The sequence below is a fragment of the uncultured Pigmentiphaga sp. genome, assembly GCF_937950555.1.
Taxonomy (GTDB): Bacteria; Pseudomonadota; Gammaproteobacteria; order Burkholderiales; family Burkholderiaceae_B; genus Pigmentiphaga.
Map to the genome: position 1 here is coordinate 1 of NZ_CALFCW010000025.1, position 53,396 is coordinate 53,396.

Annotated in this window: 47 protein-coding genes and 1 pseudogene; 22 read left to right on the forward strand and 26 right to left on the reverse strand. The window is 64.0% G+C overall.

From position 1 onward, the window contains the following. Together Q0319_RS06230 and Q0319_RS06235 are read right to left on the reverse strand one after the other, a co-directional pair. Positions 1-820 (reverse strand): FAD-dependent oxidoreductase (locus tag Q0319_RS06230; RefSeq protein WP_299451457.1); only part of this gene is annotated, 820 nt, incomplete at its 3' end. Positions 821-860: 40 nt separating this feature from the next. Further along, positions 861-1,715 (reverse strand): mechanosensitive ion channel family protein, encoded by an 855-nt coding sequence (locus Q0319_RS06235; RefSeq protein ID WP_296470471.1) that lies wholly within the window; start codon positions 1,713-1,715, stop codon positions 861-863. Between the two features lie 290 nt (positions 1,716-2,005). Between Q0319_RS06235 and Q0319_RS06240 the strand changes: the two genes are divergently transcribed. Next, positions 2,006-2,752 carry a DUF481 domain-containing protein gene (locus tag Q0319_RS06240; protein ID WP_296467487.1) on the forward strand — a complete coding sequence of 249 codons (747 nt, stop codon included), beginning with the start codon at positions 2,006-2,008 and terminating at the stop codon, positions 2,750-2,752. Between the two features lie 41 nt (positions 2,753-2,793). Here Q0319_RS06240 and Q0319_RS06245 read toward each other — a convergent pair whose 3' ends face one another. The 3 genes from Q0319_RS06245 to Q0319_RS06255 are packed head-to-tail and all read right to left on the reverse strand — an operon-like array spanning position 2,794 to position 6,012. Further along, positions 2,794-4,404 carry a bifunctional 3-(3-hydroxy-phenyl)propionate/3-hydroxycinnamic acid hydroxylase gene (locus Q0319_RS06245; RefSeq protein ID WP_299451458.1) on the reverse strand — a complete coding sequence of 537 codons (1,611 nt, stop codon included), beginning with the start codon at positions 4,402-4,404 and terminating at the stop codon, positions 2,794-2,796. A gap of 5 nt (positions 4,405-4,409) precedes the next feature. Continuing rightward, positions 4,410-5,171: an IclR family transcriptional regulator C-terminal domain-containing protein gene (locus Q0319_RS06250; protein ID WP_296467481.1), complete on the reverse strand. Its 762-nt coding sequence runs from the start codon at positions 5,169-5,171 to the stop codon at positions 4,410-4,412. A gap of 7 nt (positions 5,172-5,178) precedes the next feature. Continuing rightward, a complete protein-coding gene (locus Q0319_RS06255) occupies positions 5,179-6,012 on the reverse strand; it encodes a VOC family protein (protein WP_296467476.1) in 834 nt (277 codons plus the stop codon). Between the two features lie 351 nt (positions 6,013-6,363). Here Q0319_RS06255 and Q0319_RS06260 point away from each other — a divergent pair, with 351 nt between their 5' ends. After that, positions 6,364-7,521, forward strand: a complete 1,158-nt coding sequence (locus Q0319_RS06260; protein WP_299451459.1) for an FAD-dependent monooxygenase — start codon at positions 6,364-6,366, stop codon at positions 7,519-7,521. 184 nt (positions 7,522-7,705) lie between these two features. Here the strand turns inward: Q0319_RS06260 and acnB are convergent, their stop codons facing one another. Next, the gene (gene acnB, locus Q0319_RS06265) at positions 7,706-10,291 is read right to left on the reverse strand and encodes a bifunctional aconitate hydratase 2/2-methylisocitrate dehydratase (RefSeq protein ID WP_296467473.1); all 2,586 of its coding nucleotides are present in this window, start codon (positions 10,289-10,291) and stop codon (positions 7,706-7,708) included. A 219-nt stretch (positions 10,292-10,510) separates the two neighbouring features. Between acnB and Q0319_RS06270 the strand changes: the two genes are divergently transcribed. The 4 genes from Q0319_RS06270 to tcuB all read left to right on the forward strand — a co-directional run bounded on the left by Q0319_RS06270 (position 10,511) and on the right by tcuB (position 16,346). Then, a complete protein-coding gene (locus Q0319_RS06270; protein ID WP_296467469.1) occupies positions 10,511-11,437 on the forward strand; it encodes a LysR family transcriptional regulator in 927 nt (308 codons plus the stop codon). Between the two features lie 293 nt (positions 11,438-11,730). Continuing rightward, positions 11,731-13,524 carry a serine hydrolase domain-containing protein gene (locus Q0319_RS06275; protein WP_299451484.1) on the forward strand — a complete coding sequence of 598 codons (1,794 nt, stop codon included), beginning with the start codon at positions 11,731-11,733 and terminating at the stop codon, positions 13,522-13,524. A gap of 210 nt (positions 13,525-13,734) precedes the next feature. Beyond that, a complete protein-coding gene (gene tcuA, locus Q0319_RS06280) occupies positions 13,735-15,138 on the forward strand; it encodes an FAD-dependent tricarballylate dehydrogenase TcuA (RefSeq protein WP_296467464.1) in 1,404 nt (467 codons plus the stop codon). Next, complete coding sequence (tcuB, locus tag Q0319_RS06285; protein ID WP_299451460.1) at positions 15,135-16,346, forward strand: tricarballylate utilization 4Fe-4S protein TcuB; 1,212 nt, start codon at positions 15,135-15,137, stop codon at positions 16,344-16,346. Before tcuA ends, tcuB begins: the two co-directional genes overlap by 4 nt. Before the next feature lie 83 nt (positions 16,347-16,429). On the opposite strand, the gene Q0319_RS06290 is transcribed toward tcuB, so the two are convergent. Beyond that, positions 16,430-17,188: an IclR family transcriptional regulator gene (locus Q0319_RS06290; RefSeq protein ID WP_299451461.1), complete on the reverse strand. Its 759-nt coding sequence runs from the start codon at positions 17,186-17,188 to the stop codon at positions 16,430-16,432. Positions 17,189-17,191: 3 nt separating this feature from the next. Beyond that, positions 17,192-18,748 carry a bifunctional 3-(3-hydroxy-phenyl)propionate/3-hydroxycinnamic acid hydroxylase gene (locus Q0319_RS06295; protein ID WP_299451462.1) on the reverse strand — a complete coding sequence of 519 codons (1,557 nt, stop codon included), beginning with the start codon at positions 18,746-18,748 and terminating at the stop codon, positions 17,192-17,194. Positions 18,749-18,880: 132 nt separating this feature from the next. Here Q0319_RS06295 and Q0319_RS06300 point away from each other — a divergent pair, with 132 nt between their 5' ends. Beyond that, entirely contained in the window at positions 18,881-19,855 is a 975-nt protein-coding gene (locus tag Q0319_RS06300) for a tripartite tricarboxylate transporter substrate binding protein (protein ID WP_296470363.1), read from the forward strand. A gap of 99 nt (positions 19,856-19,954) precedes the next feature. Here Q0319_RS06300 and Q0319_RS06305 read toward each other — a convergent pair whose 3' ends face one another. The 5 genes from Q0319_RS06305 to Q0319_RS06325 form a co-directional block, all read right to left on the reverse strand. Continuing rightward, positions 19,955-20,869 (reverse strand): tripartite tricarboxylate transporter substrate binding protein, encoded by a 915-nt coding sequence (locus tag Q0319_RS06305; RefSeq protein WP_296470366.1) that lies wholly within the window; start codon positions 20,867-20,869, stop codon positions 19,955-19,957. 58 nt (positions 20,870-20,927) lie between these two features. Beyond that, positions 20,928-21,305, reverse strand: coding sequence for a chorismate mutase (locus Q0319_RS06310; protein ID WP_296470359.1), 378 nt, complete (start codon positions 21,303-21,305; stop codon positions 20,928-20,930). Positions 21,306-21,377: 72 nt separating this feature from the next. Continuing rightward, positions 21,378-21,689, reverse strand: a complete 312-nt coding sequence (locus Q0319_RS06315; RefSeq protein ID WP_296470357.1) for a non-heme iron oxygenase ferredoxin subunit — start codon at positions 21,687-21,689, stop codon at positions 21,378-21,380. Positions 21,690-21,696: 7 nt separating this feature from the next. Beyond that, positions 21,697-22,170: an aromatic-ring-hydroxylating dioxygenase subunit beta gene (locus tag Q0319_RS06320; protein ID WP_299451463.1), complete on the reverse strand. Its 474-nt coding sequence runs from the start codon at positions 22,168-22,170 to the stop codon at positions 21,697-21,699. 69 nt (positions 22,171-22,239) lie between these two features. Then, complete coding sequence (locus tag Q0319_RS06325) at positions 22,240-23,511, reverse strand: aromatic ring-hydroxylating dioxygenase subunit alpha (RefSeq protein ID WP_299451464.1); 1,272 nt, start codon at positions 23,509-23,511, stop codon at positions 22,240-22,242. A 138-nt stretch (positions 23,512-23,649) separates the two neighbouring features. Between Q0319_RS06325 and Q0319_RS06330 the strand changes: the two genes are divergently transcribed. After that, positions 23,650-24,552 (forward strand): LysR family transcriptional regulator, encoded by a 903-nt coding sequence (locus Q0319_RS06330; RefSeq protein ID WP_296466460.1) that lies wholly within the window; start codon positions 23,650-23,652, stop codon positions 24,550-24,552. 36 nt (positions 24,553-24,588) lie between these two features. On the opposite strand, the gene Q0319_RS06335 is transcribed toward Q0319_RS06330, so the two are convergent. Continuing rightward, positions 24,589-24,732 carry a hypothetical protein gene (locus Q0319_RS06335; protein WP_296466457.1) on the reverse strand — a complete coding sequence of 48 codons (144 nt, stop codon included), beginning with the start codon at positions 24,730-24,732 and terminating at the stop codon, positions 24,589-24,591. Between the two features lie 218 nt (positions 24,733-24,950). Here Q0319_RS06335 and Q0319_RS06340 point away from each other — a divergent pair, with 218 nt between their 5' ends. Continuing rightward, the gene (locus Q0319_RS06340) at positions 24,951-25,775 is read left to right on the forward strand and encodes a PfkB family carbohydrate kinase (RefSeq protein WP_299451465.1); all 825 of its coding nucleotides are present in this window, start codon (positions 24,951-24,953) and stop codon (positions 25,773-25,775) included. On the opposite strand, the gene Q0319_RS06345 is transcribed toward Q0319_RS06340, so the two are convergent. After that, positions 25,759-26,538: a GntR family transcriptional regulator gene (locus tag Q0319_RS06345; RefSeq protein ID WP_296466452.1), complete on the reverse strand. Its 780-nt coding sequence runs from the start codon at positions 26,536-26,538 to the stop codon at positions 25,759-25,761. The genes Q0319_RS06340 and Q0319_RS06345 overlap by 17 nt on opposite strands. Positions 26,539-26,680: 142 nt before the next feature. Here Q0319_RS06345 and Q0319_RS06350 point away from each other — a divergent pair, with 142 nt between their 5' ends. The 3 genes from Q0319_RS06350 (at position 26,681) to Q0319_RS06360 (ending at position 30,701) form a co-directional block, all read left to right on the forward strand. Continuing rightward, on the forward strand, positions 26,681-27,733 hold the full coding sequence (locus tag Q0319_RS06350) for a phosphate/phosphite/phosphonate ABC transporter substrate-binding protein (protein WP_299451466.1): 1,053 nt from the start codon (positions 26,681-26,683) through the stop codon (positions 27,731-27,733). A 78-nt stretch (positions 27,734-27,811) separates the two neighbouring features. Continuing rightward, positions 27,812-29,239 carry a DUF2868 domain-containing protein gene (locus Q0319_RS06355; RefSeq protein WP_299451467.1) on the forward strand — a complete coding sequence of 476 codons (1,428 nt, stop codon included), beginning with the start codon at positions 27,812-27,814 and terminating at the stop codon, positions 29,237-29,239. Further along, positions 29,232-30,701: a GTPase domain-containing protein gene (locus Q0319_RS06360; protein ID WP_299451468.1), complete on the forward strand. Its 1,470-nt coding sequence runs from the start codon at positions 29,232-29,234 to the stop codon at positions 30,699-30,701. Before Q0319_RS06355 ends, Q0319_RS06360 begins: the two co-directional genes overlap by 8 nt. 10 nt (positions 30,702-30,711) lie before the next feature. Here the strand turns inward: Q0319_RS06360 and Q0319_RS06365 are convergent, their stop codons facing one another. From Q0319_RS06365 to Q0319_RS06375, 3 genes are all read right to left on the reverse strand, one after another. Then, positions 30,712-31,941, reverse strand: a complete 1,230-nt coding sequence (locus Q0319_RS06365; protein WP_299451469.1) for a GGDEF domain-containing protein — start codon at positions 31,939-31,941, stop codon at positions 30,712-30,714. A gap of 353 nt (positions 31,942-32,294) precedes the next feature. Further along, the gene (locus tag Q0319_RS06370; protein ID WP_299451470.1) at positions 32,295-33,260 is read right to left on the reverse strand and encodes a tripartite tricarboxylate transporter substrate binding protein; all 966 of its coding nucleotides are present in this window, start codon (positions 33,258-33,260) and stop codon (positions 32,295-32,297) included. A gap of 81 nt (positions 33,261-33,341) precedes the next feature. Further along, on the reverse strand, positions 33,342-34,748 hold the full coding sequence (locus Q0319_RS06375; RefSeq protein WP_299451471.1) for an FAD-dependent oxidoreductase: 1,407 nt from the start codon (positions 34,746-34,748) through the stop codon (positions 33,342-33,344). Between the two features lie 152 nt (positions 34,749-34,900). On the opposite strand from Q0319_RS06375, the gene Q0319_RS06380 reads away from it, so the two are divergent. The 4 genes from Q0319_RS06380 (at position 34,901) to Q0319_RS06395 (ending at position 38,472) form a co-directional block, all read left to right on the forward strand. Then, complete coding sequence (locus Q0319_RS06380; RefSeq protein WP_299451472.1) at positions 34,901-35,695, forward strand: IclR family transcriptional regulator; 795 nt, start codon at positions 34,901-34,903, stop codon at positions 35,693-35,695. A 145-nt stretch (positions 35,696-35,840) separates the two neighbouring features. Continuing rightward, positions 35,841-36,638, forward strand: coding sequence for an aspartate/glutamate racemase family protein (locus tag Q0319_RS06385; protein ID WP_296466435.1), 798 nt, complete (start codon positions 35,841-35,843; stop codon positions 36,636-36,638). A gap of 464 nt (positions 36,639-37,102) precedes the next feature. After that, complete coding sequence (locus tag Q0319_RS06390; protein WP_299451473.1) at positions 37,103-37,828, forward strand: hypothetical protein; 726 nt, start codon at positions 37,103-37,105, stop codon at positions 37,826-37,828. Positions 37,829-38,085: 257 nt separating this feature from the next. Further along, the gene (locus Q0319_RS06395; RefSeq protein WP_299451474.1) at positions 38,086-38,472 is read left to right on the forward strand and encodes a DUF3471 domain-containing protein; all 387 of its coding nucleotides are present in this window, start codon (positions 38,086-38,088) and stop codon (positions 38,470-38,472) included. Positions 38,473-38,508: 36 nt separating this feature from the next. Here the strand turns inward: Q0319_RS06395 and Q0319_RS06400 are convergent, their stop codons facing one another. Continuing rightward, entirely contained in the window at positions 38,509-39,420 is a 912-nt protein-coding gene (locus Q0319_RS06400) for a LysR family transcriptional regulator (protein ID WP_299451475.1), read from the reverse strand. Positions 39,421-39,736: 316 nt separating this feature from the next. Here Q0319_RS06400 and Q0319_RS06405 point away from each other — a divergent pair, with 316 nt between their 5' ends. The 3 genes from Q0319_RS06405 to Q0319_RS06415 are packed head-to-tail and all read left to right on the forward strand — an operon-like array spanning position 39,737 to position 43,362. Beyond that, complete coding sequence (locus Q0319_RS06405; protein ID WP_299451476.1) at positions 39,737-40,732, forward strand: tripartite tricarboxylate transporter substrate binding protein; 996 nt, start codon at positions 39,737-39,739, stop codon at positions 40,730-40,732. A 30-nt stretch (positions 40,733-40,762) separates the two neighbouring features. After that, complete coding sequence (locus tag Q0319_RS06410) at positions 40,763-41,239, forward strand: (2Fe-2S)-binding protein (RefSeq protein ID WP_299451477.1); 477 nt, start codon at positions 40,763-40,765, stop codon at positions 41,237-41,239. After that, positions 41,236-43,362 carry a molybdopterin cofactor-binding domain-containing protein gene (locus Q0319_RS06415; protein WP_299451478.1) on the forward strand — a complete coding sequence of 709 codons (2,127 nt, stop codon included), beginning with the start codon at positions 41,236-41,238 and terminating at the stop codon, positions 43,360-43,362. Before Q0319_RS06410 ends, Q0319_RS06415 begins: the two co-directional genes overlap by 4 nt. On the opposite strand, the gene Q0319_RS06420 is transcribed toward Q0319_RS06415, so the two are convergent. Continuing rightward, a complete protein-coding gene (locus tag Q0319_RS06420) occupies positions 43,359-44,216 on the reverse strand; it encodes an AraC family transcriptional regulator (protein ID WP_299451479.1) in 858 nt (285 codons plus the stop codon). The genes Q0319_RS06415 and Q0319_RS06420 overlap by 4 nt on opposite strands. Positions 44,217-44,356: 140 nt before the next feature. Here Q0319_RS06420 and Q0319_RS06425 point away from each other — a divergent pair, with 140 nt between their 5' ends. Continuing rightward, positions 44,357-45,310 (forward strand): alpha/beta hydrolase, encoded by a 954-nt coding sequence (locus Q0319_RS06425; protein WP_299451480.1) that lies wholly within the window; start codon positions 44,357-44,359, stop codon positions 45,308-45,310. A 74-nt stretch (positions 45,311-45,384) separates the two neighbouring features. Here Q0319_RS06425 and Q0319_RS06430 read toward each other — a convergent pair. Beyond that, positions 45,385-45,792: pseudogene (locus Q0319_RS06430) on the reverse strand (MFS transporter); the annotation flags it as partial. Between the two features lie 123 nt (positions 45,793-45,915). Here Q0319_RS06430 and Q0319_RS06435 point away from each other — a divergent pair. Further along, positions 45,916-46,881: a LysR substrate-binding domain-containing protein gene (locus tag Q0319_RS06435; RefSeq protein WP_299451481.1), complete on the forward strand. Its 966-nt coding sequence runs from the start codon at positions 45,916-45,918 to the stop codon at positions 46,879-46,881. Positions 46,882-47,007: 126 nt separating this feature from the next. Here the strand turns inward: Q0319_RS06435 and Q0319_RS06440 are convergent, their stop codons facing one another. From Q0319_RS06440 to Q0319_RS06460, 5 genes are read right to left on the reverse strand one after another with little or no spacing between them, the layout of a single operon-like run. Next, complete coding sequence (locus Q0319_RS06440) at positions 47,008-48,066, reverse strand: 2Fe-2S iron-sulfur cluster-binding protein (protein WP_296469449.1); 1,059 nt, start codon at positions 48,064-48,066, stop codon at positions 47,008-47,010. Between the two features lie 24 nt (positions 48,067-48,090). Further along, a complete protein-coding gene (locus Q0319_RS06445) occupies positions 48,091-49,065 on the reverse strand; it encodes a 4-hydroxythreonine-4-phosphate dehydrogenase PdxA (RefSeq protein ID WP_299451482.1) in 975 nt (324 codons plus the stop codon). Continuing rightward, entirely contained in the window at positions 49,062-49,535 is a 474-nt protein-coding gene (locus Q0319_RS06450; RefSeq protein WP_296469453.1) for an aromatic-ring-hydroxylating dioxygenase subunit beta, read from the reverse strand. The genes Q0319_RS06445 and Q0319_RS06450 overlap by 4 nt, the downstream gene beginning before the upstream one ends. A 3-nt stretch (positions 49,536-49,538) precedes the next feature. Next, the gene (locus Q0319_RS06455) at positions 49,539-50,783 is read right to left on the reverse strand and encodes an aromatic ring-hydroxylating dioxygenase subunit alpha (RefSeq protein ID WP_296469456.1); all 1,245 of its coding nucleotides are present in this window, start codon (positions 50,781-50,783) and stop codon (positions 49,539-49,541) included. Positions 50,784-50,806: 23 nt separating this feature from the next. Further along, entirely contained in the window at positions 50,807-51,784 is a 978-nt protein-coding gene (locus tag Q0319_RS06460) for a tripartite tricarboxylate transporter substrate binding protein (protein ID WP_299451483.1), read from the reverse strand. 151 nt (positions 51,785-51,935) lie between these two features. On the opposite strand from Q0319_RS06460, the gene Q0319_RS06465 reads away from it, so the two are divergent. Further along, entirely contained in the window at positions 51,936-52,718 is a 783-nt protein-coding gene (locus tag Q0319_RS06465; protein ID WP_296469460.1) for an IclR family transcriptional regulator C-terminal domain-containing protein, read from the forward strand. Positions 52,719-53,396: the final 678 nt, after the last annotated feature.

Sequence of the window (53,396 nt, forward strand, 5' to 3'; positions counted from 1 at the left end):
ATCGCCCGCGCGTGACGGCGGCCAAGCGCGCCTCGAGCGTCGCGGCCCGATCCTCCTCGGGCAGCGCCAGCAAGGCGTCGGCCTGGGCGCGGGGCATGGACCAGACCATGGACACCTGGTGCCCGTCGTCGGTGTCCGGCATGGGCAACAGGGCCAACACGCCGTCGGGCGTGAACCACTGGCAGGCGCACTCCTGGTGCGGCAACGCCGACGTCAAATGTACAACCACTCCGGTCGCGCCGTAATCGAAACGCTCGACCGTCAACCCCGCGGCCGCGCGCAGGCGCGAGTCGGCGCCGTCAGCCGCCACCGCCAAGCGGGCATGCAGCGTCGTGCCCCCCGCCGTCTGCAGCGTCCAGCCGGACCGGTCGGGACCACGCTCGGCCCCGGTGAAAGCCTCTGCCACCCAACGTATCCCGGACCACTGCACCGCCTGGCGCAGCACACGCTCGATCTCGCGCGACTCCATGATCCATGCGAGGTAGTCGCTGCCAGCCTGCCAGGCAGACAAGCCCAACCTTCCGGGGTGCCTGCCCCATGCGGGCCGGTCGCCGAAGATTTCCATCGCCCGCACGCCGGCGATGCGATTGGCCGGCAGGGCATCCCAGATGCCCAATTCCGCCAACAGCTGTCGGCTCGCGGGCGAGATGGCGTAGACGCGCGGGTCGAAGCGATCGGGCTCGAGCGGGGGCAGCGGCGCGCGCGGCCCCACCAGGGCCACGGCCAGCCCCTGGCGAGCAAGCGCAAGTGCCGTGGCCAAGCCGGCGATGCCGGTGCCGACTACGACGATGTCTGCGTGGTTGGACGAAGCTGAAGTCATGGCATGAGCGACGATAGTGGCGCCAGTGTACAGCGCCGCCTCAACCGTTCGCAGCCTCCTCCCTGAGCTGGCGGTAATAATGGCCCAGGATCTGCTGCCGGGTGCTGAGGCGCTCATTGCTGGGGCAAGGAAAGCGGAGCACGATGTCGAGCCGCTTGGGATCGACCGGTTCGATGACGACCAGCGGCTCGCTATCGGGCAACGCAATCAAATACGCACCCTCGATGTGACGAAAGTGCATGTTGGCCTGCTGCAGCCACGGTTCGCACACCGCGCGCCCGGCTTTCAGCAACCGCGCTTGCGCGGCGGGGATATCGTCGCTCGGCTCCATCGGCACCCGTACGGTTTCCAGGACGAACGTGCCCATCGCGGAAATCATCCGCACGGGATTGAGCAGCAACAGCATGTTGGGGAAACGGCAGACGCGCCCAGTCACCAAGCCTGACGACGCCTGCTCCAGAAGCGTGGTGGTGAACAGGTCGATGGTCAGCACTTCGCCCTTCATGCCATTGATCTCGATGATGTCGCCGACCGAATAGGTGCGCTGCGTCGCGCGCATCAGCGACCCGAGGGCGCTCATCACGTACTCCTTGCTGGCGATCGCCACGGCCGCCGCCAGCGCGGCGACCGACAACGCGAAATGGCGGAGTTGGCCGCCCCAGATGAAGAGCAGCAGGAGCAGCGTGACGATGGCGATGGCGTTGCGCACGGTCAAGTAGCCCGTGCGCCGCTCGCCCTTGGAACCCGAGCCTTTGTCGCGGTAGTAGCGAACAGCGGCGCGGGTGGCGAGCGTCGCGCACGCCAACACCACCACGGTCAGTATGAGCTGGCCGGGCGTGTCGGATGCATGAAACCAGGCGGTGAACCGGGCCCAGGCCGAAGTAATGACGTCCATGGAAACGAGCGTATCCGCAAAGCGCAATGGCGCCATTCTACGTTGGTGTCAACCCCACGCGCAGTGTTATGGTTCAGTCTGGGCGCCCCGGCGCCCGAGGGCACGCCCCGCTGCGGCGCCCCGCCCACGCGTGCACGATGTCCGGTGCCCGCGGCCCCTGCGTCCCCGACGCACCCTCTGCCGGACCCTGGCCGCCAGCCGGCCGTGCGCTCCGCCACACCCAGATGGCAATCCATCATTCAAGCAACCGCCGCAGGCTCTCTTGCGGCCCGTCATATAAGGAGAAAACTTTGCTGCTCCACGCCAAGCGCTTCATTCCCGTCGCCCTCCTACTCTCCGCCCCAGCTTGGGCCCAGGCGCCGCTGAAGCCGGACGGTCAATGGCGTGGCTCGGTCAGCGCTGGAGCCAGCGTCGCATCGGGCAACACCGACTCGACTTCGATCAACCTCGGGGCCAACGCCGGACGCGCGACCGAGCGCGATCGGCTCAATTTCGCCCTCACCGCCCTTTACGGGACGAAGAAAGAGAACGGAGACCGCTCCGAGACCGCGAATCTGCTGCGCTTGGGTGGGAAGTACGACCGTGACGTCACCGATCGCATTTTCGGTTTCGGCTCGCTCGACATCGAGCACGACAAGCTGCAGGAACTCGATTTCCGGGGCGTGGCGGCGGTAGGCCTCGGCCACCACTTCGTCAAGACCGAGAAAACGGTGTTCGACGTGTTCTCAGGCCTGACTTACAACCATGAGCGTTTCACCTCCGAAACCCGCAACTCGACGGAGTGGCTGCTGGGCGAAGAATCCACGCATATGATCTCCGACACCACGTCGCTGCACCAGCGGTTGGCCATCTACCCCAACTTGAGCGACGGGGGCGAATACCGCATCCAGTTCGACGCCGGCCTGACGACGTCCATCACGAAGAAAATCGAACTGAAGGTAACGATCTCCAATCGCTACCTGAGCAATCCGCAACCCGGCGTGAAGAAATCCGACACCCTGCTGTTGACCAACATCGGCTACCGGTTCGGAGATTGACGCGGGCGATCCGGTCGCCCGCGGCGGCGACCGGACCAGGCTTATCCGATCTTTGCGCCGTGCCGGCGGAACAGCTCCCTCAATCGCGCGACATCGCCCTGCACCCGACGCGACAGGAACGCCAAGACGTAGCGGTCGGGCCGCACTAGCAAGGCGTCCGCGCCCGCTTCGGCCAACACCTTCTGCAGCACGCCCTCGCAATCGCGCACGAGCAGGCGCCCGGCCTCAGCAGGCGGCAGCGGCCAAGGGAAATCATCCTGCGCCGGAACGATCTCGACCCGCCGCATGCCGAACGCGGCAACCAACGACTCGACCTCCGGCGCAAGCGGTTGCCCTACCCACCCCACGTAGGCAAAGCCAGGCCCCAGTATTTCATCCAGCAATTGCCGGCGTCCCCCGGGTAGCTCCACCTTGGGCTGCGGCAACAACTGACCGGCCTTGACCGCCGCATCGGGCGCCTGGCAGGGCACGAAAAAGCCCTCGCCAAAGCGCGGCTTGGGCTTGAACTTCAATTGCAGCACGTAGTCCCGGGCCGGCGGATAAAGACTGCAGGCCTTCAGCGCCCATTGCGCGGCCATGGCGCCGAGCAAGGATTTCGGCTGCATGTAGCGCCCGATCAGCAACGCCATCTTGATCAGCGCCCATGCGTGCGGCTTGCGCTCGGCCTCATAGGTGTCGAGAAGCTCGGCGCCCAGCCTCCCATGCACGACTTCCTGCAGCTTCCACGCGAGATTGGTGACGTCACGGATCCCACTGTTCATCCCCTGCCCCGCAAACGGCGGCGTCAGGTGCGCCGCGTCCCCCGCGAGCAAGACTCGCCCCTGCCGCCAACGTTCCGCCAGCCGGGCATGGAAGGTGTAAACCACCTTGCGCGCGATGGGCAGTTCAGCGTCGAGAGGCTCCCGTTCGCGGATCCAGGCGCGGAAGCGCTGTTCATCGAGCACATACTCGGGCGTCTCGCCTTCCTTGAGCATGAACTCGTACCGCACCGTGCCGTTCGGGCCGGGCAAGCGTATCGCGGGACGGACCGGATCGCAGTAGGTGCGAGTGTGGCGGAACGGCGCAGTGCGATCCAGCATGTCGACGATCAGCCACTTCTCGGCGAAGGTATTGCCCGACATGGCGATGCCAAGCTGCTCGCGCACGCCGCTGCGGCCGCCGTCGCACGCGACCAGCCAATCGCAGCTCAGCACGACGCGCTTGCCGTCGTGCTCGACGTCGAGCACGACCTTGTCCTGCTCCTGCGTGAACTGCCGCAATTCGTGCCGAAACAACGCGTCCACGTGCGGGAAGCGCTGCAGCCCGGCACATAGCTGCCTGGCCAGCACGGGCTGCCTGAACGCATTTCGCTTGGGGTAGCCATACTCCGTCGATTGGGGCTCGATGCGCGCGAACTGCCGTCCCGACCAGGAGTAATAGTGCACGCCGTAGCCTTGCACGATGGTAGGAAGAATCTCGTCGATCAGCCCGGCGGCCTGCGCGGTACGCAGGCTTTCGTCGTCGATCGACACGGCGCGCGGTTCGTCCACCGTGGAGGCGTTGCGCTCGAGCAGCAGCGTGCGTACGCCATACACCCCGAGTAGATTCGCAAGCGTCAAGCCAGTCGGGCCGGCACCGAGGACGATGACCGGATAATGAGAAGATGCGTGCATGATTCCTATCGTTTGCTTCGAGCCCGGAGGCGTTCGTTCTCCAGGGCGGATTCGATGGACGAGGCGGCAGAAAACACTTTGGAGAGCACCGCGTTGCGGCGTCCTGCCGGCAACTTGGCGACGGGTATGACGACGCTGAGGCTCCCGAGCACGCGCGTGCCATCGAGCAAGGCGACGGCAAGCCCCGCCATCCCCGGATCCACTTCACTGTGCGTGACGCAGGCCTTGGCCTCCCTCAAGGGCTCCAGTTCGGCCAGGAAACCGGAAAAATTCGCAGGAAAGCCCGCCTCGACGATCGCGGCGCGGTCCCGCCGCCAGAGGCGCTCCAACTCCACGCGTGGCAGGTGTGCCAGAATGACTTTCGAAGTCGCGCCCCGGTATAGCGGCATGGCGCGACCGCGCTCGTAACTCACCTGGCTAACCGGCTCGGCCGGCGCCTCCTGGTGGATGCACAGGACCTTGTCGCCGTGCACCCGGCACAGCAGCACGACCCCTCCCGTATCGACGGCGAGCTTGCGCAGCAGCGATCCGGATGCCTGCAGCAGCGGGTCCGCCAAGCGAATCTGGCGATCCAGCTCCACGATCAGCGGACCGAGCGCATATCCCCTGTCGGCCACCCGTTCGAGCAGGCCCGCCTCCTCCAAGGCTTTCAAGTCGCGGTAAATGCTCGCGCGCGACACGCCGAGCTCGGCCATGAGCTCCGCCGGCTTACGCACCGGCCGGCTCAGATCGAAGGAAGCGAGGATGCGCAGCAGGCGGGCGGACATGCGCGCCTCAATCCCGCATGATCGCCTTGCCCCACACGTTCAGCGTGCGCTCCTCGTGGGGCCAGATGCCCACTGGCCGGTCTGGCGCGCACACCTCGATCTCCGCCGAGATCTCGGCCAGGTTGCCATCGGGATCACGCACCATGAAGAACACGTCATCGCCCGGGCCGTGGCGGCCGATGCCCCAGACAATGGTCTCCTTGACCGCCGCCATGTGATCGCCCCACGTCTTCATCTCGTTCCAACCCGTGGTTTCGAACGACTGGTGATCGAAGCCCGGCTTGGGGGCACGGAACAGCGCCAGCGCATGGTGGAGATGTTCGGTGCGCAAAAAACATGCACGCAGCGTGCCCTCGCCATCCTGCACACGGTCGGAGAGCGTAAAGCCCAGTTCGCCTTCATAGAACGCCAGCATGGCCGCCGGATCCGTGGTGCGCAGCGCGAAATGTTGCAGGTGCGCGGCAGGCAATTCATCGCGGGCAGGCACGCCTGCCGGCACGCCCGGGCGCAACATGAACACGACCAGGTTGCCGTCGGGATCGCGCGCCGCGAGCGCATCCTCGCACGCAACCGGCAACGCGGGCACCGGCTCCGTCGCCCGCCCCTGCGCCTTGGCGCGGAAGGCCTGCCAGCGATCCGCGTCGGCAAAGCCGAAAGCCGCGTAGGCCAATGCATTGGCCGGACCGGCGGACAACACCAGCGTGCGCCCCGGTGCCGCACACACCCAGCGCTCACCCTTGGCAACGGTCTGCAGGCCGTGCGTACGGGCATAGAAATCCGCCAGCCGCTGTGGATCCGGCGAAGTCAAATGCAGATGATGCAGCGATGCACCCAATTCCATGATGTCTTCCCGATCGACTTGTGATTGTGTGGTCGAACTATCGTCGCTGACGCGCGCAGCGTCAATGCAATTTCTCATATATTGAGACAAAACCGGGATCCGTTCGCCCGAGTGAAGCAAAGAGTTCATGTCGCTGGCCGCGCTAGCTTGGATCGCAGTGGCGACTTGCCAAAAAGCGCAAGAACTATGAGAAAATTACTTACTCAAATCAATTACATAAATACTTATCTTGGCTCCGCAATGTTAGTGCGATTTTCGGCTTCACGCCGTTTCTGGCCGATCGAACCGCAACGACACCGCCGCGGACCTGACTGACACATCTATTTAGCGTCCGAGATCGAGGCAGCGCTTATGACACGCATCGACAAAGTTCTGGTTATAGGGGGAGGGATCGGCGGACTGTCCGCAGCGATCGTCTTTGCATCCCAAGGCAAGAAAGTCGAACTGCTGGAAAAACGCCGGGACTTCAACGTCCCTGGCGTCGGCCTCGGCCAACCGGCATGCGCACTGCGGGTCTATCGGCGACTAGGCGTCTTGGAGGAGATCCTCGATACCGGGTTTTGCTATGACCACATGTCCACTTTCGACCCTAACCGGGTGCTCATTGCCGAACACCGATTTCAGATGGGGGGAAACGGACTTCCCGCATTCTGTGCTCTGCCGCGGGCAGATCTACACAGGATTCTCTGCAGAAGAGCGGAGACGCTGGGTGTCGAATTTCACATGGGTGCCGAAGTGGTTTCATTCGGAGGTGAACACGGCACCGAAATCAGCTTCAGCGACGGCACGTTCGGGGAATACGATCTCGTTGCGGCCTTTGACGGAATACGTTCGACCGCGCGTCGGTACATCGTGGGTGACCTGTTCGGTCCGCGCCCCTGCGGTATCGGTGCGTGGCGCGTCCAGGTCGACCGCCCGAGATACGTTACCGGCATGGAGTTCCTGCAAGGCATACGCGGCAAGGCAGGCGCTATTCCGATAGGCCGGGACAAGATGTATCTATTCAACATTCGGCCGGAAAACCCGTCCGAGCATTTTCCCGCGGACGCCATGCACTTACTGTTAAAGGAACGGCTAGAGCAATTCGGCTCCTACGTCATGGACATCGCCAAAAGCCTGACGCCGAAAAGCCCGATAGTATACGGCGCGTTGGAGCCTTTCATCGTCCCGTATCCCTGGCATCGAGGAAGGGTGGTCATGGGAGGCGACGCGGCTCACGTCGTTCCGCCGCACTTGACCGCCGGCGCGGCCATGGCTGTTGAAGATGCCTATGTGCTCGCCCAATTCGTAGCATCCGACTCCGGTAGTATTCACGACCGGCTCCGCGCCTATGCCGAGACCCGCTTTGCGCGCAACGCGTTCGTATATACCTTTGCCTGCGAATGGATGAACATCGAGCAGTCCGTCCGCTCTGAAGCAGATCTGGCTGCCGCCAGGATCGAATATTCGAAAAACCTGGATGGCCGCATCAGCACGGCCGATCGCATACTCGATTCGTTCACTTGCTGATGCGTGCGTTGGGTACACGCCACATCCAGCGTACGGCTGCCCATGAAAACGCGTCCCCTGCGCCAGCAACAAACGACACGCGTATCCCTCGATGAACCGAAAAAAAACCCTCGGACGGTAGGCCGAAGGTCTCTCCTTGGGAACTACGGGGAGCCACTGCCGGCTCCCCGTAATCCGCCGTCACTCAGACGCTGACCGAGTCGGCAACCGCCTTGAAATCTTCGATCTGGTCGAAGTTCATGTAGCGATAGATCGACTTCTCGTGGTCGGCCAGGACACCGGCTTCTGCCATGTACTCTTCCTTGGTCGGGATACGGCCCAGGCGCGAGCAAATGGCGGCCAGTTCCGCCGAGCCCAGGTACACGTTGGTGTTCTTGCCCAGACGGTTGGGGAAGTTCCGCGTGCTGGTCGACATGACGGTCGCGCCTTCGCGCACCTGTGCCTGGTTACCCATGCACAGCGAGCAGCCCGGCATTTCCATGCGGGCCCCGGCCGTGCCGAGCACGCCGTAGTGGCCTTCTTCGGTCAGTTGCTTCTGGTCCATCTTGGTGGGAGGCGCGACCCACAGCTTGACCGGGATGTCGCGCTTGCCTTCCAGCAGCTTGGAGGCTGCGCGGAAGTGCCCGATGTTGGTCATGCAGCTGCCGATGAACACTTCGTCGATCTTGGCGCCGGCGACTTCCGACAGCGGCTTGACGTCGTCCGGATCGTTCGGGCAGGCGACCAACGGTTCGGTCACATCGGCCAGGTCGATCTCGATCACGGCGGCGTATTCCGCATCCGCATCCGGCTCCAGCAGCTTCGGATCGGCCAGCCAGGCTTCCATCGCCTTGATGCGGCGGGCGATGGACCGGGCGTCCTGGTAGCCGTTGGCGATCATCCACTTCAGCAGCGTGATGTTGCTGTTGATGTATTCGATGATCGGCTCCTTGTTCAGGCGCACCGTGCAGCCGGCGGCCGAACGTTCGGCCGAAGCGTCGGACAGTTCGAATGCCTGTTCCACCTTCAGGTCGGGCAGGCCTTCGATCTCGAGGATGCGGCCCGAGAAGATGTTCTTCTTGCCCTTCTTCTCCACCGTCAGCAAGCCTTGCTTGATGGCGTAGTACGGAATGGCGTTGACCAGGTCACGCAGGGTGACGCCGGGCTGCAGCTTGCCCTTGAAGCGGACGAGCACCGATTCCGGCATGTCGAGCGGCATGACGCCGGTGGCAGCGGCGAAGGCGACCAGGCCCGAACCGGCCGGGAAGCTGATGCCGATGGGGAAGCGGGTGTGCGAGTCGCCGCCGGTGCCCACGGTATCGGGCAGCAGCATGCGGTTCAGCCAGGAGTGGATCACGCCGTCGCCGGGACGCAGCGAGATGCCTCCCCGGGTGCTGATGAAGGCGGGCAGCGTATGGTGGGTCTTGACGTCCACGGGCTTGGGATAGGCGGCGGTGTGGCAGAACGACTGCATCACCAGGTCAGCCGAGAAGCCCAGGCAGGCCAGGTCCTTGAGCTCGTCGCGCGTCATGGGGCCGGTGGTGTCCTGGCTGCCCACCGAGGTCATGCGCGGCTCGCAATAGGTACCCGGGCGGATGCCCTTGCCTTCCGGCAGGCCGCAAGCACGGCCGACGATCTTCTGGGCCAGCGTATAGCCCTTGCCGGTGTCGGCCGGGTTCTTGGGCAGGCGGAACAGCGTGGAAGGCGGCAGGCCCAGCGCTTCGCGCGCCTTGGCGGTCAGGCCGCGGCCGATGATCAGGGGAATGCGGCCGCCGGCGCGCACTTCGTCGAGCAAGACTTCGGACTTGAGCTCGAACTCGGCGATGACTTCGCCGTTCTTGAGGGCCTTGCCCTCATAGGGGCGCAGCTCGATGACGTCGCCCATCTCCATCTTGGAGACGTCCAATTCGATCGGCAGTGCGCCCGCGTCTTCCATCGTGTTGTAGAAGATCGGGGCGATCTTCCCGCCCAGGCAGACGCCGCCGAAACGCTTGTTCGGGACGAAGGGAATGTCTTCCCCCGTCCACCACAGCACGGAGTTCGTGGCCGACTTACGCGAGGAACCGGTACCCACCACGTCGCCCACATAAGCGACCAGGTGGCCTTTTTCCTTCAGGGCCATCAGCTGCTTGATCGGGCCAACCTTGCCCGGCTCATCCGGCTCGATGCCCGGGCGCGGGTTCTTGAGCATGGCCAGGGCGTGCAGCGGGATGTCGGGGCGGCTCCACGCGTCAGGGGCGGGAGAGAGGTCGTCGGTATTGGTCTCGCCGGGCACCTTGAACACGGTGATCGTCAGGCTTTCCGGGACTTCCGGACGGCTGGTGAACCACTCGGCCTCGGCCCAGCTTTGCAGCACGGCCTTGGCGTTGGCATTGCCCTGGTCGGCCTTTTCCTTGACGTCGTGGAAGGCGTCGAACATCAACAGGGTTTTCTTCAGGCCGTCGGCAGCGATGCCCCCAACCTGGGGATCGTCCAGCAGTTCGATCAGCGCGCTGATGTTGTAGCCCCCCAGCATGGTGCCGAGCAGTTCCGTGGCCTTGGCGCGATCGATGAGCGGACAGACTTCCTTGCCCAGGGCGACGGCAGCCAGGTACGAAGCCTTGACCTTGGCGGCATCGTCCACGCCCGCCGGGACGCGGTTGGTCAACAGATCGAGGAGCGCCTGCTCTTCACCCTTGGGCGGGTTCTTGAGCAGCTCGATCAGGTCAGCGGTTTGTTGGGCCGAAAGCGGCAGCGGAGGAATGCCAAGCGCGGCACGCTCGGCGACGTGTTGACGGTAGGATTCAAGCATTGAAGGTGTCCCGGTTTGGAGGGATTAAGGGCGATACGGCGGGGATTGTAGGACCAGCGGGAAACCGGCGCAACTGTCTTATATCTTATATAAGACATACGGCACCCACCCTCCCCGGCCACGGCCGTTTGTTGCTACGATGCCTGCGTATCACTGAAAACAAGCTCGTCGTGCCGGGCCGACGCGGCGCAACGACCGCACCGTTTCGCCCTTAGGCTCATGGAACTCCGCCAACTCCGCTACTTCGTCCGGGTCGTCGAATTGGGCAGCATAGGACGGGCCGCCCGCGAACTGGGACTGGTGCCGTCCGCCCTCAGCCAGCAGATCAGCCGCCTGGAAGGGGAGCTCGCGACGCGGCTCCTGCAGCGCACCGCCACCGGCGTCATACCCACCGATGCAGGACTGGCATTCTGGCGCCAAGCACAGATGGCACTGCGACACGCCGACCAGGCCGCGGTCGCGGCGCGTGAAGCGCGGCTCTCCGGAGCGGTGAGCGTAGGCTTCGCCCCGTCTACGGCTTCGCTCCTGGCGCGCCCTTTCGTTGCCGCCATGCAGGAACGCTACCCCGACGTGCGGCTGCACCTGGTAGAAAGCCTCTCCGGCCATCTTGCCAGCATGCTCAATGCCCGGTTGCTGGACCTGGCCGTCCTCTTCCAGACAGAGAGCGGGCGTCATTGGAGCGTCATGCCGCTGCTCGACGAAAAGCTGTTCGTCGTGGCCCGCCCCGGCGTCGTGCCTGACCGCCAGCCCGCGCAGCCCATGACCGTGGCCGAAGCCGCTCGCCTTCCGCTGGCCATGCCCAGCAAGAACCACGGCCTGCGCATCCTCGTGGATGCCGCCTTCGACCGGGCCGGGGTCGAACCGGCCATCACGCTGGAAATCGACGGCCTGACCACGCTGATGGACATTGTCCTTGCCCAAGAGATCGCGACGATCCAACCCGGCGTGGCGGCGGGCCGCCTGCACGACGAACTCTGCCTCTATCCGCTCGACGACCCCTACCTGCATCGCCGCAACGTCGTCACCAGCGTCTCGGACGACGAACTCTCGCCCGCCGCCCTCGCCGCCCGGGTCGTCCTCACCGACCTCATGCGCTCACTGGCGCGAGACGGACAGTGGCCCGGGGCCAGGCTTTGCGAACCCTAGGCCTGCGACTTCGCGAAGGCCGTGGCGCACCCACGCGAACTAAGCGCTCGCATTCGCTGTTGATCGCGCACCACAAGGCCTCGCAGCCGTTCGCTTGGCAAAGCTGGGCCGATGGCCCAAACATGATGGAGATGCGGATGAGCCGTGGATAGAATCGGCGCACGATATTCCCATCCGTGAGGACAATGGTGATGCGCGCGCGCTCCTCGAATCCAGATTGCCCTCCTCCTGGGCACCCCTTCGAAAGCTTTGACGCCCGCCCTGCGCTACGATCGCCGCGGCGGCGGCAGGTGATGCAGCTGGCCGGGGCAGGCGCGCTGCTTCACATCCTGTCCGGCTGCGGAGGCAGCGGCGACCCACTCCCCACTGCCGACAATCTGGCCGAAGCCATCCAATGGGGCCGCGGCGCCATCGGGCAAGTCCTGCAAAGCGGGGAGGCCAGCGCGGTCTCGGTCGCATTGCTGACGAGCGAGGGCGTCATCTGGCAAGAGGCCTTCGGGATTGCAGACCCCGAAGGGCAGAAGCCCGCCACCGTGGATACCCGCTTCAACATCGGCTCGGTCAGCAAGGTGGTAGGCGCGCTCGCCGCGATGATGCTTTGCGATCGGGGCATGTTGGAACTGGATGCGCCCATCGTGCGGTACCTGCCCGACTACCGCATGCTTTCGCCGGAATTCGATCGGATCACGGTGCGCCACCTCATCAGCCACACCTCGGGGCTGCCGGGCACCAACTGGCGCAACATTTTCGCGTTCGGTCCGATCGAAGGTTACGCACGCGACACGCTGGAAGGCCTGGCCCACTTCCATCTCAAGCACCTGCCCGGAGAGCTGGCGGTCTATTGCAACGACGGCTTCACCATGGTGGAAAACCTGGTCGCCGAAGTCTCCGGGCTGCCCTTTGCGGAGTTCGTGCAACGCGAGATTCTCGAGCCCCTGGGCATGCGCAACTCGGCCTATCCGGTCCAGCCCTTCCCCGAAGGCAGCTACGTACATGCGGTCTATAAAGGCGAGCGCATGCCCCAGGAATTCGTGTCGGCCTACGCCACCGGCGGGCTCGCCTCCACGCCCGGCGACATGATGCGCCTCGCGGCAATGTTCCTGAACCTAGGTGTCCACCAAGGCAGGCGCCTGGTCTCTCGCGAGGCCATCCTGGAGATGGGCACGGACCAAACCAAGAACCTGCGCATCAATCCGTGCCCCGAATGGCGCTGGGGCCTCGGCTGGGACGCGACGCATCATCCCGGCCTCGAGGCCGTAGGCGTCAAGGCTTGGCAGAAGAACGGCGGCACCTTCCTGTTTTCGAGCGAATTCTTCGTGCTGCCCGATCACCATATGGCACTGATGATCGCCGGCTCGGGCCCCGCCTACGGGGCGCTGCGCATCGCGGAAGGCGTGCTGCTGCGCGCCTTGGCGGCGGTGCGCGCCATTCCTTCGGTGCCACCCGCGCTTGTCGGCATACCGCCGGCCGTATCAGAATCCGTAGATGCCGGAAGCGTCGCCGGCATCTACGCCAACCACGAGGCACCGATCAAAGTACAGGCCACGGAAGCCGGCGCCATCGACATCCTGCAGTGGGGGAACGGTGCCTGGCAGCCTCTCGCCCAAGGGCTGACCCTGCGCACGGACGGCTGGTGGTGGAACGATGCCGTGCCGCAAAGCAGCTATCGATGGCAAACCGTCGACGATAAGCTGTACCTCATCCAACGCACGACGGCTGGATACGGACACTACCGCTCGTCCATGCCCATCGGCCAACGCCTGCCTCCCCGCGAGGCGCCGCTGCCCGACGCCTGGCAGGCCCGCCTGGGCACGCGCTGGCAGCTGGTCAACGAATCGCCCGACTCCCTGGCGCGCGTCTTCGAAAACGACGTCGTCATCCTGGGCGAGCTGCCGGACCTCCCTGGATACCTGCTCTGGAACAACACGCAGCTCCTGCTACCCGACAGCGACGACCGGGCCAGGATGACGATACAGGTTCCGGTGAATCACGGCCGCGACCTGGTCGAGATCGAAATGGAAACGGCAGACGGTGCGCCGCAACTGCGCGTGGGGTCGTCGCTATTTCGGCAGCTGGCTGAGGCCTGACCACCGCCAAGCCCGCGGTGACACCACTGAGCCGCGGGCGGCCTTCGGGAATGCGGCCGTGCCGACCTAGCGCGGCACTACCGGCTGCAACCATGACGGACACGATAGCGCGCCCCATTCACGATTCGTGAATACCCGTTGCCGGGCCACTGCCTAGCGTGCCCGTCTCCGTTCGCCTTACAGTGGCGCACACACTGATAGGAAGGCGGAATGATCGATGTCCTGGTAATCGGCGGCGGCAACGCCGCTCTATGTGCTGCCTTGATGGCCCGCGAAGCCGGCGCCAGCGTCATGTTGCTGGAAGCCGCCCCGAGGGAATGGCGCGGAGGCAACTCGCAGCACACGCGCAACCTGCGCTGCATGCACGACGGCCCGGAAGACGTGCTGGTCGACAGCTACCCTGAAGAAGAGTTCTGGCAAGACCTGCTCAAGGTCACGGGCGGCATCACTGACGAAAAACTCGCCCGCATGGTCATCCGGCACACCTCCACCTGCCGGGGCTGGATGCGCAAGCACGGCGTGAATTTCCAGCCGGCGCTTTCAGGCACGCTGCACATCGCCCGCACCAATGCCTTCTTCATGGGCGGGGGCCGGGCGCTCGTCAACGCCTATTACCGCAGCGCCGAGCGCCTGGGCGTACACATCCGCTACAACACGCCGGTGCACGCACTCGAGCTCGACGGCGACCGATTCGTCGCGGCGTTGACCGAAAACGAACGCATTCCCGCGCGGGCCTGTGTGATGGCGTGCGGCGGCTTCGAGTCGAACCTGCAGTGGCTGCGCGAAGTCTGGGGCCAGAACGAACGGGGCGAATGGCCCGCGGACAATTTCCTGATCCGGGGCACGCGCTACAACCAGGGTACCCTGCTGAAGTTCATGATCGAGGCCGGCGCCGACATGATCGGCGATCCGACCCAGTCGCATTGCGTCGCCATCGACGCCCGGGCACCGCTCTACGACGGAGGCATCTGCACCCGCATCGACTGCGTCTCGCTTGGCATCGTCGTCAACCGCGAGGCACAGCGCTTCTACGACGAGGGCGAGGACTTCTGGCCCAAACGCTACGCGATATGGGGCAGGCTGGTGGCATTCCAGCCTGGGCAGATCGCGTATTCCATCATCGATGCCAAGGCGGTCGGGCGATTCATGCCCCCGGTGTTTCCCGGCGTCAAGGCCGACAGCCTGCCCGAACTGGCGCGCCAGACGGGCTTGGACGAAGCAGCCCTCGTGCGGACGGTGCAGGAATTCAATGCGGCCTGCCGCGTCGGGAATTTCGACCATACCATCATGGACGACTGCCATACGGAAGGCATCACGCCCGCCAAGACCCACTGGGCGCGACCGATCGACACGCCGCCCTATTTCGCCTATCCGCTGCGCCCCGGCATCACCTTCACCTACCTGGGCACCAAGGTTGATGAAAACGCCGCCGTGCATTTCGGCGGGCGCCCCAGCCCCAATCTGTTCTGCGCCGGGGAAATGATGTCCGGCAACGTGCTGGGCAAGGGCTATACGGCCGGCGTCGGCATGTCCATCGGTACGGCCTTCGGCCGCATCGCCGGCACGCGCGCCGCCGAAGCCGCATTGAAACGCACTCACGGAGCACAACTTTGAAGCAGCTCGAGGACCTCGCGCGCGATGCGCAAACCCTGGCATCCGGCATGCAGGCCGCACCCGTACAGTGGCGCACCGACGCCGCCGCGCATCCCGGTTCGTCCGCGCTAACCGCGGACGAAAACGAAGCGGCCCGCGTCCTGCAGATATGCAACGCCTGCCGCTACTGTGAAGGGTTCTGCGCGACGTTCCCCGCCATGATGCGTCGGCTGGAGTTCGGGAAGGCCGACGTGCATTACCTGGCCAACTTATGCCACAACTGCGGCGCATGCCTGCACGCATGCCAATATGCACCGCCGAACGAGTTCGCCGTCAACGTGCCGCGCGCCATGGCCAAGGTCAGGGTGCAGACGTACGGCGATTACGCCTGGCCGGGCTTCCTGGGCCGGCTATACCGCCACAACGGCATCACCGTGGCGCTGGCGACCGCCTTTGCGCTATCGCTCTTCCTGGTGCTGGCCGTCGCCATGAACGGCGGGCTCTGGCACGAGCCGCTCGCGGGCAATTTCTACGCCATCTTCCCCCACAACCTGCTGGTGACGCTATTCGGCGCCGTTTTCGTCTTCGCCATCATCGCGCTCGGCGCAGGGGTGGCCCGGTTCTGGCGCAACGTGTCGCCGGGGGCGGCCACGGCTCCGGCGGTAGCCGAAGCGGCGCACGACGCCTTGCGCCTGAAGTACCTGGACGGTGGCCACGGCAAAGGCTGCAATGAGGAAGACGACGCGTTCACCCTCGCGCGCCGCCGCTTCCACCATTTCACTTTCTACGGGTTCATGCTGTGCTTCGCCGCCACGTGCGTGGCCACCGTCTATCACTACGCCCTGGGGTTGCCTGCGCCGTATCCGTGGACCAGCCTGCCCGTGCTGCTCGGCATCGTCGGTGGCATCGGCCTGTTGGTCGGCCCGGCCGGCCTCTTGTGGCTGAACCTGCGTCGCCACCCGCTGCACGGCGACCCCGACCAGCGCCCGATGGACCGCGGCTTCATTTGCCTGCTGTTCCTGACCAGCCTGACTGGCCTCGTACTGCTCGCCGCGCGCGACACCGGAGCCATGGGCTTCTTGCTGGCGATCCACCTGGGCGTGGTGATGGCGCTTTTCCTCACGCTGCCCTATGGCAAGTTCGCGCATGGCGTCTATCGGTGCGCCGCCCTGCTCAAATGGAGCATCGAGAAGCGTCAGCCCAGCAACACGCGGCTGACTCCGGACTGAGCCGCCCTGCTTCAACCGCGCGTACGCGGCCGGTCCGGCAAACGGCCTGAGGGCGTGGGCCTCACCGCACTTACCGCGGCGGGCTATCCCGCCGCGAGCTCTTCCGCAATCCGGCCAGCTGCCTGCTTGACCAGCTGCACTACGCGAGGCACGTCCACCACTTCCAGGCGCGGCATGTCGATTACGACGGACAACGCGCCCCACACGCCCCCGTCGGCCTTGGGAACCGGCGCGGCAACGGCGGCCAGCTGGGGCTCCAACTCCCCCCGCGAGACGTAGTGCCCCGCGCGCCGGATGGCGGCGTAATACTTGCGGAAAGCGGGCCACTCGGTGGGAAGTCCGGCTCGCGCGATCTCGTCGCGATGGGCGTCGAAGAGTCTGCGCAATTGCGCGGGAGGGAACGAGGCCAGGATGACCTTGGGCGCTCCGCCGCTAAATAGCGGGCGAGGCCGTCCGCGCCCGTAAGCGAGCGTGGCCGGCGCCTTGCCCATCTCTCGATGCGTGTCGAGGATCTGCGAGCCGAACCAGGCTGAGGTCACGCAATCGAACCCCGTCCGCTCAACCAGGTCGACCATGTACGGAATCGCCACTCTCAACAGCGGATCTGCCCGGCGGATGTAGTAGTCCAGCACCACGATCCGCGGCCCCAAGGCATAACGGGAGTCCGCCGCGCGTTGCAACAACCCCGATTCCACGAGCGTCTTGACGTAGCGATACCCGGTGGGCAGGGATACGTCCAGCAGCGAAGCGATCTCTTCGGCGGAGCGGGTCAGGTTGTCTTCGTCAAAGAGATCCAGCACCCGGAGCATGCGCTCCAGGCTGGTGGCGGATTTTTCTTCCATGCGTCATTGGGGCAGTGTCACCCCGGCCGCGGGGAGTCGGGCCGTGATGCGCTCGAGTTCATCGGAAGTTTGAGCCACCCCCATCACGTAGCGATCGGGGCGAAGCACCATGGCCCGCGCACGATGAGCATCGAGCCAGTCTGCTAGTGTACGGTCCGGACGGTCGAGCACCACGGCATCCAGGCTTTTCCAGCGATGCTGGGCGTCCTCCCCAACGCCGTGTATCACATCCGGCACGCCGATGACCGCCAAGCGATTGCCCAACACTTCATCCAGCCATCGCCCATCTTCAAGCCGCGGCTGCGGAAACGGCAGCCCCGCCGGCGGTGGCTCAGCCCCCTGGAGCCCTGGCCCCAGACGCGGGGACGGAAACTCGAATATTTCCGGCCCCCCTGCCTCGAAGCGCCGGTCGCGCTCGCGTGCGGCTTCTGGATCGGTGATCTGGATAATGGCGCCGAGCCGCACGGCCAACTCGACGAACGCCCGCACATGCGGCGCGCGCTCGGACTCATAGCTGTCCAGAAGATCAGCCGCGGCTCGGCCGCGCAACACCGCCTCGAGCTTCCACGCAAGATTCGCGACGTCCCGCATGCCAGCGCACATGCCTTGCCCGAGGAAGGGCGGGGTCTGGTGGGCTGCATCTCCCGCCAGCAACAGCCGTCCCTTGCGCCATCCGTGCGCCAGCACCGAGTGGAAGGTGTACACCACGGCGCGCTCGAGCTCGGCCTGCTCAGGCTTGATCCAGCGCGCGACCAACCGCCAGATCGTTTCCGCGCGGACGAGCTCGGCCGGGTCGTCGCCCGGCATGACCATGATCTCCCAACGCCGCCGGGGGCCGACCACATTGCAGTACGTCATGGGCCGCGCTGGGTCGCAGTACTGGACAGTGTGCCCCGGCAGGGGCAGGTTTTCGTCCTTCAGGATTGCGTCGAACACCAGCCAGGGCTGATGGAGCCCGAGGTCTTCCATCCGGGTGCCCATGGCCTTGCGCACCGTCGACCGGGCACCGTCGCATCCAATGACATAGCGCGCCCGCACCACGCCCAACCGCGAGCCCCCGCTGCCACGGTATGCCACCTCCACCCAGTCGGGCCCTTCCGTCAGCTCGGTGACCTCGCAGCCGAGACAGACCTTCACATTGGAAAACCTCGCCACGCCGTCGCGCAGCACGCGTTCGAGCTCGGGCTGATGGAAATAGTAGTTGTTGGCGCAGCCATGCGGACCGAGCTCCGCGGTCCCGCCTCGTATCAGCAGCGTGCGCCCTTCCGCATTGACGAAATGCATGCCCTGAGTGCCCGGCCGGGCAACGGCCGACACCGCATCCTTTAAGCCGGCGCTCTGGAAGATGCGCATGACCTCGCCATCGAAATGTATGGCCCGGGGCAACGGATAGATGGTCGGGTCTTTGTCGAACACCAGTACGGACAAGCCCGCCAGCCCCAACAGGTTGCCCAACATTGCTCCCACAGGCCCATAGCCGACGATGGCGACATCGGCGACGGAGTCGGACGAAGCAGCGCCGGACAGCGCATGCTCAGGACCGCCATGCCTCATTTCCATGCAAATTTTCTCTCAAAGAAATAATTCTATTGATACTTCTTCATTTTATGGTATCTAATGTACTATTATTCTTGTAATTTGATAATACGAACATAAAAAAATAGGTTTCTACCCAAGACTTTGGAGACTTCTATGAACGCTCTCGTCCGCAGTCTCGTCGCACTCTCCGCCCTTGGGTTCGGGCTCGCGGCGCCACAGGCACATGCCGAGACCTACCCCTCCCGCGCCGTACGCATCATTGCGCCGTTTGCCGCCGGCACCGGCCCCGACGCCAACGCCCGCGAAATCGCTGCAGAACTGACCAAGATCCTCGGGCAAACCGTCTTTGTGGATAACCGGCCGGGCGCGTCGGGCATCATCGGCACGGAGGCCGCTGCCCGCGCCACGCCCGACGGCTATTCCCTCTACATCGGCACCACCAGCACGCTATCGGTGTTGCCCCACCTCTACTCCAAGCTGCCCTTCGACGCAGCCAAGGATTTCACGCCCGTCAGCCTGCTGGGGATCCTGAACACCGGCCTCATCGCGACGCCCAAGCTGCCGGCCAAGAACCTAACGGAACTCCTGAACCTCCTGAAATCCAGCCCGGATGCAGTCCACGTCGCGAGCCAGGGGCCGGGCAGCTACTCCCACCTGTCCGGCGTATGGTTCGGCTTTAGTGCCGACGTCAAACTCAACCTGGTGCCCTACAACAGCAACAGCCCGTACGCGGACCTCCTGGCCGGGCAGATACAGTTGATGTTCGACGGCCTGCCCGCCGCGGCCGGCAACATACGCGCGGGCAAGCTGAAATTGCTGGCGATCACTGGAAAACAGCGGCACCCCACTTTTCCGGACGTGCCCACGTTCGCGGAATCGGGCATTTCGGATTTCGAGCCCATTGCCTGGCAAGGCTTGCTGGCGCCCGCCGGCACACCGAAGGAGATCGTCGAAAAGCTGAGCGAAGCAATGCGCAAGGCCGCGCAATCGCCCGAGCTCGAAGCGAAGTGGCGTTCCTATGGCGGCGAGCTAAAAGGCAATACCCCGGAGGAATTCGCCGCCTTCATCGAGGCCGACCGCGCGATGTGGGGCGCAGTCGTGCGCAAGGCCAACGTCAAGCTGGATTAACGCACGCTATTGATGAAGACGGGCCGGCGACGAATGCGCCGCGCCCCGCCCGGATCAAGCTGGCTGCGCCTTCGGGGCAGGCCTGGCGGCTAGCGGACCTTACTGCCCTTTCAATCCCAGCTTCTTGATGAGCGGCGCCCACCGCTGGAGTTCGTCGTCCATGTAGCGCCGGAACGCCTGCGGCGTCGTGGCGGCCGGCTCCATGTATTGCGCTTGGAGCTTCCTCGCAACGTCCGGGTCTTTGAGCGCCGCGATGAGCGCGTCGGAGAGTCTCTTCTGGATCTCTGCGGGAACCTTGGCCGGCGCAACAAAGCCTATCCAGGCCGACCCCTCTATGCCCGGCACGCCGGCTTCGCCCAGCGTCGGGATATCGGGAAGCAGCGCCGAACGCTTGGATGAGGTGACGGCCAGCGCCTTGAGCCTGCCGTCCCTGACCATGGGCATGACGGCAATGGGCGGCAGCGCGGCGAACTGGGTGTCGCCGGACAGCAGCGAGGTGAGCGCTGCGGGAGAAGACGGGTAGGGCGCGTGGACGGCAGAGGCTCCGATCCGTTGCAGCATCAGCTCCACCGACAGGTGAGAAACCGTCCCGGCGCCGGTGGAGGGAAAGTTGAAGCGGTTCGAGTCCTTCTTGAGCGCTTCGAGCAATTGCGCGACGCTGCCGATGCCGGAAGAAGCAGGGACGACCAGCACATTCGGTTGATGCACCGCCAAGGTGAGCGGTGATAAATCCTTGGCCGGATCGTAAGGCAGCGAGTCGAACAAAACGGTGTTGTTGACCAACGGTCCGGTGATCGAGACGCCGAAGGTGTACCCGTCGGGTACGGCTTTGGCGATGGCGTTCGTGCCGATGTTGCCGCTCGCGCCGGGACGATTCTCTACTACGACAGCCTGGCCAAGCAACACCCCCAGCTTGTCCCCTACGACCCTCGCGACCTGGTCCGGGCTGGAGCCGGGCCCGAAAGGCACGATGACCTTCAGCGGCTGCGCTGGCCAGGCTTGCGACTGGGCCATGGCGGGCAATAGGCAGGCCGCGGCCGCCAGCCCGCTCACCGCAACGGCTCTCCATGTTTTACGCATCTCCATCCTCCGTGCTGGTCATGTCGTCGTGATATTGCTGCTCGGCGGCGATGAATGCCGCGACCAGTGCCCGGTAGGCCGCCTCGACGACGTCCTCCAATCCTTCGAAGCCCCGGTTGTGACGAGTGGCCAAGGCGCGCACCTTGGCAAACACCTCCGCCTGGCGAGCCGGCGCACTTACCTGGAAAGCGTCCTTCTTGAACCGGGCCGCATCCTTCACGTACATCGCCCGCTGCGCGAGCAAGGCCACGATTTCGTCGTCCAGCCGATCGATGTTGGCGCGCACTTCGGCCAAGGATTTGCACAGAGGCTTGTACGATGGATCTTTATAGGCCCGCAGCGGACGGCCGTCGGGATCGGGTTCGCGCATGTTCGTCTCCTGTCGCCGGCACGGCACGGCGCGTGCCTCGTTCTTATATGTTCTTGTAGCGTTCTACGACGGCTAGCCGAGCTGCAGCCAAATCCGCCCACCCTCTACCTTGAGCGGATACGTCTTGACATCCTCAGTCAGCGGCGCACACAGGGCCTTGCCGCTGCGCACGTCAAACTTGCCCTGGTGCAAGGGGCATTCGATTTCATATCCTTCCAGGTAGCCGTCACACAGGCGCGCCCGCCCGTGCGTACAGAAATTATCGGTGGCGTAATACTCGCCCTCCACGTTATAGAGTGCCACGTCCTTGCCCGCCACCTGCACACCGATCACTTCTTCCTCGGGAAGGTCGTCGATGGCGGCCACGTCGATCCAATCAGCCATAAGCACCTCAAATTGGATAAATCAAAGAATTGGGAATCAACTCGGTATCGAAGACGCAAGTCCGCGACTCGAACTTCAAGCCGCCTGTTGTTCGGCGGATGCGATCGATGTAGCGCCCCACGTTGAAAACCGTCGATTCCCCCGTCGGCTTCGTCCGGAACACGGCGTAGTTCGCCTCGACCTCCAGCACGTCGCCAACATGCTTAAGGATGCGCGGAAGTCCGCACACATGACGCTGATAGTATGGATCATGGAACAGTGTCTCGGTAATGCCGTATACCCGATCCTTCAGCATCGCCTTGCTGACGAGGTAAAGCGTCGCGAGGGGCAGTCCCCGGTCAAAGTTTTCCCGCGGTTGGATCTTGTATTCGCATTCGTCCAGGAAAAATTCCGGCCACTCGTTCCAACGCCCCGTGTCCAGCACGGCAGCATAGTCGGCATGTAGCCTAGCTACGTCCAGCAACGCATCCGTCGTTTCCATTGCATTCCTCCACTGCATCGGGCCGCCTGGCATCGGTGGCAGACCATCGAGCGTGCCTGTCTCCATCCGTTACCGATCAGGCGCGAACCCCATGACCCGGCGCCAGTAGTCGTACATGCCGCGGATCAATGTTTCCGTGACCATGTGATCGGTATTCTCGACCCCCCTGCCACCCAACTCTGCGAGCGCCCGGTGATAGGGTTTCTGCTCGAAGCCCCGCTGCGAGAACTCGACCACCTCGCCGTCGTCGGCCGAGACGAACCCGGCCGGGCCGAACAAGTTGGCCTGCAGGAGCCGCCGCTGGATCATCTCCGGCGTGTCATCTTCGAACGCGAAATGGGTCCACACGAAATCGAATGAGCCGTGTCCATTGGGCTGTATGTGCCGGGTCGAAACGCTGTTGACTTGCTGCTGAATGATGAGGCTCGGGAAGATGGTCATCATCACGGCGGTCGGCTCTCCCCACCAGGGTTCATGCACGATGTCGAGCAGGCGCTTGTCGTTGATTTCCATCGATTCCTTGAAGCTCGTGACGCCGGCCGTGACCTCGGACTTCACGCGTTCCGAGCCGCGCGTGGAAATCATTGCCGCGTGCCGGAACTGCTCGTCCATCTTCAACTCGGACTTGTTGTCCGCCCGCCATAGCCCGTAGGTAACGAACCAGGTGTGAAGCAGGCCCGGGTGATAGGGATCCTTGATGTTCTCCTGCATCAACTTCCAGTTGCCAGGAATGCGCTGTCGGTTGTATCCCAGCAGCTTGAGCTTGCGTCCGTTGAACAGGCGGTCGAAATAGCCCAGGATCACGGGCCCGAGGAATTCCTCGAAGGACGGGACGTCGTGGTCGAAGGAAGCGAATACCACGCCGCCGCGCGTCGCGACCTTGAGCTTGTTCAAGTTGTGGTCCGAGGTCTGGAAATCCGCCGGCATGCCGCCGTTGACCCTCCCGCCCTGTTTGACGCCCCGCCGGAAAGGCACGCCCTGCAGGTCGCCCGCCAGCGTGTAGCTCCACTGGTGGTAGGGACACACGAGCTCCTTGCGGTTGCCGCTGCGCTCCCTCATGAACTGCACGCCGCGATGCGCGCAAACGTTTTCGATCACGTGGATGGCCCCATCTTCGGCGCGGGTCATGATGACGGACCGTTCGCCGATTGCCGTGCGCTTGAAGTCACCGGGGTTGGGGACTTCGGCCTCGAGGCCTACGTAGTTCCAGTGTCCGGAATAAAAAAAGCGCTCCAGCTCTTTCTTGTAAAGCGATTCGTCGGTATAGGCCCAGAACGGGATGCGGCTGGAGCCGCTGTCTATCCATTCGAGTTCGCGAGGGAAGACAGTTGTAACCCCCATGCTTGCCTCCTTCCTGATGGCGACGTGTCTCCGTCTTTGGCATAGTCGTTCTCGACGGGACGAGTATAGGAAGCAAGCGCTTGTTTATATATAGAATGCAGTGAATATTAATAATCACTGCCGTGAATGGTGCGGACCATGGAACTGAAAGACATCGACCTCAACCTGCTCGTGGTCTTCCATCAGTTGCTCATGGAGCGCAAGGTCTCCGCCGCTGCCGAAAAGCTCGGGCTGACGCAGCCTGCAGTCAGCAACGCCCTGAACCGACTCCGAAAATTGCTGGGGGACGACCTTTTCCTACGCACCACGCGCGGCATGGAACCGACGCCATATGCGCGCCAGCTGGCCGGGCCCATCGCCGATGCGCTCGGTGCCATTCGCGACACGCTCAACTTCCGTAGCACCTTCGACCCGGCCACCAGCAAACGTACCTTCACCATAGGGATGACCGACATCGGCGAAATCTACTTCCTGCCACGACTGATAGAGCGCACCGCACGCCTGGCGCCGGGCATCTCGATCAACACCGTGCGCAATACGGCCGTCAACTTGCGAGACGAGATGGAATTGGGGCACGTGGACCTAGCCATCGGCCTATTGCCGCAGCTCAAGACCGGTTTTTTCCAGCGGCGGTTGTTCACCCAGCAATACGTGTGCATGTTCCGGCGCGGCCATCCGCTCGACGGCCGCAAGCTGACACTAGAGGCCTTCTGCAAGGCCGACCACGTGGTGGCGGTGTCGGCCGGCACCGGGCACGGACTGGTCGATGACTTCATGAGGAAAAAAGGGATCGAACGCAACATCCGGCTCACGGTCCCGCATTTCGTGGCGGTCGGCCACATCCTGCAATCGACCGACATGATCGCCACAGTCCCGGAACGCTATGCCGCGGAATGCCTAAAGCCGTTCAGCCTCAAGGCGGTAAGCCACCCGGTGGCCCTGCCCAGGATCAGCATCAATTTATTCTGGCACGCCAAGTTTCACCGCGAACCGTCGAACCAGTGGCTGCGCACGCTCATCTTCGACGTGTTCGCGGACTGATGCTCGGCGGTGGATGACTTCGCCTCGACGCTTCTTTCAATCCCGCTGGTTGCTCGCTTGTGCCGCAGGTTTGTGACTATCTTTGTCGCCGCGGTTGAAAAGCATGGACACCTTGACCAGCAGGTAGATAAAGCCCACGATCGCCACCAGCACGCCGCCGAAAACCAAGAATGTCGTCATGAGTGCACCTCCTAGATTGAGTTGCTTCAGTCTAGGTGAGCAAGCAGGTCTTGAAGCCGCCCAAGGGTTACTATCCGGCAAGGCGGTAATTAGCGTCGGTGGCCGTTTCATGGGAAAGGGCGCGCGAAAGGCGCATTACCATGTCGCAAGAAACGGCCCCAGGCCTCCGGGAAGGCGAGCGCTTGAAACCGGTTCGCGCGCTACCTATGGATCACGACATGAGCGACGCATCCCCTCGCATCGCGGTACTCGGAAGCTTCATGCAGGCCTGCTGCTGGCGCGTGGAACGGCTGCCACGTCGCGGCGAGACGCTGCAGGCCGCGGCGTTTTCGTCGGAGCCTGCAGGCAAAGGATTGAGCGTCGCGGTCGGCTGCCATCGCCTGGGCGCAGCCGTCGATCTCATCCTCGCCGTGGGAAACGACGCGCCGGCCGATTCGCTGCTGCTGCAGCTGCAGCAAGAGGGGTTGCATCAGCGCTATGTCCACCGGCTTGCCATGCCCTCAGGCCACGGCGCGGGATTCATCGACGCCGCCGGCGACAACCAGATCGTCGTGCACGGCGGTGCCAACGCAGCCCTCAGCCCCCGCGAGGTCGCCGGGGCAGAACCGGCCATTGCTGCCGCCTCCCTGGTGTATGCACAATGGGAAATTCCACCCCATACCGTACGCTTCACGCTGGAAATGGCCCGTTCGCGGGGCGCAACGACTGTCCTCAACCCTTCCCCATGGCAGTCCGTGCCACCCGGCTTCCTAGACTGCGCCGATGTGCTGGTCGTCACGCTAGGTGCCCAGGGTAGCCTTGCCTGCCACCGGGACGGCACGATGCACCTCGCCCCGCCGCTGGCCGTCGAGCCGGTAAAGACGATAGGCGCGGGCGATGCATTCAGCGCCGGGCTATGCCTGGCCTTGGGACGCGGTGAACCCATGACGGCCGCCCTAAGGATGGGCAATGTCTGCGCCGCGCTGTCCATTGCCCGACCAGGCATACTTTCTTCCCTGCCTCGCAGGGAAGAGCTCGATGCATGGCTCAAACCTGCAGCCTGAGGCGATACGCATAGGCGTCGCCGCGGAACGTCCCTTCCACATACTCGACGAGCACGTTGTCCACGGAATGCGAACGGCGCTTGAGCAGCAGGCACGGGGACGGCTCGGCAAAGCCGAAGACGCCGGCCTCTTCCGCTGAGCTGAGCACCGCCTCGACCGACTGGTCCGCCCACGCCAGCTCGATGCCGCAGTGCTCGTGCAGGTACGCGTAGGCGGATCCCTGCCCGTCCCAACCGGCCAAGGCGGGTGCCACTGCCAGGTCGTACCACGCCACTTCGCGCGACATCGGCACGCCGTCGGCCAGCCGCACCCGCACGAGCTTGAAGAATTCGGCGTTCGATACCCTGCCGAAAATGGACGCCACCGTACGGTCCTGGACCACGGCACACTCCAGCACCCGGGTTGAAGGCTCGAGCCCGAGCTCCCGCATTTCTTCCGTGAATCCACGCAGGCGCTGCATCGCCGGCGAGACCCGCGGCGCGGCCTTGACCACCGTGCCCCCCCTGCCCTGGGAGCTTGCGAGTGTCTGCGCCTCACGCAGCGCGTCGTAGCACCGCTTGACCGTCGTGCGGCTGATATTGAGCGCCTGCGCCAACACGCGTTCAGAGGGCAGCCCGCTCCCGGGCCGCAACTCGCCCGCATCGATCAAGGCCTGAATCTGCCGTTGCAATTGAATGTAGTACGGGGTGGTGACGGCGTCGTGCAGCCGCAGGCGCGACAGCAACAGTTCCAACACCGGATCGCCGGAAGCGGACTCACGCACGGGCTCGGGCATAAATGGTCGGGCAGGTTCAGAGAGAATATTGTGACGCTTCTTGCAATGGACTCAAAAAAAGAATCCAATATACCGTTAAAAAGGTGCCAAAAAAAGGTCCATAATCTGATCCCGGGAGTCAGGCTTCCCAATGAGCGTCTTCTTTCTCCTGCCGCGGCTATCGGGTTGGCGCCGCCCGGCGTTCCCGGCACGCATCGCGTTGGCCATGGCATGGATGGCAACGGCGATGGGCGTCTGCGCCGAGCCCCTGATCCGCATCGGCGTCCTGCCCGTCGAAAGCCCGTTGGAGACCCGCAATGCCTGGACCCCATTCGCCGAGGGCCTGACCGCGGCCGTAGGCACGCCAACGCGGCTCGTCGCGCCCACGTCCTACGATGCCATGATGCAAACCCTGCGGCAGGGCGGCATCGACCTGGCCGTCCTGTCGGGAAGCATGGTCGTCGATACCGTCGCGCACCACGGCATGACGGTCATCGCCCGCGCCCTCCCCGCCGACTCCTCGCGCCATCGCACCGTGCTCGTCGCCCGGCGCGGCGCAGCGCCCGCCACGCTCGAGCATATGCTGCGGCAGCCTGGACGCTGGAAGCTGGCGCGCGGAGAAAGCCGTTCTCTGTCGGGCTACCTGATTCCCCAGTCGCAGCTATTCTTGCCGCGCGGTCTACGCATGGAGGCATTCTTCACCGCCGAGGTCCCGGGCGGCCCGCAGACCAATATGCTGGCAGTCGCCAACGGCGAGGTCGACGTAGGCATCACGACGGGCACGGAACTGGCACGCTTCCAGGAACGGTTTCCCAATGAGGCTGCGCGCATTACGGTTCTGTGGCAGTCCGAACCGCTTCCTGCGGCGCTGGCGGTGGTCCGCAAGGGCTTGCCGGACAGCTTGCGCATGCGCCTGGCGGCGCACCTTGCCGACCTGGGGCGCAGTCCCGCCGGAAGGGAGGCATTGCGACGCAGGCATGCCTTGGCGGGCTTCGAGCTCGCAGGCGATGATGCAATACTTCCGCACGCCTACTTGATCTATCGACTCGAACGGCAAAGCGCGCTGCAGGGCCGATGGACCGACGAATCCGCCCGCACGACGAGGCTCATGCGCATCGATGAGGGTTATGCGGCCCTGCGGGCCTCCCTGGCCGAGAAGCAACGGCCGGCGCACTACGTCATGCCGTCCAGTCACGCCCGCTGAGCCGGGCCACGGGCCTGGCACAACGGCGACTCGCAATTCCTATATAGTCTACTGGCAGAAGAACCGACCAGGATGCCGATGGACGAGCGAGCGGCCAGGGACGTGGTTCTGGCCCATGCCATTGAAGCCACCGACCACAACCACCAACTACTTCGCGCTGAAGAACTCCGCCAAGCCAGCCTCAGCGCCCGCAACATGGGCGCCTTGAAACGGCCCCGCGATACCGGGCACAGCGCCGCCGACTCCTTTCTAGGCGCGCGGGCCGCCCTGCTACTAGATGCCCTGGAAAAGCGCATGCCTAGCGTCGGTGCCATGCGGCGTCCACCGCGCCTCATGCGGCTCGCGGGATGGATCGTGCCAATGGTGGCGTTGCTGGCGGGCGCCCTCACCGAGCGCATCGCCAATCCCCATCGCATGGACCTGCTCTCACTCCCCCTACTGGGGGTGATAGGTTGGAACGTGTTGATGTACGTACTCCTTTTCGCCTCCGCGCTTCTGCCTCTGCGTGGGCTGCGCCGCCTACCGTCGGCTGCCTCCCGGCTATCCGAAATCTGGATGCGCAGGCAACGGCATCCGCCGGCGATGGCTACGGCACTTGTCCGTTTCTCCGCCGACTGGCGGCGCCTGGCCGCGCCGCTCGACCTCGCCCGCATCCGGCGGGCACTTCACTTGTCCGCAGCGCTGTTCGGCATGGGCGTCGCATCGTCGCTCTACGTGCGCGGCCTCATCGTCGAATACCGGGTCGGGTGGGAAAGCACCTTTCTCGATGCCGGGCAGGTACATGCGATTCTGCGCGTGTTGTTCGCCCCCGCAGCATGGTTGCTCCAGTTACCCGGGTTCTCGCCGGACGAGATCGCGGCCCTGCGGTTCGGGACGGACGGAGGTACCCCGGCCGGCGCACGCTGGGTGCACCTGTACGCCGCGCTGCTCGGGGTCGTGGTGATCATTCCCCGGCTGCTGTTGGCGGCGGCCGCACACTGGCGGGTACGGCACCTTCGCCGGAACTTTCCGCTCGACCTCGGCCTTCCTTACTATCGCAAGCTGTTGGGCGCGCTGAGCCCGACGCCATTGCGCTTGCGGGTGATCCCGTACAGCTTTGCCGTCGACGCCCGCCGCAGCGACGCGTTGCAGGCCGTGGCGCGCTCCCTGCTCGGAGAAACCGCGCAAGCCTCGATCATGCCCACCCGGGAGTACGGCTCCGATGCGGATGACACCACACTGCCAACCTCCCCAGGCGAAGCGGCCACGCTCACCGCAGCCCTCGTCAACCTGGCCGCGACGCCTGAGGCCGAGAACCATGGAGCATTCCTCGATTCCCTGAAACAGGCGCTCCCGGGCAAGGTCGTGCTGCTCGTCGACCAGTCCGCCTATGCCGCCCGTCTGGCCGCCCAGCCGGATGCGGCGCGCCGCATCCAAGAGCGCAAGCGCCTGTGGCAGGATTTTGGCGACCTGCACCAAGTGCCGGTCACCTTCGTCGACCTGCTTCTTTCCCCGACCGATGCCTGATCATCCCGTCCGCATCCAGCTCTGCCTCGTTTCCCACACCAACGTCGGCAAGACCACGCTCGCCCGCACCTTGTTAGGCGCAGACGTGGGCGAAGTACGCGACGCCGCGCACGTGACGCAGACAGCGGACGCCCACCTGCTGCTCGCGGACGAGGAGGGCGATACCCTCTACCTGTGGGATACGCCCGGCTTCGGCGATTCAGCCCGGCTGGCCAAGCGCCTGGAGCTGGCGGGAAATCCTCTGGGTTGGTTCCTGACCGAAGTCTGGGACCGCGTCAGCGACCGTGCATTCTGGCTCAGCCAACGTGCCCTGCAAGCAGCCCGGGATAACGCCGACGTGGTGCTCTACTTGGTCAACGCATCCGAAGACCCCCAGGACGCCGGCTACGTGGCCCCGGAAATGCGCATTCTGCAATGGCTGGACAAGCCCGTCGTCGTGCTGCTCAACCAGATGGGCGCGCCGCGCCCTGCCGCGCAGGAGCAAGAGGACATCGCCCGCTGGGCGCGCCACGTCCAGCCCTACGGCATCGTGCGCGAAGTCGTGCCGCTCGACGCCTTCGCACGCAGCTGGGTGCACGAACGGGCGCTGTTCGACGCCGTGCGGACATGTCTTCCGACCGAAAGCCAACCCGGCTATGCGCGCCTTGTCGCGGCCTGGGAAAAACGCAACCTGGACCGTTTCCGTGCCTCGATGGCGCTGCTTGCCCGGCAAATCATCGCAGCGGCGCGCGATGCCGAACCCGTGAAAGAGGGCTCTCGCATCCAGAATGCGCTCGGCACGTTGGGCCTGGGCCGCGCGGTATCGGACGCCGCGCGCGAGGAAGCCATGCAGGCGCTCACGGCGCGCCTGACGCGCATGGGCAGTGAAACGACGGCCAAGCTGCTCTCGCTGCACAGGCTGCAGGGCGGTGCCGCCGAGCAACTCAACCAGCGGCTGCGCGAAAACTTCGCCTTCACCGAACCGGTCAATGTGAAACAGGCGGGCCTGCTCGGCGCCATCGCCTCCGGCGCCGCCACCGGTGCGTCCGCGGACCTTCTCGCCGGAGGATTGACGCTGGGCGGCGGCATGCTGGTCGGCGCCGTCGTGGGGGCCGCCACGTTCGCGGGAGCGGCCTGGGGCATCAACAAGGTCAAGGGCCAAGACCGGGCCAAGGCGCGGCTGACGAACGATTTCCTCATCGCGCTGGCGACCGCGGACCTCTTGCGATATCTCGCCGTCATCCACTTCGGTCGCGGACGCGGCAATTACGTGCAAGGCGAAGCCCCGGCTTTCTGGCGGGAAGAAGTGGAAGCCGTGGTCCATGTGCGAAGCGGCTCACTGCTACGCATCCTGGACCGCGCGCGCGAAGCGGAAGAACCAGGCGAAGCCGAGGCCGAGCTTGCCGGCGTGCTAGAGGACGCCTGCCTGCAAGTCTTGCGGAAACTCTATCCGGGGGCGCCCCTGCCGTCATCGGCCCGCTGAGCCGCTCGCGCTAGGCAGCTTGGCCGCCGGCAAGCCCGGGCGCGGGCTCCGGCGAGGCCGGTTCCCGGGAGGAAGCGATCACGATGCGGTCGCGGCCCAACGCCTTGGCCCGGTACAAGGCCGCGTCCGCCCGGCCTATCAGGTGCGGCAGCGAGTCACCTGCCCGGTACTGGTCGACGCCGGCGCTGAACGTCACCACAAGCCCTCCCTGCTCCTCAGTGTTTCCGGCCTGCGCGACCAGAGTGCGCAAGCGATTGAGCAGGATCAAGGCATCGGAGGCCGACGTATCGGGGCAAAGCAAGGCGAACTCCTCTCCGCCCAAGCGGCCGAACACGTCGCCCGCGCGCAGGTTGGCCGTCACTGTCTTGGCGAAACGGGCGAGGACCTCGTCGCCCCGGGCGTGGCCGTACTGGTCATTGATGCGCTTGAAATGGTCGAGATCGACCAGCGCCAACGCCAATGGACGTCCTGTACGGGCCGCCGTTTTCACGGCCGCTTCCGCCTGCGCCATGAAGGCCCGCCTGATGAGCAGGCCGGTCAGCTCATCGAGGCTGGCGAGCCGCTCCAGCCTCTCTGCCAGCCGGTCGTGCGCCAACAACACCATTCCGATCGACAGCCACGGCAGCGTGAGAATCGCCCATGCGAGAAAAACCACGCTGACCAGCGTCGACTGCATGATGACGAGGGTCGCCTGCAGCAAATCGGCCTCCGGGGCCACGCCGGCGCCATAAATCAACCCCCGCCCCACGTGTCCCGCCGCGCCGAGAAAAGCGCCGATGGACACGAACCGATAGGCATACTGCCGGCGGGCTCGCGGCCGGGCCCGGAACACTACCCACCCGATCATGCCGTAAACGTATGCGTGGAACGCAGAAACCAGCACGATGCGCGTGGCGATGTCCGGCTCGACGTAGGTCCAATAAAGCAGCCCCGCGCACAGCACCAGCCACGCCACATATTCAGGCTTCGAGGATGAAGGCGCACCGCCAAAAAACTGGCGGCACCCCTGCAGGATGACCATGCCGGCGCCCGAAAGCGCCACGTTGGCGCCAACGACCGTCAACCAAGGGGGGGCATGGCCCTGCAAGGCGTACAGGACCAACGCCAACACGGCGAGGATGCTCGCGGCGAACCACCGTCGTACGCCGGGGATTCCCGTGCGCAGCAGCGACCCCAGCACGGCCAAACTCATGACCGCGGAAAAAATTGTCACCAGGATGATGCTGATCGCATCCACCATGCGCCAGGTTCACCCGCGAGTCCCGATGAGGGATCGGCTAGAAAGTCGTCAGGGCACCGTCCGATCCGAGTTTGAACGCCAGCCGGGGGCCGGCGAGAGACGCGAAACACAGCCGAAGGCTCGGCATGTCCGGTGCAGCGTCGAAGGCCGGCTGATCATATAGCATTTTCGCCGAAGATAGAGCATTTTCTGCGACACAGTGGCGAGAATAACGATGCATTTGCATCTCGAAAAGGCACGATGGACGCTACCAAGAGGACAGACGCCGGCCCGTTGAGAAGCCACAAAGGCAACCACGCCAACTCGAAAACGGGACTGGGAGTGCAATGGGCGTCCCGCACTCCCGTCAGGTTTTAATCCGTCTTGATCTTGGCAGCCTGCACAACCGTGCGCCAGCGATCAATCTCCTTACGCTGGAACGTCCGGAAAGCATCGGGCGGCATGCCGTCAGGGTTCGCCCCCTGCGCAATCAGCCGCTTCCTAACCTCGGGCTGCTTCAGGATATCTGCCGTCTCCCGATGCAATCTCGCCACGATGTCTCCAGGCGTACCGGCCGGCGTGAACATGCCGTACCAAGCGTTGGCTTGGTAATCGGGCAATCCCGATTCCGCCACGGTCGGCACCGCTGGCAAGACAGGGCTGCGTTCGCGATCGCCCACGGCAAGCGCGCGCAACGCACCGTTCTGGATATAGGGCAAGACCAACGGCAGGTCTGCGAACATAATGGGCACCCGGCCGCTGATCAGATCTGGAACCGAGCCCGCACTTCCCTTGTATGGCACATGGACCATGTCAACCTTGGCGAGATACTTGAACAGCTCGCCCGCCAAGTGCTGTGACGCCCCGACGCCTCCCGACGCATAGCTCACCTTGCCCGGCTGTTTCTTCAAATATGCGATGAGTTCGCCGACATCCTTGGCAGAGACGGACGGGTGCACGACCAGCACCAGAGACACCGACGCCACGAGCGTAACCGGGGCGAAGTCTTTCACGGTGTCGTATGGCATGGAAGCGTAGATCAGGCTGTTAGTGGCATGCGTTCCGATCGAGCCGATACCTAGCGTGTACCCATCCGGAGCCGCCTTGGCCACCGCATCGGCGCCGATGTTTCCTCCCGCCCCGGCGCGATTTTCCACCACCACGGGCTGTCCCAGGCGCGAGCCCAGTCCATCGGCTACGGTTCGCGCCAACATGTCACTTGATGCGCCAGCCGCGAACGGGACAATCATCTTGATGGGGCGCTCAGGATAAGGACCAGACCAGGCGGAAAGTGGAATGTTCAAGAAAACTAGGGAAAACGCGGCAAGGGATCGATTCATGATTTGTCTCCTTCCTCGTTGTCTGTGCGACGGCCAGGGCACCCGGCGCAAGTCAGGAAGCCCAACCTGGCAACTTATCGTTTAGTACACGCCGTCGATGACCGCACCCTGCGCCCGCAAGCGTTCCTGCAGCGCCTTGACCGGGAGCTGGCGCGGATCGGGGTCGCCTCGTTCGGCGCACATTGCTGCAGCGGTGCCAACGGCCTGCCCCATGGCCATGCACGGCCCCATGGTTCGCGCCGTGCCCATGCCTTCGCGCGTCGCAGACAAGCACCGGCCCGCCACCATGACATTCTTCAATCCCTTGGGAAGCAAGCACCCGAACGGAATGTCGTAAGAGCCACCGTTGGCGATGGGGATGCGAATCTGGGTCGTTCCCGATTGATGGATGTCGACGTGCTGCGCCCCCTTGGCAACGACTGTGTCTGGGTGCTTGCGGCCCGAAACCACGTCCTCTTTGGTCAAGAGGTAGTCCCCCATGATGCGGCGAGTCTCTCGGACGCCCACCCTGGGAGCCAGCCCGGAGAACACGGAGTTCTCGAAACCGGGCAGGCAGCGCTTGACGAAACCGTAGGTTTGCCAGACCTGCTCCATCAGCGTTCCGACCGTGGCGCTCAGTGCTGCAGTATCAGTGCCATCAATGTTGCCGCCCACGCGCGTCGCATTCACGCACACTTCCTTGCGCGCCTCCGAGGTCGGCTGAATCATGATCAGTGCAGTCGGCGGCAAATCCCCACGGCGAATGGCGTCTCCCAGGAACGGGCCTTCACTTTTGAAAAATAGGGAGGGCTGGCCTTGCTTGACGAGCAAGTCGACTAACTGCTCATCCGTTTTATCGCCCCGAATGTAATCACTTTCGCCGAGTGCAAGAGAGTCAGGATGCTCACGCGCGAACCGCAGCAGTGCCCCACTATCGACATTGGCCACGCGGAACATCAAAGACACTGGCTGCAGATCTCCGCTGGCGTCGCTCAGCTCGAACGGCGCCCCAGCCTGCACCGCAAGATCGCCGTCGCCCGAACAATCCAGAAAATGATCGGCCGTCACCAGGGTGCGCCCGCTCTTGTTGAGAACCACTAGGCCCGTGACGACACCGTCTTTGGCCACGACGTCCTCGGCAAACGAATTGATCCAGCATGTCACCCCATACCGCGACAGCACGCGCATGATCGCGATCTTCATGACTTCGGGGTCGACGCATACGTAGCAAATGAGCCGATAGTCGTGGACGGGCCCGATGAAGCCGTTCATCTGCCTGCACTCCTCGAACAGTTCGTCCGAAATCCCACCGACCACATACTCGCCACGTGCATTGAGCACGCCATCTAAAGACATTCCGCTAAGCAGCTCGCCACCCAGCATGGGATTAGCTTCGACGATGAGCGTCTTGCGGCCATTCTTGCCGGCCGCGGCGGCGGCAGCCACGCCGGCAGCCCCACCCCCCAGAACCACGACGTCGTAATGAGCGTAGTTCAGCTTTTGCGCCATATCGGTCTCCTTGGATGCAGCTGAATTTTGAGTGGCTAGATTCGCTGACTGAATCAGTCCACAATATGGAATACAAAATTAAGCGACTGATACTCGAGTACGCAGACCAGTTTGTTTGCGCCACAGTTTTGATGTCAATATGAATCCACAATATGGAAATTAAGAGCTCGCCCAAAGGCACCCAAAGCATTGAGCGCACGATTCAAATCCTGAAAAAAGTGGCGTCCCGCAATACGGCGGGGATCACTCTGGCGGAGATCGCACGGGAAACAGGACTCAAACCGCCCACGGCGCACCGCATACTCGCTTGCTTGGCGGAACACGGCTTATTGATGCAGCGCGGACCAAAGCGCGAGTACTTTCTCGGCATGCTTGCCTACGAACTGGGCCTTGCGGCCAACTGCCACTTCACGTTACGGGAGTTGTGCAGCCCAGTGCTGAATCGTCTGGCCCGCATAACTGGCGACACAGTCTTTCTAACCACCCGCAGCGGCGTCGACAGCGTAGTCATTGAGCGCGCAGACGGGAGCTACCCCATCCGGGTGCTGACGCAGATGGTCGGCGAACGTCGCCCGCTAGGCAGCACCGCGGGCGGCCTAGCGCTGCTCATGGCCATGCCTGAGGCCGAGCGCAATGATGTCATCCGGAAGAACCGACACCGCCTCAACCAATACGGCAACCTGACGGAATCGTTGCTCAATAGCATGGTGGAGCGGGCCTCCAAACTTGGCTACGCGCTCAACGAAGGGCAGATCCTGCCCGAAGTGACGGGCATAGGCGTCGTCATTCCGACCTTATTGGGCAGCCACTATGCCGCCCTGAGCATCGTTGCGCTCAACAACCGGCTACAAGGAAAACGGAGGGAGGAAATTGTGGCCATGCTGAACGCCGAAGCGGCAAAGCTGGGGCGAACGCTGGCCGATGCGGGAATGGGTATGCATCCGTAAACGAGTCCATGCGGACCACCTTGGGACAGCCATGCATGGTGGAGAGCGCACGGCGGGGAGCTTCCGTCTTCCCCACTCTTCCCTTACCATGACGCGAACTTGGCGGCCGCACCGGATAACACGAGCGCCTCGAACGGAGCCCCCCATGAGCTTGCGCATTTGGCATCAGAGCCTCACGGTCCTCGACGATCTTGGTCCCTACAAAGACGCACTGGCAGAGCACTTGCAACGCGTAGCCTCGCCCGGCACGGAAATCGTCCTTCATGGCATGCGGCCGGGGACGTACCAATCGGAATACCCCGGCACCGACATCCGTCACTACGGCTTGCAGGCCCTGCACGGATTGCAAGTCATCCAAGCCGGCCTAGAGGCCCAGCGCGAAGGCTATGATGCCTTCGCCATCAGCACCTTGCCGGATACCGCACTGCGTGAATTGCGCTCGCTACTCACCATACCCGTGGTCGGCTACGGGGAATCGGCGATGCTGACGGCTTGCCTGCTCGGCGCGAAATTCTCGTTCTTGGTGTTCGTCCAGGAACTCGGTGAGCTGGTCGCCGACAACGTGCGTCGCTACGGGCTGCAGGAGAGATTGTGCGGCATCTCCGACGTGGGATTCCGCTTTCATGACGTCCTGCGGGCCTACGGCGACCCGGCACCCCTGATCGAACGCTTCCTGGCGGCGGCGCGCCGCGAAATCGAACGCGGCGCAGACGTGATCATCCCCGGCGAAGTCCCGCTTTGCGTGTTACTGCTAACGAATGGCGTCACCAGCGTGGATGGCGCCCCCATCCTGGACTCGCTGAGCTGCTGGGTCAAACACGCCGAGATGCTGGTCGGCCTGCAACGGCAGGGCATAAGCGGCAGCCGGCGCGGGATTTTCCGGAACCCTCCTGCTGCGGAGCGGATCGAGGAAGTCTTCAGGTTCTACCGCGATTTTCTGTAGCGGACATCATTTCTGCCCTTTGCGATCGGCTCAACCCACATCATCCGTCGCGTGTGCTCCTAAGCTGAGTTAATAACTCGGCAGCACTTCCTTCGCGTCACGCTTTAATCCATCAGCTCCGCACCACGTGCATCCGCACACCACTCGTCCTAGTGGAAAAAAGTCCGCACAACCCCTAAGATTCCGCCCGCACCGTATCCCCGAGACCTCCGGCCGTCGCACCTCCACAAGGATCACCGGCAGGAGACCCTGTTCGCCCACGCCATGAACAGCGCGCGGCTTTCCTCAAGCTCAACCGTGTGCACGAATGCTTGGACGAAAGGGAGTCTCCGGAGGACCGGGCCGCGGCTCGGCCATCGGCTCTTGGAAGCCGATGCCACCTAGCGGGAGCCGCGCGGCATCACCATAACGACACGCCCTCCGCCGCGGCCGGCGCGGGGTAAACGGCAGCTCGGGGGGCGCCAATGCAGTCTCGTCTCATTCCGCGCAGCATGCGCATCGGCCTCAGGGCATCCGCGCTCTGGGCCGTCGCTATTGGACTCTTCGCCTTCGAGGTCCATGCCACCCGACCGATGATTACGGACGATGCAGGCCTCATCGAACCCAAGACGTGCCAGTTCGAAGGTTGGGTCCAACTCAACCGCGATAACCGCGAAACTTGGCTCATGCCTGCCTGCAACATCACCGGTAACCTGGAAGTGACGCTGGGCGGCGGCCGCACGCGCGAGAATGACTCGATTCTCAGCACCGACCTCGTCGCCCAGGTGAAGACCAATATCAAGCCGGTGGATGTCAACGGCTGGGGCATGGGTTTGGTCGCAGGCATCGGCCGCCATCGCAGGGCAGACGGCAGCCCGCGGGACTGGTACGCCTATGTACCGATCAGTTTTTCCTTTCGCGACGATGCCGCGGCCGTCCATGCCAACCTCGGCTGGATCCGGGAAGGTGAGACGCGGCGCAACCGCGCGACCTGGTCGCTAGGCACCGAGTTCCGCGTCACCGAGACCACTTGGATGATCGCGGAAACCTTCGGCCAAGGCGCGGACCGGCCATATTTCCATGTGGGCTTTCGCTATTGGCTGGTTGCCAACCGCATCCAGCTCGACGCCACGTACGGCCACGGCGGGACGCGGGACGAACGGTGGATCTCAATCGGCGTACGCCTGCTCACGGGGAGGTGGTTCCGCTGACCCGCATCTTTCGGGATACTGTCCCGATTTTCGATGATGCGTCCGGAAATTGGGGAAGGCGTCCCATTCCATGGCAAGCTAGCTGCTTGTCTGGCTACCTCAAGTCGGCGCCGAGCTTCCGGCTGCCGCGGCTACCGCAATGAGCGACCCCGAACCCTCGCATGCAACCGCGGCCATGGGCGCCCGCACCCCCGCAGCATCCCTGCGCCTATGCATCGCCGCCTGCGCATCCGCCCTCTTGGGCGCATGCGGCGGCGATGGCGCCTCGACCGAATCCCGGGTGCGCTTGGCTGCCGAATACCTGGACACGCTGGTACCGCAATGGATGGCACGCACCGGCGTCCCGGGCGTCGCCGCAGCCCCTGGAAAACTACACGGGCCGCTACGCCAACGCGTACTACGGCGAGGCGACGGTGCAACGCAACGAAGGCACGGGCGAGTTGGAGCTCATCCTGGGGCCGGCCCACGTACGGCACCCGCTCCGCCACTGGAGCGGAGACCTGTTCGTGTTCGAGCCCCTCGGGGAAAACGGACCGCCGGGGTCGGTTTCCGCGGTAGAGTTCGGAGCCGGGGAGATGCAGGTTGAATACTACGGAGAGGACCTGGCCAAAGGCCGATTCGCTCGGGTCGAACTAGACGGCTAGGCGTGGGTCCCGCCCGTCCAGGCGCAACCGGCCCCGTCAGGTCGAGCGGGTCAACCGCGCGAATGAAGCCAGCATGGCCGCCAGCGTCCGGGCTTCCGGCGTGAGCTGCTGGCTCGCCTTGTGGACGAGCGCGATGGAATAGCGGCGCACGGGCCGCTTCAACGGCAGCGCCGTCAACAGGCCCTGCGCCAACGGATGCCGTACCACGCTGCGCGGCAATCGTGCCAGGCAGTCCGACTCGATGAGCATGGAAAGCACGCCGAAAAGCGAATCGGTCACGGCGGCGATGCGAGGAGCACCCAGGGATTGTTCCTGGAACAGTTCCCAGATGGTTTCGTCGTGCGCGCCGGGCAAGTCCTGCTCTCCCAAGATCACCCAGTCGCAGTTCACAAGCTCGCTCAGCTCGGTGGCGCTCGCCAGCGGGTGATTGCTCCGCCCCACCACCACCGACTCGGTTTCGATCAGCACGTCGACGTGCATGTCCGAAGCGTCGAAGTGCAGTGGAATCCTCGTCACCGCGAACTCCAGTCGATTGTCCCGTACGCCCGCGACCAGCTCGGTTGCCACGCTCTGTTTGAGTTTCAGCGTCACGTCCGGCTGGACTCGCCGAAAATCGGCGAGCACGGCGGGGACGAATTTCAGCGTCGGCTCGATGGACACCCCGAGCCGGACGCATGGGGCCCGCGGCTCACGGACCCGCCGCAGCCATTCCTCTGTCCGGTTGGCTTCGAACAAAACAGATCGTGCGTAGCGGACGAATTCCTCTCCCTGTGGGGTCAGGATGACGCCCTTGGCATGCCGCTCGATCAGCGACACCCCATGATCCTTTTCGAACCGGGCCAGGCTTTTCGTCAGCCCGCCTTGCGACACATGCAGCGCCCGGGCGGCGGCGCGAAAACCGCCATGTTCGACCACGGCCATGAGATCGCGGAGTTGTTGTAGCGTCATCTTGGGATGCATGGCGGTGGAAAGCGTCGTTTTAGGAAAACGGTTGAGGTGCCTGCCGGAGGGGCCTCCCTACGCCGCCCCACGTCGGGAAATAGGCCGTCAGGCTGTCACTGCGGCGGCCCAGATTGATTCCGTGTGGTCATCGCGATACCGAAAAATCGCCGCCGGCCTCATTTTATGCTCCGCTAGAATTAGAGGTTCGGTACCACCATCCCCCGGGTGGCCCGTAAAGAGTCGCCGCACCGTGCGAATGCTCAGCATCGCCGCTGCCGGCCGCACATTTAAATCAAGAATTCTAAGAATCTTGGAGACAACCGTGTTCGGACGACCCTCCCTTGCCCATCTCTGCGGCTTTGTACTTTTGGCGCTGTCTTCTCTCCCCGCCGCGCACACCTGGGCGCAGAACTACCCCAATCGACCTGTCACCTTGGTTGTCCCAACGCCGCCGGGCGGCACGATGGACACCGTAGGCCGCCTCGTTGCCCAAGGAATGCGGGTGCCGCTGGGCCAATCCGTGATCGTCGAGAATGTCGCCGGCGCCTCGGGCGTGATTGGCGTGGGCCGTGTCGCGCGCGCCGCGCCGGATGGGTATACCTTGATCTATTCGTCCTTGGCAACGCACGTCATCAGCCCGGCGACGATGAAAGTCCCCTATGACGTGGTCAAGGATTTCAGCCCCGTCTCCTTCATATCCAGCACCCCATGGGTCATCGCCACGCGCGCCAACCTCCCCGTGGACAACATGCAAGGCCTGCTCCAGTGGCTGCGGAACAACCCGGGCAAGGCGAGCATGGGCACCGCTGGCTCCGGGTCGCCCTCCCACCTCGGCGGCATCCTGCTGAAAAACAAGACGCAAACCGAGTTCGAGCTCATTCCTTACGCCGGCAACGCGCCCGTCGCGAAAGACCTGGTCAGCGGCGTCGTCGATTTCGCGATCCTCGATCCCATCCTCGCCCTTCCCTTCATGCGGTCTGGCCATGCCAAGATCCTGGCGGTACTGTCAGACAAGCGCATGACCTCGGCACCTGAGGTCCCGACGATAGACGAGGCCGGTGTTCCCGGTCTCCATATCGCGCCGTGGCAGGCTATCTGGGCGCCCAAGGATACCCCGGCACCAGTGATCAAGACGCTCAATGCCGCCGTCAGCAAGGCCCTGGAAGATCCGGCAATCCGCAAGCAGCTGGAGGGCCAAGGCTATGAAGTGGGCTCGGCGCAAGAGCGCACCCCCGAATACCTCGCCCGATTCCACCAGGCGGAAATCGACAAATGGTGGCCCCTGGTCCAGGCTGCGGGCGCACAGGCGAAACCCTAGGCCCCGCGTAGCCGCCCGGGGTCGACAAGCATGAAACCAACGATCGAATTCGAGCTTAATGGCAAGCCCGTCACGACCATGGCGGATCCCAGCACGCCGCTGCTGTTCGTGCTGCGCAACGAATTCCAGCTAAAGGGGGCACGCTTTGGCTGCGGCGAAGAGCAGTGCGGCGCGTGCATGGTCCTCGTTGACGACCAACCCGTGTACGCCTGCTCGCGCGAGATCGGCACGCTGGCGGGGAAGGCTGTCCAGACGATCGAAGGGCTTGTCCAGGATGGCTCACCCCATCCGGTTCAAACCGCGTTCATCGAGGAGCAAGCGGCCCAGTGCGGCTACTGCACGTCGGGCCTCATCATGAGCTCGGTTGCGTTGTTGAAACGATGCCCCGCCCCTGATCGCAGCGCCATCATCGAGGCGCTCGATCCCCATCTATGCCGCTGTGGCGTGCACAACCGCGTCATCCGGGCAGTCGAGAAAGCCGCTGCGATCATGCGCAAGTCCACATGATGACACCATCGCTACCCAAGAGCCTGGTCGACAATCCGCGACTGAATCAATGGGTCGATTTTTCGCACCCGGGCCGCGCCACCGTGCGGTCGGGCAAGGTCGAGATCGGCCAAGGCATCCTTACCGCGCTGCGACAGATTGCGGCCGAAGAACTGGACCTGCATCCCGACCAGATCGACCTGGTCGCGGGCCAGACCGACAGCTGCCCGGACGAAGGCTTCACCGCAGGCAGCTACTCGGTTTCGGTCGGAGGCGCTTCGCTGCGCCTGGCCTGTGCCGACGTGCGTCGCCTGTTCATCCAGGCTGCCGCCGCACGACTGGGATGCCCGGAGGCAGACCTTTCGATCTCGGACGGGACCATTGTTCGTGGCGGCCACCCCACCGGACTCAGCTACTGGTCCCTGCGTGACGAGGTGTCGCTGGACCGGGCTTACAGCGGGGAGGCCCGCCCGAAAGAGCCGGAAACCTTTCGCTGGGTAGGCCACAAGATGCCCCGCCTGGACCTTCCGGCCAAGCTCAGTGGCAGCGGCTTCATCCACGACCTGCACTTTCCCGACATGCTGCATGCGCGTGTCGTCCGCCAACAGCGCAGGGGGCGCCACATCGTATCCATCGATGAACGCGCGCTCGCTCGCGCGGCCGGCCAACCCATCGAACTGCTGCGGGACAAGGACTTCCTCGCCATCCTGGGCACCTCGGAGTCCGCCGTCTATCACGCAAGCAAGCGTGCCGAGACCGCCGTGACGTGGGAGGGAGGAGAGTCCCTGCCCTCAGACTTCGGCTCGATCGCGTGGCTCAAGTCCCAGGAAGCCATCCGACGCGTCCACGCCACGGGCAAGCCAGACGCGGATAACGTGGCCCACACGATCAGTGCAGAATACAGCCGTCCCTGCCTCACGTATGGCTCGATAGGCCCCTCGTGCGCCTATGCCGTGTTCGCCGACGGAAAACTGACCGTCTGGTCCCACACGCAGGGGCCTGCGGTACTGCGCGAGTGGCTGGCGATTACCCTGGACCTGTCACCGGAGCAGGTGACCGTCATCCACGCCCAGGGCGCTGGCGCATACGGTCACAATACCGCGGACGACGCCGCGTTCGACGCCGCCTTCATCGCCATGCGGCGGCCCGGCAAGACGATCCGTGTGCTGTGGAACCGGGAAGATGAGTTCAGCTCGGCCCCCATCAGCCCGGCGATGGTGATGCGATTGAGCGCCGACCTGGACAAACAGAACCGGCCGCTCAACTGGCGCACCGAAATCTGGAGCCCGCCCCACGTCCAGCGTCCCGGCCTGAACGGAAACAGCAACCTACTCGGGGCATCGGCGATCGAAGGCGCGCCACCGCTCAAACCGATCGACGACCTCCCCCATGAGCGCGGCGGCGGCGCCACGCGCAACTCGGTGCCGATGTACCAGCTCGGACATTTCCAGCTGACACATCACATGATTCCGCTTACCACCGTACGCACCTCGTCCCTGCGCGGACTGGGCACCTGGGCCAACGTGTTCGCCATCGAATCCTTCATCGATGAGCTGGCCGAACACGCAGGCGTGGATCCCGCCCGCTACCGCCTCGACCTGCTTGCCGATGACCGTGCCCGCAAGGTGATCGAGGAAGTCTGCCGCATGAGCGACTGGTTCGGACGACCCACCGAGATCGGCACCGGCTCCGCCAAGGGCCTCGGATTCGCCCGCTACAAGAACATCGCCGCCTACGTCGCCATCGTGGCCGAAGTCACCGTGGAAGAAGACGTCCGCGTGGACCAGATCTGGTGCGCCGCAGATGCCGGCTTGACCGTGAACCCTGATGGCGCGGAGAACCAGATCGAGGGAGGCATCATCCAGGCGCTGAGCTTTAGCCGGGAGAAGCTCCCTTTCGAAGACGGCGCCGTCAGCGCCCGCAGCTGGAGGGACTATCCGATCCTGCGTTTTTCCGACATCCCGCCCGTACAGATCTCCTGGACAGGATCGCCGTACGATCCTGCCGTAGGGGTCGGCGAAGCCTCGGTCGGGCCCACGGTGGCAGCCGTGGCCAATGCCGTGGCGCGCGCTCTGGGCCAACGAATCCGCCGCCTTCCGATCAACCGGGAAACCATCATGGAGACCTTGTTGGGCGAGGGCTAAGCTGCCCCTGTTCCAACTCCTCCGTGCACTTCGTCGGCGCGCGCAGCGCTCCATTCCCGGGGTGACATCCCCGAATGCGCCTTGAACGCACGAGATAGCGCGGCTTCGCTGCCGTATCCCACCTCGGCGGCAATGATCTTCAAGGGACGGCCCCGGCGTAACGCCTTCTGCGCCAGGCTTACGCGCCAAGCTTGCAAATACTTCCCTGGCGTAACGCCGACTGTCTCGCGGAAAGCCGTGGCGAATGCGCTCCGGGACATGCCGGCGGCACCCGCCAGTTCGTCCAAAGTCCACTCCCGCGCAGGCGCCTCGTGCATCGATACCAGCGCGTGGCGTAGGCGCGGATGCGACAGGCCGGACAACAGGCCGCCCTGCACTGCGCCGTTCTCCATTAGCCGGCGCAGTACTTGGATCATGACCACCTCGAACAGGCGCTCGATCAGCGCAACGCGGCCGCACCGGTCTTGAAAGGCTTCCTCGAACAACAACGCCAGGACCGGTTCAGCACCTTCAATCTCGTCCAGCCGCAGGCAGATCACGTCCGGCAATGCGGACGCGACCGGATTACCGGCACCTCCTTCGAAAGAGAGGTTTGCGCAGACCATGTCCGCACCGCGCGTTGGGTCGGTGATGAATTGATGCCTGAGGGGGCGGGGAAACAGCAGCAGGCTCGGGTGATTCACATGCAGCGACTCCGAACGGTAGCGCACCTCCACCGAGCCACTCCGCACCAGGTGCAACTGTCCGCGCGCGCCATCGTCTTCCACCGTGTTGAGACCGCATAGCGCGCCGGTATTGAACACCTGCGCGCTGACGGGGAAATGCGCCATCAATGCTGCAAGCCGGTCCGCCACGCCAGTACTCCTGATCAAGTTTTCTGTACTTCATTAAACCAAAAGTCTTGGCGAGTTGCGCAAAATGCGTCTCACCGGGACCGCTATCACGCAGCTCCCAATCGCAAACCCTTCTCCTCTACGTACTAGGAGCTACTGACATGAACACGACTACCCGCGCCATTGCCGCCGGCCTGCTGGCGACTTTCCTGCAAACCGGCACGCTCGCGCACGCCGCCGAGCCTGCCACCCCCGCGCAAATCGCCGCGCGCGCCACAGTTGAGGGCAATTACGTCGTCACGGCAGACGGCACGCGCCTGTACTACAAAGACTGGGGTCCGAAGAATGGCCCAGTCGTGACTTTCAGCCACGGATGGCCGCTCAGTTCGGACAGCTGGGAGTCGCAGATGATCTTCCTGGCCGACCACGGCTTTCGGGTGATCGCCCATGACCGGCGTGGCCATGGGCGCTCCAGCCAGCCTTGGAACGGCAACGACATGGACCACTACGCCGATGACCTTGCCGCCGTGATCACCGCGCTTAACCTGAAAGACGTCACCGCAGTCGGGTTTTCCACGGGCGGCGGAGAGGTGGCACGCTACATTGGCCGCCACGGCACCAGCCGGATCAAGAAAGCCGTACTGGTCAGCGCCGTACCGCCGTTGATGCTGCGCACGGCCGACAATCCGAATGGCGTGCCGCTGGAAGTTTTCGACGGCCTGCGCAAGGCCTCGCTAGAGAATCGCTCACAGCTTTACCTGGACCTCGCGTCCGGGCCGTTCTACGGCTTCAACCGGCCCGGCGCCAAGGTTTCGCAAGGCCTGGTCCAAAGCTGGTGGGCGCAAGGCATGCAGGCCGGCCACAAGAACACCTACGACTCCATCGCGGCCTTCTCCGCCACGGATTTCCGCGAAGACCTGAAGAGAATCGACGTGCCCACGTTGGTGATCCACGGCGACGACGACCAGATCGTGCCCTTCGACATATCTGGAAAAGCGTCGGCCGCGCAGATCAAAGGCGCGAAACTGATCGTCTACCCCGGCGCGCCCCACGGCCTGACAGACACCCACAAGGAGCGATTCAACCAAGACCTGCTGGATTTCCTCAGGAACTGAGCGAACGCTACGCGAGGGCGGCGGGCGACGCCCTCGCGATCGGGGAAGGCCCTTCATCGGACGGGCCCTTCGTCGGGAGTCAACCGGCTAATCGCGCCGTAGACCACGCCAAACGATGTTCCCGACAACGCGACGCCCACGCAGAACCCGGCCGATAGCGTGAAGGCCAAGGGCGTCGCCGCCTTCGACATCAGCAAAAGCCCGGCGCCATAGCACAGCAATCCGCCGACCATGACGCGCCGGGACCCGAAACGATCGGCGATCATGCCGGTAAATGGCTGGCTAATGCCCCAGACCAGGTTTTGGATGGCGATGGCAAAACCGAACGCTTCCCGTGACCAACCGTGATCCATGGTAATCGGAATGAGAAAAATTCCCTGCGCATGGCGCACGCCGAGGGCTAGCCCCATGATCAGGCCGCCGCCGACCACGATGGGCCAGAGACTTCTTGCGCTGCTCCTGCCCGGAAGTTTCGACCCCATCATTCCCCCTTTGCGTTTCGCATTCCGCTTCGACATACGTTCCTGGCGATTCCATCCGGATTAAACTCAGCCGATAGGGCGTCATCAAACGAAATCTCCGTCGCATTCGCATGAGAAAAAGGAATGTCACGCTCGCTCGTTCGCCTTCCTTCCCTCGACCTGATACGCGGCTTTGTGGCGGTCGGCCGCCGCATGAGCATCACTTTGGCCGCCCGGGATCTCTGTCTCACCCAATCAGCGGTAAGCCGGCAGATTCACGGACTGGAAACGGCCTTGGGCTGCAAGCTGCTGGTCCGCGGGCACCGGTCGATCGCCTTTACGCCCGAAGGGGAGCGACTGTTCCGTAGTGCCGATAGCGCCGTTCAGCAGTTGCAGAATGTCGTCGGCGAACTGATGGAATCGATCGGTCGCCAAACGGTGACGGTGACATCCACGATTGGCGTGACGGGCCTGTGGCTCATTCCGCGCCTAAGCAGCTTCTTGCAGGAAAATCCCAATATCGAGATCCGCCTTTCGGCAAATACCCGGATCGCCGACCTGAAGGCGGAAGGCATCGATCTGGCCATCCGGTACGGTGCCCCGGAAGCCGCCCCAGAAAACGCCATTCGTCTCTTTGACGAAGCCGTGGCACCGGTAGCCAACCCACTGCTCGGCCTGACGGGAATCAGCGAGGCAGACTGCCTGAAGAGGCAAGTCTTGCTGGAATTCGATGGGCCATACCGGCCCTGGCTTCAATGGGGCGAATGGCTGGCAAGCCAGGGATGGGAAGGGGTGCGACCCAAGGCTATTCTTCGCTTCAATCAATACGATCAGCTCATTTATGCCGCCATGGCCGGCCATGGTATCGCGCTCGGAAGGTTGCCGCTGTTGTCGCCCATGTTGGCCGATGGCCGCCTGCGGGTTCTTGGCACCCCGAAAACCGGCCCCGGGACGAGCCACTACGCTTACTGGTTAATCCAGGCCGAGAGAGAACCGAGACCAGAAGTTCTCGAAGTCATGCGCTGGATCCAAGCAGAAGCCGCCACGCCAACCAAGAGCCTCGCGCCTCAGGGGCATGCTGATGCCAACTGGAAGAGCTTGCCAGCCTGATGGCAGGAAGGATAAAGCGCGCCCCGGGAACGTTCTTCGGCATCTCCAATTTTTGCGTCAACCTCACGACCTTGCTGCCGGGACAGCGTCCTCGTTACGGCACGTCCATTCCAAACCTTCCGGTTCTCAATCCTCCACGGCTTCAACAGCCGTAGACGTCCCCTCCTGTGGGGCCATCGGAACGAATGCATCGCAATAAAAGCGATCCGAGGCCAGTCCCCGCTCGGCCACGAAGCTCTGCCGCGCCGCGCTAATCATCGCTGGCGACCCGCAGGCATAGACCTCGCAATCTGCCAGCGAAGCGAAATCGTCCAGCACCGCCTGGTGGACGAACCCCTCGCGACCTTGCCAGCCGCTGCCCTCGGGGCAGTCGGACAACACAGGAACGAAACGGAACCAGTCATGCTTGCCGGCCCACTTGCGCGGCAATTCCGCCATGTACAAGTCTTCCTCCCGGCGCGCGCCCCAGTACAGCGTCATGGGCCGCTCGAGCTTGCGCTTAATGGCATCCTCCACCATGGATTTGATGGGAGCGAAACCCGTACCGCTGGCGACCAGCACCGCCTGCTGGCTCGAGTCGCGCAGGTAAAAGTCGCCGAAAGGCAGGGATACGTCCAGGACCTGTCCGACCTGTACCGCATCCATCAGGTAGGTCGAGAACTTGCCGCCGGGCACATGGCGGATGTGCAACTCCACGCCGTCGTTATGCTGGGGTGGGTTGGCCATCGAAAAATGCCGTATCGTGCCATCTGCCATCCGTACGTGCAGGTACTGGCCCGCCTTGAAGCGCACCCGGGTGCCAGCCGGAAAGCGCAGCTGCAGCACCGTCACGTCGGGGGCGGCTCGGGTCATGCGATAGACCTTGGCCGCTACCGTCTTGCTGGCGGCCGGATCGCGGCGCTCGATGTCGCGCACGGCCACGTCCAGGTCAGAACAGGGCCGGGCCTGGCACAGCAGGACTGCGCCCTCGCGCCTCTCATCTTCACCGAGCACCCCTTCTCCCGAGCCCCCCCGGGTTTCGCCCGCCACGATCTTGCCCCGGCAGCTACCGCAAATGCCAGTACGGCAGGAATACGGGATCTCGTAGCCTGCGGCCAACGCGCCGTCCAGCACGCTCTGCCCGGCATCGCAAGTGAATTCGATGTCTCGCTGGTCGATGCGTATGGTGTATTGCATGGATTCCATCCCGGCCCTGCCGGGTCGATAGAACTAGAGGCCCGCCAGCAGGCGCACGGTGCGCAGCACGGCGGATGCGTCGGCCGTGCCCCGGCCCGCGATGTCGAAGGCGCAACCGTGCCCCACGCTGCTGAAACAGACGCCTCCGCCCACGGACAGCGCACTGGCTTGCCGCGGACTCAGCAGCTTGACCGGAATGTGGCCCTGGTCGTGGAACATGGCGAGATAGACGTCGTGGCGGCGCTGCGCCAGCATCAGGTCGGCGCCCTGCGGGCCGTCCACGTCCAGCCCCATTGCGCGCAGGCGCGCCACGGCTGGTTCGGTAATCGCCTGGTCCTCGTCGCCGAACAGGCCATTCTCGCCCGCGTGCGGATTAATGCCGAAGACGCCCAGCCGCGGCCGGTGGATGCCGATCATGCGCGCGCCCTCGATGGTGGCCAACGCCGCATCCACGACCAGTTGGGTATCCAGCCTGCCCAACGCCGTCCGCACAGATTCGTGCAAGGTCACATGGCCGATCTTCAGCTCCGGAGAGACCAGTACCAGGAAGACCCTGTCGGGCGAGGCGCCGGTCAACTGCGCGATCAGGCCCGGGTAGCCCGAGAATGGAATACCCGCCCGTGCCACGGAAGTTTCCGAATGCGGACAGCCGACCACGGCGTCGACCGCACCGGACCGCGCCAGCCGCACCGCCTCGCGCACATAGGCCACCATGGCGGCGCCCGCCGCGGCGCGTACTTCGCCCGGAACGTATTCCGATGGCGGTAATGCCGCCACGTTGGCCCACAGCAATTGATCCGGATGGCGCTGGACACCCGGCACGAACGCGGTGAGCGACATGCCGGGGGCATGGCGGACCAGCAGCTCTTGCAATACGAACCCGTCGCCCACCAGCACGCAGTCGACCGGCTCGTCCCGCAGGGCGAAAGCCGCCTTGACGGCGATCTCCGGGCCGATGCCATTGGCATCGCCCAGTGCGATCGCGATGCGCTTGCGGCCGGCCGTCATAAAGGTATCGCCAGCAGGGTATCGATGTTCTGGCTATCGCAGACCACGATGCGCTCGGCGAACTTCAACTGCCCGTCGACACCTTCCACCACGCGGTCCAAATAGCGCCCGGAAGCGAACACCTCGGTCTGGCCGTCGCGCATGATGCGCACCACCAGGAACGGAGTCTCCACCCGCGCCGCACCATCTTCGGTGCCCAGCACGCAAGGCAGACCCACGATGTGGCGGTAGCGGTGGCGTTCATAGACATTGGCCTCGCGCAGTGCCGAAACCCGGTCCTGCAGCATGGCGCGCGTGTCGGCATAAATCATGCCCGCCTGCATGCCGGCAGCGTAGTTATCCGCGGTAGTGACCACGTACAGGCAGCGCTCCTCGAAAAATGCCGGCCATGCCTCGACTTCGTCGTTGTCGATGCAGCGTACATAGGCGGCATTGAGATTGCCTAGCCGTTCTTGCGAAAACTCCGCCATGCTTCAGATCTCCATGTAGCCGCGATAGGCGTTCCAGAACCCGCGCACCGACGCTTCCGTGGTGCGATTGTCTTGCGTTTCGATGCCGTCGCCGCCCATCTCGAGCACTGCCTGCTCATGATCGGCACCCATGATGCCGCGCTGCACGAAGCCGCCCACCGCACCGTCCTCCATGGAGACGAAGCCGGCCGGACCGGTCAGGTTGGACTGCTTCAGGCGCATGCGCCGCAGCTCCGGCGTGTCGTCTGCGAATCCGAGATACGTCCAGTTCAGCACGGTCTTGTCTATGCCCGCCGGCAGGATCTGGCGAACCGCGATCGTGTTCTGGATCTGCGCCAATACAAAGCCGGGGAATACCGATAGGATCTGCAGGGTCACGCCGTCGCCGAACTCATCGCAGCCGTCCAGCATGCTCGGGTCGGCCAGCGCGTAGCCCTCCTTGTTGGAACGCAGTTTCTCCGTGCTGTACTCGGTGTTGGGCTGCGGCTGGTGCGAGAGCTTGGAATAGCTGACGTGGTGGGCACCGGTCTCGCTCACGATCACGCCGCCCTTCTGCGACAGCCGGTTGATATTGAAGGTGGTGAAGAACACGTGCAGCAAGCTGGCATGGTAGGAGTCCTTGACGTTCTCCATGTACAGCTTCCAGTTGTTCGGAATGGTCTGCTTGAAACGACCGATGATTTCCACCGGCTTGCACAGCACGCGCTCGATGCGCTCTAGGATTTCGTCGCCGAGGTACTCTTCGATGGGCGGCACGTCCTCGTCCAGGCTGCCGAACACCAAGCCGGCCACGCTGGCGGTACGCAACTTGCGCGGGTGATGCTCCTCCATCCGGAACCCCGGGGGCATGCCGCCCTTTCCGTTCACGCCCTGCTGGAACGCCACTCCCCGCAGGTTACCCTGCAGGTCGTAGCGCCACGCATGGTAGACACAGGCGAAATCACGCGTCTTGCCGCCGTCATCGATCGCGATCAAGGCACCGCGGTGGGCGCAGCGATTCTCGAAGGCCTGTAATTCGCCTTCCTCGTCCCGCGTGACGATGACCGGCATCTCGCCGACGAAGGTGGTGCGGTATGCCCCCGGTTCGGCAATCTCCGCCTCCAGGCACAAGTAGTTCCAGGTCGGTCCCTGGAACACCCGCTTTTGCTCGGCATCGTAGACATCCCGGTCGCGATAGAGCCAATAAGGCACCCGGGTCAAGCCGTCCTCCCAGGTCCGCCGGGGGTCGTGAGTCTCGCTGTGGCTCATGGACTTCCTTGTTGTTGCAAAAATCAGTTAATGGTGACCTCGGCCGTGTCGATGGCCTTCTTCCACTTGATGCGCTCGGCCTTCATGAAATCGGCCATCTGCGCTGGCGTGTCGCCACCCACCTCCGCGCCTTGCTCGATGAACTTCTGCTTGACGTCGGGCATCTGCAGGACTTGGGCAATGGAGGCATTGAGCTTGTTCACCACGTCGTCTGGCGTGCCCGCCGGCGCGACCACGCCGAACCAGGTGCTGACGTCGAAGCCGGAGAGACCGGATTCGGCCAGGGTGGGTGTCTTGGGCAAGAGCGGGCTGCGCTGCGCGCTGGTGACGGCCAGGATGCGGACCTTGCCCGCCTCGTGCTGGCGAAAGGTCGAGCTGATGTTGTCGAAGAACGCATCGACCTGGCCGCCCATCAGGTCGGCGAGCGCCGGTGCGGTTCCCCCATAGGGAACGAACACGAAGTTCAGGTTCGCCTGGGAAGCGACCAGTGCGCCCGTCAGGTGCGACGTGGTGCCGTTGCCCTGCGTGGCCACGGTCACCTGGCCATTGTTCTTGCGCGCGTAGTCGATGAACTCCTGGGCTGATTTCACGGGCAGATCGTTCTTCACCGCAAGCACGTTCGGCACGCGCGCCAGCACGGCTACGGGCGCGAAGCGCTCGGGATCGAACTGCAGGCTCTTGTACAGGTATTGATTAATGACCAGCGGCGCGGGGGGCGTCGACACCAACGTATACCCGTCCGGCGCGGCCTTGGCCACGAGGGCGGCACCGATGTTGCCGCCGGCGCCTGGCCGGTTCTCGATGATGACGGGCTGCCCCCACATCGCACTGAGCTTCTCGCCGATGATCCGGGGCAACACGTCGGCCGTGCCGCCTGCCGAGTACGGAACCACGATGCGCACGGGACGGTTCGGGAATTCACCCGATTCAGCGTGTGCCACGCCACAGAAAACCGCCCATGCCGCTAACGCGGCACAGGCCATCGATGTAGTTTGTCTCATCCTTGATCCCTCCTCTATGGGAAATGCGAACGGAACGCCGTTTCTCATCCGAACATAAAGTCGCAAAGCGAAGATTAGTTCGCATATGAACACACATCAACAAAAACGGCTATAATGTTCGCAAAACGAACGCTCGCGATTTTCTTATCCCATGATCACGACCCCGCGCGATACCCGTACCAAGGAAGACAAGGAATACGTCGCCGGCCTGGAAAAAGGCCTGGCCATCATCGAGGCGTTCGGCATTCGCTCGGGCCCGCTCACGCTGAGCGAGGCCGCCGAGATCACGGGCCATCCGCGCGCCACGGCCCGCCGCTCGCTCTTGACGCTGCAACGGCTCGGCTACGTGGAAAGCGATGGCCGGAATTTCCGGTTGACGCCGCGGGCGCTCCGGCTAGGGCACGCCTATGTCACATCCAGCCCCCTGCCCAAGCTGGCGCAGCCGGTGCTGGAGACCATCAGCGAGCGAACCAAGGAATCGAGCTCGCTGGCGGTGCTCGATGGCGGTGAAGTGGTGTTCGTCGCGCGTGCCGCCACGCGCCGCAGCCTGTCGCATGGCCTGGGCATGGGGTCTCGCCTACCCGCGCACTGCGCCGCGACGGGCCGGGTATTGATGGCGGCGCTTGGCGCGGACGACCTCAAGCAATTGCTGGGCAGGATGCCGCGCCGCGCGCTCACGCCCCGAACTCGCACCGAGATCCCGGAACTACTTGCACTACTGGATGAAGCACGGCGCCTGGGCTATGCCACCAGCGACGAGGAACTTGAAATAGGCGTACGCTCCATCGCCATCCCGGTCTACGACCAAGCGGGCCGCACCGTGGCAGCAATGAGTCTGGTGGCATCGGTCAATCGCTACACGCTGGACCAAATGGTGGAAGTCCTGCTGCCGGAATTGCTGGGCGGCCGACGCATGCTGAGCGCGATGCTTTAGATCTCGACGCACGACCGATGGCGGCGACGCACTGCACAGCCGCTTGCCAAGAGCCCGCCTGCAAGCCCCCGCGAAGAAGTTGGCGCTGGGTTTGGGAAACCAGGGGAAAAAGGAATTCGAGCCAGACGAGTCCTGCACGCCACTTTGCGCCTGCCTGGCATGCGCAGAACAGCGCCGGATCCCGCGTCGTGTGGCGGACTGCAGAAATGAAAATGCCCAGCTGCAAGAGCTGGGCATGGAATCTGGTGGCCTGGGGCGGAATCTCATTCGCAGCTTCTACGCCTTTGTTCATGCGGGTTTGTAAATCTCAGAACTGCGTGGGGGTACAAACTGGGGTACAAGTCGGGCGGCGATGTATAAAAGCCACAAAATAATGTATCGCCGTCCAATGATGCTGTTCTTCTTTCGGACGGGGGTGGCTTTGATGCGCTGGCTTTAACTTGCCAGCGCCCTGTTGCGCTCCACAGGCCTCCATCGCCAGCGTGGCCCTCGCGCACGGCCTGAACGCGAACTTGGTGCATAAATACAGGCAAGCGCAGCGCGCAGCGCCGGCAGGCGCGAAGACGTGAGGGATGGAAGCCCGAAGGGGCAAGACGCCGCAGGTGTATTGACCCAGTGAAATCCTGCTCACGTCATAATCGAGGAAACGACGTTGAGCACGAAGATGGAAGAAGACAT

What these genes read in the sequence shown, in the direction of transcription:
- Q0319_RS06335 (WP_296466457.1), bottom strand. Translation starts at nt 24,732, where the DNA reads ATGACGACATTCTTGGTTTTCGGCGGCGTGCTGGTGGCGATCGTGGGC.
- Q0319_RS06450 (WP_296469453.1), bottom strand. Translation starts at nt 49,535, where the DNA reads ATGGCGGAGTTTTCGCAAGAACGGCTAGGCAATCTCAATGCCGCCTAT.
- Q0319_RS06370 (WP_299451470.1), bottom strand. Translation starts at nt 33,260, where the DNA reads ATGAATCGATCCCTTGCCGCGTTTTCCCTAGTTTTCTTGAACATTCCA.
- Q0319_RS06320 (WP_299451463.1), bottom strand. Translation starts at nt 22,170, where the DNA reads ATGGAAACGACGGATGCGTTGCTGGACGTAGCTAGGCTACATGCCGAC.
- Q0319_RS06455 (WP_296469456.1), bottom strand. Translation starts at nt 50,783, where the DNA reads ATGAGCCACAGCGAGACTCACGACCCCCGGCGGACCTGGGAGGACGGC.
- Q0319_RS06445 (WP_299451482.1), bottom strand. Translation starts at nt 49,065, where the DNA reads ATGACGGCCGGCCGCAAGCGCATCGCGATCGCACTGGGCGATGCCAAT.
- Q0319_RS06415 (WP_299451478.1), top strand. Translation starts at nt 41,236, where the DNA reads ATGATGACACCATCGCTACCCAAGAGCCTGGTCGACAATCCGCGACTG.
- Q0319_RS06270 (WP_296467469.1), top strand. Translation starts at nt 10,511, where the DNA reads ATGGAACTCCGCCAACTCCGCTACTTCGTCCGGGTCGTCGAATTGGGC.
- Q0319_RS06425 (WP_299451480.1), top strand. Translation starts at nt 44,357, where the DNA reads ATGAACACGACTACCCGCGCCATTGCCGCCGGCCTGCTGGCGACTTTC.
- Q0319_RS06410 (WP_299451477.1), top strand. Translation starts at nt 40,763, where the DNA reads ATGAAACCAACGATCGAATTCGAGCTTAATGGCAAGCCCGTCACGACC.
- Q0319_RS06365 (WP_299451469.1), bottom strand. Translation starts at nt 31,941, where the DNA reads ATGGTGGATGCGATCAGCATCATCCTGGTGACAATTTTTTCCGCGGTC.
- Q0319_RS06375 (WP_299451471.1), bottom strand. Translation starts at nt 34,748, where the DNA reads ATGGCGCAAAAGCTGAACTACGCTCATTACGACGTCGTGGTTCTGGGG.
- Q0319_RS06300 (WP_296470363.1), top strand. Translation starts at nt 18,881, where the DNA reads ATGAACGCTCTCGTCCGCAGTCTCGTCGCACTCTCCGCCCTTGGGTTC.
- Q0319_RS06465 (WP_296469460.1), top strand. Translation starts at nt 51,936, where the DNA reads ATGATCACGACCCCGCGCGATACCCGTACCAAGGAAGACAAGGAATAC.
- Q0319_RS06385 (WP_296466435.1), top strand. Translation starts at nt 35,841, where the DNA reads ATGAGCTTGCGCATTTGGCATCAGAGCCTCACGGTCCTCGACGATCTT.
- Q0319_RS06380 (WP_299451472.1), top strand. Translation starts at nt 34,901, where the DNA reads ATGGAAATTAAGAGCTCGCCCAAAGGCACCCAAAGCATTGAGCGCACG.
- Q0319_RS06330 (WP_296466460.1), top strand. Translation starts at nt 23,650, where the DNA reads ATGGAACTGAAAGACATCGACCTCAACCTGCTCGTGGTCTTCCATCAG.
- Q0319_RS06255 (WP_296467476.1), bottom strand. Translation starts at nt 6,012, where the DNA reads ATGGAATTGGGTGCATCGCTGCATCATCTGCATTTGACTTCGCCGGAT.
- Q0319_RS06245 (WP_299451458.1), bottom strand. Translation starts at nt 4,404, where the DNA reads ATGCACGCATCTTCTCATTATCCGGTCATCGTCCTCGGTGCCGGCCCG.
- tcuA (WP_296467464.1), top strand. Translation starts at nt 13,735, where the DNA reads ATGATCGATGTCCTGGTAATCGGCGGCGGCAACGCCGCTCTATGTGCT.
- Q0319_RS06260 (WP_299451459.1), top strand. Translation starts at nt 6,364, where the DNA reads ATGACACGCATCGACAAAGTTCTGGTTATAGGGGGAGGGATCGGCGGA.
- Q0319_RS06295 (WP_299451462.1), bottom strand. Translation starts at nt 18,748, where the DNA reads ATGGAAATGAGGCATGGCGGTCCTGAGCATGCGCTGTCCGGCGCTGCT.
- Q0319_RS06440 (WP_296469449.1), bottom strand. Translation starts at nt 48,066, where the DNA reads ATGGAATCCATGCAATACACCATACGCATCGACCAGCGAGACATCGAA.
- Q0319_RS06350 (WP_299451466.1), top strand. Translation starts at nt 26,681, where the DNA reads ATGAGCGTCTTCTTTCTCCTGCCGCGGCTATCGGGTTGGCGCCGCCCG.
- Q0319_RS06275 (WP_299451484.1), top strand. Translation starts at nt 11,731, where the DNA reads ATGCAGCTGGCCGGGGCAGGCGCGCTGCTTCACATCCTGTCCGGCTGC.
- Q0319_RS06250 (WP_296467481.1), bottom strand. Translation starts at nt 5,171, where the DNA reads ATGTCCGCCCGCCTGCTGCGCATCCTCGCTTCCTTCGATCTGAGCCGG.
- Q0319_RS06235 (WP_296470471.1), bottom strand. Translation starts at nt 1,715, where the DNA reads ATGGACGTCATTACTTCGGCCTGGGCCCGGTTCACCGCCTGGTTTCAT.
- Q0319_RS06460 (WP_299451483.1), bottom strand. Translation starts at nt 51,784, where the DNA reads ATGAGACAAACTACATCGATGGCCTGTGCCGCGTTAGCGGCATGGGCG.
- acnB (WP_296467473.1), bottom strand. Translation starts at nt 10,291, where the DNA reads ATGCTTGAATCCTACCGTCAACACGTCGCCGAGCGTGCCGCGCTTGGC.
- Q0319_RS06310 (WP_296470359.1), bottom strand. Translation starts at nt 21,305, where the DNA reads ATGCGCGAACCCGATCCCGACGGCCGTCCGCTGCGGGCCTATAAAGAT.
- Q0319_RS06355 (WP_299451467.1), top strand. Translation starts at nt 27,812, where the DNA reads ATGGACGAGCGAGCGGCCAGGGACGTGGTTCTGGCCCATGCCATTGAA.
- Q0319_RS06305 (WP_296470366.1), bottom strand. Translation starts at nt 20,869, where the DNA reads ATGGCCCAGTCGCAAGCCTGGCCAGCGCAGCCGCTGAAGGTCATCGTG.
- Q0319_RS06390 (WP_299451473.1), top strand. Translation starts at nt 37,103, where the DNA reads ATGCAGTCTCGTCTCATTCCGCGCAGCATGCGCATCGGCCTCAGGGCA.
- Q0319_RS06290 (WP_299451461.1), bottom strand. Translation starts at nt 17,188, where the DNA reads ATGGAAGAAAAATCCGCCACCAGCCTGGAGCGCATGCTCCGGGTGCTG.
- Q0319_RS06400 (WP_299451475.1), bottom strand. Translation starts at nt 39,420, where the DNA reads ATGACGCTACAACAACTCCGCGATCTCATGGCCGTGGTCGAACATGGC.
- Q0319_RS06340 (WP_299451465.1), top strand. Translation starts at nt 24,951, where the DNA reads ATGAGCGACGCATCCCCTCGCATCGCGGTACTCGGAAGCTTCATGCAG.
- Q0319_RS06325 (WP_299451464.1), bottom strand. Translation starts at nt 23,511, where the DNA reads ATGGGGGTTACAACTGTCTTCCCTCGCGAACTCGAATGGATAGACAGC.
- Q0319_RS06315 (WP_296470357.1), bottom strand. Translation starts at nt 21,689, where the DNA reads ATGGCTGATTGGATCGACGTGGCCGCCATCGACGACCTTCCCGAGGAA.
- Q0319_RS06435 (WP_299451481.1), top strand. Translation starts at nt 45,916, where the DNA reads ATGTCACGCTCGCTCGTTCGCCTTCCTTCCCTCGACCTGATACGCGGC.
- Q0319_RS06360 (WP_299451468.1), top strand. Translation starts at nt 29,232, where the DNA reads ATGCCTGATCATCCCGTCCGCATCCAGCTCTGCCTCGTTTCCCACACC.
- Q0319_RS06395 (WP_299451474.1), top strand. Translation starts at nt 38,086, where the DNA reads ATGGCGCCTCGACCGAATCCCGGGTGCGCTTGGCTGCCGAATACCTGG.